The organism is Pseudomonas sp. B329 (assembly GCF_023127835.1).
GTDB lineage: Bacteria > Pseudomonadota > Gammaproteobacteria > Pseudomonadales > Pseudomonadaceae > Aquipseudomonas > Aquipseudomonas synxantha_A.
Genome location: NZ_SPKP01000003.1, coordinates 1 through 57,090 on the forward strand (window position 1 = coordinate 1; position 57,090 = coordinate 57,090).

Annotated in this window: 52 protein-coding genes (1 of these 52 only partly in view); 25 read left to right on the forward strand and 27 right to left on the reverse strand. The window is 60.5% G+C overall.

Features of this window, described 5'->3' with window-relative positions; translation table 11 throughout:
• Positions 1-148: 148 nt before the first annotated feature.
• On the reverse strand, positions 149-613 hold the full coding sequence (locus E4P00_RS00550) for a CopD family protein (protein WP_032877347.1): 465 nt from the start codon (positions 611-613) through the stop codon (positions 149-151).
• Positions 614-712: 99 nt separating this feature from the next.
• Between E4P00_RS00550 and dinG the strand changes: the two genes are divergently transcribed.
• The 6 genes from dinG (at position 713) to E4P00_RS00580 (ending at position 9,163) form a co-directional block, all read left to right on the forward strand.
• A complete protein-coding gene (gene dinG, locus E4P00_RS00555; protein WP_005785803.1) occupies positions 713-2,857 on the forward strand; it encodes an ATP-dependent DNA helicase DinG in 2,145 nt (714 codons plus the stop codon).
• Positions 2,858-2,945: 88 nt separating this feature from the next.
• Positions 2,946-5,243: a beta-galactosidase gene (locus E4P00_RS00560; protein WP_103733461.1), complete on the forward strand. Its 2,298-nt coding sequence runs from the start codon at positions 2,946-2,948 to the stop codon at positions 5,241-5,243.
• A gap of 82 nt (positions 5,244-5,325) precedes the next feature.
• Positions 5,326-6,471: a serine hydrolase domain-containing protein gene (locus E4P00_RS00565; protein ID WP_248130486.1), complete on the forward strand. Its 1,146-nt coding sequence runs from the start codon at positions 5,326-5,328 to the stop codon at positions 6,469-6,471.
• A 142-nt stretch (positions 6,472-6,613) separates the two neighbouring features.
• On the forward strand, positions 6,614-7,759 hold the full coding sequence (locus E4P00_RS00570) for an OmpA family protein (protein ID WP_005785808.1): 1,146 nt from the start codon (positions 6,614-6,616) through the stop codon (positions 7,757-7,759).
• A gap of 27 nt (positions 7,760-7,786) precedes the next feature.
• The gene (pdxH, locus tag E4P00_RS00575) at positions 7,787-8,434 is read left to right on the forward strand and encodes a pyridoxamine 5'-phosphate oxidase (RefSeq protein ID WP_032877344.1); all 648 of its coding nucleotides are present in this window, start codon (positions 7,787-7,789) and stop codon (positions 8,432-8,434) included.
• A 264-nt stretch (positions 8,435-8,698) separates the two neighbouring features.
• The gene (locus tag E4P00_RS00580; protein WP_003189251.1) at positions 8,699-9,163 is read left to right on the forward strand and encodes a glycine zipper 2TM domain-containing protein; all 465 of its coding nucleotides are present in this window, start codon (positions 8,699-8,701) and stop codon (positions 9,161-9,163) included.
• A 75-nt stretch (positions 9,164-9,238) separates the two neighbouring features.
• Here E4P00_RS00580 and nhaA read toward each other — a convergent pair whose 3' ends face one another.
• A complete protein-coding gene (gene nhaA, locus E4P00_RS00585) occupies positions 9,239-10,414 on the reverse strand; it encodes a Na+/H+ antiporter NhaA (RefSeq protein WP_005785813.1) in 1,176 nt (391 codons plus the stop codon).
• Positions 10,415-10,629: 215 nt separating this feature from the next.
• Here nhaA and E4P00_RS00590 point away from each other — a divergent pair, with 215 nt between their 5' ends.
• Entirely contained in the window at positions 10,630-11,724 is a 1,095-nt protein-coding gene (locus E4P00_RS00590; protein WP_032877343.1) for a PLP-dependent cysteine synthase family protein, read from the forward strand.
• Positions 11,725-11,846: 122 nt separating this feature from the next.
• Here the strand turns inward: E4P00_RS00590 and E4P00_RS00595 are convergent, their stop codons facing one another.
• Both E4P00_RS00595 and E4P00_RS00600 read right to left on the reverse strand, forming a co-directional pair.
• The gene (locus E4P00_RS00595) at positions 11,847-13,460 is read right to left on the reverse strand and encodes an NAD(P)/FAD-dependent oxidoreductase (RefSeq protein ID WP_223017679.1); all 1,614 of its coding nucleotides are present in this window, start codon (positions 13,458-13,460) and stop codon (positions 11,847-11,849) included.
• A gap of 106 nt (positions 13,461-13,566) precedes the next feature.
• On the reverse strand, positions 13,567-14,238 hold the full coding sequence (locus tag E4P00_RS00600) for a hypothetical protein (RefSeq protein WP_005785817.1): 672 nt from the start codon (positions 14,236-14,238) through the stop codon (positions 13,567-13,569).
• Positions 14,239-14,373: 135 nt separating this feature from the next.
• Here E4P00_RS00600 and E4P00_RS00605 point away from each other — a divergent pair, with 135 nt between their 5' ends.
• The gene (locus E4P00_RS00605; RefSeq protein WP_248130487.1) at positions 14,374-14,763 is read left to right on the forward strand and encodes a hypothetical protein; all 390 of its coding nucleotides are present in this window, start codon (positions 14,374-14,376) and stop codon (positions 14,761-14,763) included.
• Between the two features lie 33 nt (positions 14,764-14,796).
• Here the strand turns inward: E4P00_RS00605 and E4P00_RS00610 are convergent, their stop codons facing one another.
• A complete protein-coding gene (locus E4P00_RS00610; RefSeq protein WP_078820490.1) occupies positions 14,797-15,396 on the reverse strand; it encodes a short chain dehydrogenase in 600 nt (199 codons plus the stop codon).
• 105 nt (positions 15,397-15,501) lie between these two features.
• On the opposite strand from E4P00_RS00610, the gene E4P00_RS00615 reads away from it, so the two are divergent.
• Positions 15,502-16,410: a LysR family transcriptional regulator gene (locus E4P00_RS00615; protein ID WP_032877339.1), complete on the forward strand. Its 909-nt coding sequence runs from the start codon at positions 15,502-15,504 to the stop codon at positions 16,408-16,410.
• Here the strand turns inward: E4P00_RS00615 and E4P00_RS00620 are convergent.
• The 9 genes from E4P00_RS00620 to E4P00_RS00660 form a co-directional block, all read right to left on the reverse strand.
• Positions 16,407-16,892 carry a DoxX family protein gene (locus E4P00_RS00620; RefSeq protein ID WP_248130488.1) on the reverse strand — a complete coding sequence of 162 codons (486 nt, stop codon included), beginning with the start codon at positions 16,890-16,892 and terminating at the stop codon, positions 16,407-16,409. The genes E4P00_RS00615 and E4P00_RS00620 overlap by 4 nt on opposite strands.
• Positions 16,889-17,665 (reverse strand): DNA-binding domain-containing protein, encoded by a 777-nt coding sequence (locus E4P00_RS00625; protein ID WP_248130489.1) that lies wholly within the window; start codon positions 17,663-17,665, stop codon positions 16,889-16,891. The genes E4P00_RS00620 and E4P00_RS00625 overlap by 4 nt, the downstream gene beginning before the upstream one ends.
• Complete coding sequence (locus tag E4P00_RS00630) at positions 17,662-18,540, reverse strand: DUF692 domain-containing protein (protein ID WP_148852407.1); 879 nt, start codon at positions 18,538-18,540, stop codon at positions 17,662-17,664. The genes E4P00_RS00625 and E4P00_RS00630 overlap by 4 nt, the downstream gene beginning before the upstream one ends.
• Positions 18,541-18,563: 23 nt before the next feature.
• On the reverse strand, positions 18,564-18,860 hold the full coding sequence (locus E4P00_RS00635) for a DUF2282 domain-containing protein (protein WP_032877335.1): 297 nt from the start codon (positions 18,858-18,860) through the stop codon (positions 18,564-18,566).
• A 239-nt stretch (positions 18,861-19,099) separates the two neighbouring features.
• Positions 19,100-19,801 (reverse strand): ABC transporter ATP-binding protein, encoded by a 702-nt coding sequence (locus E4P00_RS00640; protein WP_005785830.1) that lies wholly within the window; start codon positions 19,799-19,801, stop codon positions 19,100-19,102.
• Between the two features lies 1 nt (position 19,802).
• Complete coding sequence (gene livG / locus E4P00_RS00645; RefSeq protein ID WP_005785832.1) at positions 19,803-20,570, reverse strand: high-affinity branched-chain amino acid ABC transporter ATP-binding protein LivG; 768 nt, start codon at positions 20,568-20,570, stop codon at positions 19,803-19,805.
• On the reverse strand, positions 20,567-21,820 hold the full coding sequence (locus E4P00_RS00650; RefSeq protein ID WP_248130490.1) for a high-affinity branched-chain amino acid ABC transporter permease LivM: 1,254 nt from the start codon (positions 21,818-21,820) through the stop codon (positions 20,567-20,569). Before E4P00_RS00650 ends, livG begins: the two co-directional genes overlap by 4 nt.
• Positions 21,817-22,740, reverse strand: a complete 924-nt coding sequence (gene livH, locus E4P00_RS00655; RefSeq protein WP_003193535.1) for a high-affinity branched-chain amino acid ABC transporter permease LivH — start codon at positions 22,738-22,740, stop codon at positions 21,817-21,819. Before livH ends, E4P00_RS00650 begins: the two co-directional genes overlap by 4 nt.
• Positions 22,741-22,967: 227 nt before the next feature.
• Positions 22,968-24,095, reverse strand: coding sequence for a branched-chain amino acid ABC transporter substrate-binding protein (locus E4P00_RS00660; protein ID WP_032877333.1), 1,128 nt, complete (start codon positions 24,093-24,095; stop codon positions 22,968-22,970).
• Positions 24,096-24,436: 341 nt separating this feature from the next.
• Between E4P00_RS00660 and E4P00_RS00665 the strand changes: the two genes are divergently transcribed.
• The gene (locus E4P00_RS00665) at positions 24,437-24,739 is read left to right on the forward strand and encodes a DUF2288 domain-containing protein (protein ID WP_017735930.1); all 303 of its coding nucleotides are present in this window, start codon (positions 24,437-24,439) and stop codon (positions 24,737-24,739) included.
• A 228-nt stretch (positions 24,740-24,967) separates the two neighbouring features.
• Here E4P00_RS00665 and E4P00_RS00670 read toward each other — a convergent pair whose 3' ends face one another.
• Positions 24,968-27,232: a bifunctional diguanylate cyclase/phosphodiesterase gene (locus tag E4P00_RS00670; RefSeq protein WP_248130590.1), complete on the reverse strand. Its 2,265-nt coding sequence runs from the start codon at positions 27,230-27,232 to the stop codon at positions 24,968-24,970.
• A gap of 138 nt (positions 27,233-27,370) precedes the next feature.
• Complete coding sequence (locus E4P00_RS00675) at positions 27,371-27,739, reverse strand: YkgJ family cysteine cluster protein (protein ID WP_032803342.1); 369 nt, start codon at positions 27,737-27,739, stop codon at positions 27,371-27,373.
• A gap of 252 nt (positions 27,740-27,991) precedes the next feature.
• On the opposite strand from E4P00_RS00675, the gene E4P00_RS00680 reads away from it, so the two are divergent.
• Positions 27,992-29,338: an MFS transporter gene (locus tag E4P00_RS00680; RefSeq protein ID WP_223017683.1), complete on the forward strand. Its 1,347-nt coding sequence runs from the start codon at positions 27,992-27,994 to the stop codon at positions 29,336-29,338.
• A gap of 158 nt (positions 29,339-29,496) precedes the next feature.
• On the opposite strand, the gene rapA is transcribed toward E4P00_RS00680, so the two are convergent.
• The gene (gene rapA / locus E4P00_RS00685) at positions 29,497-32,343 is read right to left on the reverse strand and encodes an RNA polymerase-associated protein RapA (protein ID WP_248130491.1); all 2,847 of its coding nucleotides are present in this window, start codon (positions 32,341-32,343) and stop codon (positions 29,497-29,499) included.
• 219 nt (positions 32,344-32,562) lie between these two features.
• Between rapA and E4P00_RS00690 the strand changes: the two genes are divergently transcribed.
• Positions 32,563-32,904 carry a hypothetical protein gene (locus E4P00_RS00690; protein ID WP_005785853.1) on the forward strand — a complete coding sequence of 114 codons (342 nt, stop codon included), beginning with the start codon at positions 32,563-32,565 and terminating at the stop codon, positions 32,902-32,904.
• Here E4P00_RS00690 and E4P00_RS00695 read toward each other — a convergent pair.
• The 3 genes from E4P00_RS00695 to E4P00_RS00705 all read right to left on the reverse strand — a co-directional run bounded on the left by E4P00_RS00695 (position 32,901) and on the right by E4P00_RS00705 (position 35,513).
• A complete protein-coding gene (locus E4P00_RS00695) occupies positions 32,901-34,082 on the reverse strand; it encodes an aminotransferase class V-fold PLP-dependent enzyme (protein ID WP_078820498.1) in 1,182 nt (393 codons plus the stop codon). The genes E4P00_RS00690 and E4P00_RS00695 overlap by 4 nt on opposite strands.
• Positions 34,079-34,549 (reverse strand): RidA family protein, encoded by a 471-nt coding sequence (locus tag E4P00_RS00700; protein WP_216090850.1) that lies wholly within the window; start codon positions 34,547-34,549, stop codon positions 34,079-34,081. The genes E4P00_RS00695 and E4P00_RS00700 overlap by 4 nt, the downstream gene beginning before the upstream one ends.
• Positions 34,550-34,640: 91 nt before the next feature.
• Entirely contained in the window at positions 34,641-35,513 is an 873-nt protein-coding gene (locus E4P00_RS00705) for a LysR substrate-binding domain-containing protein (RefSeq protein ID WP_248130492.1), read from the reverse strand.
• A gap of 133 nt (positions 35,514-35,646) precedes the next feature.
• Here E4P00_RS00705 and E4P00_RS00710 point away from each other — a divergent pair, with 133 nt between their 5' ends.
• Both E4P00_RS00710 and ccoM read left to right on the forward strand, forming a co-directional pair.
• On the forward strand, positions 35,647-35,808 hold the full coding sequence (locus tag E4P00_RS00710; RefSeq protein ID WP_005785860.1) for a hypothetical protein: 162 nt from the start codon (positions 35,647-35,649) through the stop codon (positions 35,806-35,808).
• 143 nt (positions 35,809-35,951) lie between these two features.
• Positions 35,952-36,068: a cytochrome c oxidase subunit CcoM gene (gene ccoM / locus E4P00_RS28950; RefSeq protein ID WP_019817835.1), complete on the forward strand. Its 117-nt coding sequence runs from the start codon at positions 35,952-35,954 to the stop codon at positions 36,066-36,068.
• 143 nt (positions 36,069-36,211) lie between these two features.
• Here the strand turns inward: ccoM and E4P00_RS00715 are convergent, their stop codons facing one another.
• Positions 36,212-37,687, reverse strand: a complete 1,476-nt coding sequence (locus E4P00_RS00715) for an inorganic phosphate transporter (RefSeq protein ID WP_003189291.1) — start codon at positions 37,685-37,687, stop codon at positions 36,212-36,214.
• A 333-nt stretch (positions 37,688-38,020) separates the two neighbouring features.
• Positions 38,021-38,221, reverse strand: a complete 201-nt coding sequence (locus E4P00_RS00720) for a hypothetical protein (RefSeq protein ID WP_003189295.1) — start codon at positions 38,219-38,221, stop codon at positions 38,021-38,023.
• Positions 38,222-38,786: 565 nt separating this feature from the next.
• Between E4P00_RS00720 and pcaR the strand changes: the two genes are divergently transcribed.
• The 11 genes from pcaR to pcaC all read left to right on the forward strand — a co-directional run bounded on the left by pcaR (position 38,787) and on the right by pcaC (position 49,575).
• Entirely contained in the window at positions 38,787-39,629 is an 843-nt protein-coding gene (gene pcaR, locus E4P00_RS00725; protein WP_032877325.1) for a pca regulon transcriptional regulator PcaR, read from the forward strand.
• Positions 39,630-39,774: 145 nt separating this feature from the next.
• Positions 39,775-41,115, forward strand: a complete 1,341-nt coding sequence (locus tag E4P00_RS00730; RefSeq protein ID WP_032877324.1) for an MFS transporter — start codon at positions 39,775-39,777, stop codon at positions 41,113-41,115.
• 270 nt (positions 41,116-41,385) lie between these two features.
• Positions 41,386-42,243: a CoA transferase subunit A gene (locus tag E4P00_RS00735; RefSeq protein WP_005785868.1), complete on the forward strand. Its 858-nt coding sequence runs from the start codon at positions 41,386-41,388 to the stop codon at positions 42,241-42,243.
• Positions 42,243-43,022, forward strand: coding sequence for a CoA-transferase subunit beta (locus E4P00_RS00740; RefSeq protein WP_005785870.1), 780 nt, complete (start codon positions 42,243-42,245; stop codon positions 43,020-43,022). The genes E4P00_RS00735 and E4P00_RS00740 overlap by 1 nt, the downstream gene beginning before the upstream one ends.
• Positions 43,019-44,221 (forward strand): 3-oxoadipyl-CoA thiolase, encoded by a 1,203-nt coding sequence (gene pcaF / locus E4P00_RS00745; RefSeq protein ID WP_179119797.1) that lies wholly within the window; start codon positions 43,019-43,021, stop codon positions 44,219-44,221. The genes E4P00_RS00740 and pcaF overlap by 4 nt, the downstream gene beginning before the upstream one ends.
• 17 nt (positions 44,222-44,238) lie before the next feature.
• On the forward strand, positions 44,239-44,943 hold the full coding sequence (gene pcaH / locus E4P00_RS00750) for a protocatechuate 3,4-dioxygenase subunit beta (RefSeq protein WP_005785874.1): 705 nt from the start codon (positions 44,239-44,241) through the stop codon (positions 44,941-44,943).
• A 1-nt stretch (position 44,944) separates the two neighbouring features.
• Positions 44,945-45,511: a protocatechuate 3,4-dioxygenase subunit alpha gene (pcaG, locus tag E4P00_RS00755; protein ID WP_078820502.1), complete on the forward strand. Its 567-nt coding sequence runs from the start codon at positions 44,945-44,947 to the stop codon at positions 45,509-45,511.
• A 188-nt stretch (positions 45,512-45,699) separates the two neighbouring features.
• Positions 45,700-46,995, forward strand: coding sequence for an MFS family transporter (locus tag E4P00_RS00760; RefSeq protein WP_032877321.1), 1,296 nt, complete (start codon positions 45,700-45,702; stop codon positions 46,993-46,995).
• A 10-nt stretch (positions 46,996-47,005) separates the two neighbouring features.
• Positions 47,006-48,370 carry a 3-carboxy-cis,cis-muconate cycloisomerase gene (locus E4P00_RS00765; protein ID WP_248130493.1) on the forward strand — a complete coding sequence of 455 codons (1,365 nt, stop codon included), beginning with the start codon at positions 47,006-47,008 and terminating at the stop codon, positions 48,368-48,370.
• A gap of 10 nt (positions 48,371-48,380) precedes the next feature.
• Positions 48,381-49,172: a 3-oxoadipate enol-lactonase gene (pcaD, locus tag E4P00_RS00770; RefSeq protein ID WP_216090855.1), complete on the forward strand. Its 792-nt coding sequence runs from the start codon at positions 48,381-48,383 to the stop codon at positions 49,170-49,172.
• 10 nt (positions 49,173-49,182) lie between these two features.
• Positions 49,183-49,575 carry a 4-carboxymuconolactone decarboxylase gene (pcaC, locus tag E4P00_RS00775; RefSeq protein WP_005785883.1) on the forward strand — a complete coding sequence of 131 codons (393 nt, stop codon included), beginning with the start codon at positions 49,183-49,185 and terminating at the stop codon, positions 49,573-49,575.
• Between the two features lie 66 nt (positions 49,576-49,641).
• Here the strand turns inward: pcaC and E4P00_RS00780 are convergent, their stop codons facing one another.
• The 5 genes from E4P00_RS00780 to E4P00_RS00800 all read right to left on the reverse strand — a co-directional run.
• Positions 49,642-50,625 (reverse strand): hypothetical protein, encoded by a 984-nt coding sequence (locus tag E4P00_RS00780; RefSeq protein ID WP_248130494.1) that lies wholly within the window; start codon positions 50,623-50,625, stop codon positions 49,642-49,644.
• Positions 50,626-50,865: 240 nt separating this feature from the next.
• Positions 50,866-51,765: a polysaccharide deacetylase family protein gene (locus E4P00_RS00785; RefSeq protein WP_216092230.1), complete on the reverse strand. Its 900-nt coding sequence runs from the start codon at positions 51,763-51,765 to the stop codon at positions 50,866-50,868.
• An 82-nt stretch (positions 51,766-51,847) separates the two neighbouring features.
• Positions 51,848-53,098 (reverse strand): OprD family porin, encoded by a 1,251-nt coding sequence (locus tag E4P00_RS00790; protein ID WP_032877317.1) that lies wholly within the window; start codon positions 53,096-53,098, stop codon positions 51,848-51,850.
• A 183-nt stretch (positions 53,099-53,281) separates the two neighbouring features.
• Positions 53,282-54,739, reverse strand: a complete 1,458-nt coding sequence (adeC, locus tag E4P00_RS00795) for an AdeC/AdeK/OprM family multidrug efflux complex outer membrane factor (protein ID WP_032877316.1) — start codon at positions 54,737-54,739, stop codon at positions 53,282-53,284.
• Positions 54,736-57,090, reverse strand: partial view of an efflux RND transporter permease subunit gene (locus E4P00_RS00800; protein ID WP_032877315.1) — the 3' portion only. 807 nt of this gene lie beyond the right edge of the window; only the last 2,355 of its 3,162 coding nucleotides appear in the window; its start codon lies off the right edge, out of view; the stop codon is at positions 54,736-54,738. The genes adeC and E4P00_RS00800 overlap by 4 nt, the downstream gene beginning before the upstream one ends.

Sequence of the window (57,090 nt, forward strand, 5' to 3'; positions counted from 1 at the left end):
ATTCCGGCCAGCGTGGTTTGACGGGGCGCTTAAGATCAAAAGCAGATCAAGAGCAAGAGCGGCTCGCTTCGCATCGTGGTTACCGTTGGGTACGGCGAACTGCAGTTGTGTAGATATCCACACCCCGATGGCAGTGCAAGCCTCGCCTTCAAAACATCGGCCGGGCCGAAGCAATCGCCACCACCACCAACCCCACAATCAAATTAACCCCCACCAACTTGCGAATCTGCCCCAACGCAGCCGCGCCCGCCGGCCAATCCTCAGCCGCCACCGCGGCCTTCAGTTCAGGAAACTTCAACGCCTGGATGCGGATAAACAGCGCGGTCATCACCAGATACAACCCCATCATCACCTGCACATAGCGCGGCGCGGTTTCAAAACCGTTGAAGCGCAGTTGCAGCAAACCAACGCCGCTGATCGGCAAAATCACGACCGCGACCCACACCCACACAAAAAAACGTTGAAACACATTTGCCCACAACTTGAGCCGGGCAGGGCCCTCAAGGGCCGCCATGGCGGCGGGTCGCAGGATCATCCAGGCGAAAAACATACCGCCGACCCAAATCAGGGCGGCCAGTACATGCAGGGTGTAAGCGAGGCTAAACGCGGTCATTGTGGTACTCCGTTCTGCGCGGGATTAATTAGCGGGGTATGATAGCGGCCGATCCGAACCACTGAAAATTTATCCAGCGTTTTTTGCGCCCGACTATCCATGATCAGCACTGAACTCAAAACCACGATCCAGGGCGCCTATTCGCGTTTTCTCGAAGCCAAGAGCTTGAAACCGCGCTACGGCCAACGCCTGATGATCGCCGAAGTGGCGAAAGTCCTCGGGGATATCGACACCGATGACGAAGGTCGCCGCGAGGGCGAACCTGCGGTTGTGGCCGTCGAGGCCGGCACCGGTACTGGCAAGACTGTGGCCTACAGCCTGGCCGCGATCCCCACCGCCAAGGCCGCCGGCAAGCGCCTGGTAATCGCCACCGCCACCGTCGCCCTGCAAGAGCAGATTGTCTACAAAGACTTGCCCGACCTGATGCGCAACAGCGGCTTGAGCTTTACCTTCGCCCTGGCCAAGGGCCGTGGCCGCTACATGTGCCTGTCCAAGCTCGACGTGTTGCTGCAGGAAGGCCATGCGCAAACCGCCACCGCGTCGCTGTTCGAAGAAGAAGGCTTCAAGATCGAGGTCGACGAGGCCAGCCAGAAGCTGTTTACCAGCATGATCGAGAAACTGGCCGGCAACAAATGGGACGGCGACCGCGACAGCTGGCCCACCGCCCTGGAAGACTCCGACTGGGCGCGCCTGACCACCGACCACAGCCAGTGCACCAATCGCCATTGCCCCAATTTCGGCCAGTGCGCTTTCTACAAGGCCCGCGAAGGCATGGGCAAGGTGGATGTCATCGTCACCAACCACGACATGGTGCTGGCCGACCTGGCACTGGGCGGCGGCGCGGTGCTGCCCGATCCACGCGACACGCTTTATGTGTTCGACGAAGGTCACCACCTGCCGGACAAAGCCATCGGCCACTTCGCCCATTACACGCGCCTGCGTTCCACTGCCGACTGGCTGGAAACCACTGCCAAGAACCTCACCAAGTTGCTGGCCCAGCATCCGCTGCCCGGCGACCTGGGCAAGCTGATCGAACAGGTGCCGGAACTGGCGCGGGAGATCAAGACCCAACAGCAATTCATGTTCAGCGCCTGCGAACAGGTGGCCGACTTCAAACCCGGCGAAGATGTCGAGGGCCGTGAGCGCCCGCGCCACCGTTTTGTCGGCGGCATGATCCCCGAGCACATGCGCGAAATGGGCATCGAGCTGAAGAAAGGCTTTTCACGCCTGACCGACTTGTTCACCCGCCTTACGGATTTGCTCAAGGAAGGCATGGACGGCGAGGTCAATATCGGCATTGCCAGCAACCAGGCCGAGGAATGGTACCCGCTGTTCGGCAGCCTGTTGTCCCGCTCACAGGGCAACTGGGAGCTGTGGACCGCGTTCACCGTGGAAGATCCGGAAGACAACCCGCCCATGGCCCGTTGGCTTACCCTGTCGGAAAGCGGTGCGCTGTTTGATATCGAGGTCAACGCCAGCCCGATCCTCGCCGCTGAAATGCTGCGTCGCAACCTGTGGAACGTGGCCTACGGCTGCCTGGTGACGTCGGCCACGCTGACCGCCCTGGGCACCTTTGATCGCTTCCGTATGCGCGCCGGTTTGCCGAAAAAGGCCGTTACCGCTGTGGTACCGAGCCCGTTTCATCATGCCGATGCCGGTGTGCTGCGCGTACCGGACCTCAAGGCTGACCCTCGGGATGCGGCGGCCCACACGGCGGCGATCATTCGCGATCTGCCGTCACTGGTGGAAGGTTCGCGCGGCACCCTGGTGCTGTTCTCGTCGCGCAAACAGATGCAGGACGTGTTCGATGGCCTCGATCGCGACTGGCGCAAACAGGTGTTTATCCAGGGCAACCTGTCCAAGCAGGAAACCCTGAACAAGCACAAGGCGCGGGTCGACGGCGGTGATTCCAGCGTATTGTTCGGCCTGGCAAGTTTTGCCGAGGGCGTGGACTTGCCTGGCGCTTATTGCGAACACGTGGTGATCGCCAAGATCCCGTTCTCGGTGCCCGATGATCCGGTCGAGGCCGCACTGGCCGAATGGATCGAAGCCCGTGGCGGCAACCCGTTCATGGAAATCTCGGTGCCGGATGCCTCATTGAAGCTGGTGCAGGCCTGCGGGCGCTTGCTGCGCACCGAGCAAGACCGCGGCACCATCACCTTGCTTGACCGCCGCCTGGTCACCCAACGCTATGGCAAAGCTATCCTCAATGCGTTGCCGCCGTTCAGGCGCGAAATTTCTTAAACCCCCGTGGGCGAATTCGCCCACTTTGTGGTCTATCTCATCACTATCACCAGGCCATTCACCGGCCGTTTGGGAGAACCTTGTTCGTATGATTCGCACGCTGCCCGCTCTTTTTGCCTTGCTGTTCGCTGCGCCGTTGATGGCCGCGCCTGCCGGGCAACAAACGCTGTTCAACTTCGTCCGGCCTGCCGATGTGGTCAAGGTGGCGACTCAGGACGCCAGCCTGCCCCAATACAACGCCGAACAAACTCCCGAAGGCGAGGTGCTGCGCCGTATCACCTTCAACCCGGCGGCCGAGCCAAGCCTGGTGCTCAGCCCGCAATCCGGTGTGTGGGACTGGTCGCAATCGAGCGCCATGAGCCTGCGTATCCAGAGCGCGATGAACTGGGCACTGACCCTCTACGTCAAGGTGCAGAGCGCCGACGGCAAGACCCTGGTCAGCCGCATCGACCTGCCGGCCGGGCCTGCGCAGACCCTGCTGGTACCATTGCAAGCCAACTCGCCACTGAGCCAGGGCATGAAGGCTGGCCCGCCGATGCCGATGACCGTGGATGGTCAGCGCGTATTGCTGGCCGGCAGTGCCGGCGAAATCGACCGCAGCCAGGTAGTGTCGGTGACCCTGTCGATGATCAAGCCCAATGCCGCCCAAAGCATCCTGCTGGAGCGCTTTGGCGTGCAGGACAGCGAGCCGGTAACGAAGGCCGCCTACAGCGAATTGGTCGATGCTTTTGGCCAGTCCACCCGGGCGCGCTGGCCGGAAAAGGTCAGCAGCGACGAGCAGCTCAAGGCGTCGGCCGCCAAAGAGCAGCAGCAGCTCAAAACCTGGTTGGCTGAGCGAGACAAATCCTCCCTGGACCAATACGGCGGCTGGAACAAAGGCCCGGCGTTCGATTCCAGCGGCTTTTTCCGCACAGAGAAGCGCGACGGCCGCTGGTATCTGGTGACGCCTGAAGGTCATCCGTTCTATTCACTGGGGGTCAACACCGTGGCTGCGGACAACAGCCAGACCTACGTGGCAGGGCGTGAGTGGATGTTCGCGGCGTTGCCCAAGGCCGGCGAACCCTTCGACAAGTATTACGGCAGCAGCGATAACCGCACCGGCAACGGTGCCGGCGAAGGTCGCGGCTTTGGTTCGGGGCGTTGGTATGACTTTTATGGCGCCAACCTGCAGCGCACTTACGGCGGCGAGGGTTTGGACCAGAAGCGCTGGGTGACGCACACCCTGGACCGTCTGCAAGCCTGGGGTTTCAATACCGTGGGCAACTGGAGCGACGAGGACCTGGCCACTGCCGACCGCGTGCCTTATACCCTGCCGCTGTCGATTGTGGGTGACTACGCGAGCATCAGCACCGGCACCGACTGGTGGGGCGGTATGCCCGATCCGTTCGATCCACGTTTCGCGATGGCCACCGAACGCGCCGTGGCCATCGCCGCTCGTGATCACCGCGACGATCCGTGGTTGATCGGCTTTTTTGCCGACAACGAACTGGCCTGGGCCGGTCCTGGCGACGATGCAAAATCCCGCTACGCCTTGGCTTACGGCACCCTGCGCATGACCACCGATGTTCCGGCCAAGCGCGCTTTCCTCAAGCAGCTGCGTGACAAATATCGCAACGAAGAAGGTCTGTCCAAAGCCTGGGGCATTCAACTGGCGGGTTGGGAACTGATGGAAGACCCAGGCTTCGAACCACCGATGCCCAGCCCTGAACACCCGGAAATCGAAGCTGACTTCAAGTACTTCCAGAAGACCTTCGCCGACGCTTACTTCAAGACCATTTCCGACTCGCTGAAGTGGCACGCGCCGAATCAACTGTTGCTGGGCGGCCGTTTTGCCGTGAGCACCCCGGAAGCAGTGGCGTCGTGCGCTCAGTATTGCGATGTGTTGAGCTTCAACATGTACACCCTAAAACCCCAGGACGGTTATGACTTCGCCGCCCTGCGTGCGCTGGACAAACCGGTGCTGATCACCGAATTCAACTTCGGCTCGGCCGACCGTGGCCCGTTCTGGGGCGGCGTGACGCAATTGGCCCGCGAAGAAGATCGCGGTACGGCGTACGCCACGTTCCTCAAGCAGGCCATGGCCGAGCCGTCGATTGTTGGCGTGCACTGGTTCCAGTACCTGGACCAGCCGGTCACCGGGCGTCTGCTGGATGGCGAAAATGGCCATTTCGGCCTTGTCGGCATCACCGATGTACCTTTCCAGGGCTTCGTTGACAGTGTGCGCAAGAGCAACCTGGCGGCGGTCGACCAGTTGGGCCGTGAGGCGCAAAAAGCCAAGGCGACCCGCACGGCGCGTGAAAGTGAAGGCGCCAGGCAGGGGCAGGGCGGCAAAGGCGCAGGGCAGGGCGCTGGACATGCCGGTGGGCACTCCGGCAACGGTCATTGATTCGTCGTTGACGGGTTCACAAAACCCACAATGGCTGAAAGAATGGCGGCCACTTTTCATGGTGCTTTGCGAGGGGAATCAGGTGCAGATTCAGGGTCATTACGAGCTGCAGTTCGAAGCGGTACGCGAAGCCTTTGCCGCATTGTTCGATGATCCCCAGGAGCGTGGTGCCGGGCTGTGCATCCAGGTAGGCGGGCAAACCGTCGTCGATCTGTGGGCCGGTACTGCCGACAAGGACGGAGCCGAAGCCTGGCACAGCGATACCATCGTCAACCTGTTCTCCTGCACCAAGACCTTCACGGCTGTCACTGCCTTGCAACTGGTGGCCGAGGGCAAGCTCAAGCTTGATGCACCGGTGGCTGACTACTGGCCGGAATTCGCGGCGGCGGGCAAGGAGGCGATCACATTGCGCCAGTTGCTCTGCCACCAGGCCGGGCTGCCGGCCATCCACGAAATGCTGCCTACCGAAGCCCTGTATGACTGGCAACTGATGGTCGACACCCTGGCGGCCGAGGCGCCGTGGTGGACACCAGGCGAGGGTCATGGCTACGAGGCGATTACCTACGGCTGGCTGGTCGGCGAACTGTTGCGCCGCGCCGATGGGCGCGGGCCGGGTGAGTCGATCGTGGCACGGGTCGCACGGCCGCTGGGGCTGGACTTCCACGTTGGCCTGGCGGATGCAGAGTTTTATCGGGTGGCCCATATAGCGCGCAGCAAGGGCAATATGGGGGATGAGGCCGCGCAACGGTTACTTCAAGTAATGATGCGCGAACCGGCGGCGATGACCACACGGGCATTTGCCAATCCACCGTCTATTCTGACCAGTACTAATAAGCCCGAATGGCGACGCATGCAGCAGCCCGCGGCAAATGGTCACGGTAATGCGCGCAGCCTGGCCGGGTTTTATAGCGGTTTGTTGGACGGTAGTTTGCTGGAAAGCGACATGCTCGAACAATTGACCCGTGAACACAGTATTGGGCCGGATAAAACCTTATTGACCCAAACCCGTTTCGGCCTGGGCTGCATGTTGGATCAACCGCAGCTGCCCAATGCCACGTTCGGCCTCGGGCCACGTGCTTTCGGGCATCCCGGCGCAGGGGGCTCAGTGGGTTTTGCCGACCCTGAACATGATGTAGCGTTCGGTTTTGTGACTAATACCCTGGGCCCTTACGTACTTATGGACCCGCGTGCGCAGAAGTTGGTCGGAATATTGGCCGGTTGTCTATAAACCCCTTGCTGTTTCACAATTTTTTGTTACAAAGGCAAGTATAAAAAGATGCTGAACGACATGTTGTAACTTGAATGTTCTTTAAGCGTCTGTTTAACGGGTCATCAGGCCCCCTGGTTTTTTCTCATTTTGTGGATATCTCATGTTATCGAACAAGTCCTTGGCACTGGCGCTGTGCCTCACTATTACAGGTTGCGCACAAACTCCACAAAATGATGCCGAAGGTGGGCATTGGTGGTCATTTGGATCGGACAAGGCTGCGACCAAGGACGCAGTGACCCAAACCGACGCCAAGCCGGATGCCAAACCAGCTGCTGGCGCCAAGCCTGTTGAACCTGTCGCCGCTGCTGCTGCACCTGCTTCGCCCGCCAAGGCTGATACCGGCTACAGCTGGTGGCCGTTCTCCACCAAGAGTGCCGAAGAAAAAGCCGCCGATGCCAAGGCCGACCTGAAAGCCGACCTGAAGGCCGCAACCCCGACTTCCGACGCGGCACCTGTCGTCGCCAAGACCGACGCCGAACCCCGCTGGTGGTGGCCGTTCGAAAGCAAGCCAAAGCCGTTGGCCAAGGTCGACGTGACCAATGTGCCAATGCCTGACCCGAAAATCACCCAAGCCTGGCTGGACGACTACGAGCCACGCCTGCGCGAGGCCATCAAGGGCAGTTCGCTGCAACTGGAGCGTCGCGACAACGTGCTGGTCGTGATTGCCCCGGTAGACGGTTCCTACAACCCGAAGCGTCCGGCGATGCTGCTGCCGGTGACTTTGGGCCCGTTCACTCGTGTGGCCAAGGCCGTTGAGGCTGATCCCAAGACCGCCGTACTGGTTCTGGGCCACGTCGATGCCACCGGCAGCGCTCCTGCGAGCCAGGCGTTGAGCAAGGAGCGTGCGCAGTCGATTGCTTCGATCTTCAGCCTCAGTGGTTTGAAGCAGGACCGCTTGATGCTGCGTGGCATGGGCGACCTTATGCCGCGTGCCGCCAACGACAGCAACCAGGGGCGTGCGCTGAATCGTCGCATGGAAATCATGTTCACTCAGCGTACAACGATGCTTGCACTGCTGAGCCAGTACAATTCGGGCAAGACGCCACCGGTTGCTGAAATGGTTGCCGTGCAGAATGCTCCAGCCCCGGCACCAGCGGCAAAAGCACCAGCCAAGAAGGCTCCGGCCAAGAAAGCGGCCGCCAAGCCAGCGGCTAAAAAGGCCGCGGCCAAACCTGCTGCGAAGAAGCCGGCTGCAACCAAAGCCAAGGCTGCTGCACCCGCTTCGAACGACCAGGCGAAAAACTGAGCCGTTGAACCATAAGGATAAAGCCGCATGACCCAGGCACTGGCTGATATGCGCCGTGACTACACACGGGACGGTTTGAGCGAGGCCCAGGCCCCCGGCGAGCCGTTTGCGTTGTTCCACCAATGGTTTGGCGACGCGGTGAAAACCGAACAGCCGCCGGTGGAGGCCAATGCCATGACCCTGGCGACGGTCGACCAGGACGGTCGCCCGCACTGTCGCATCCTGTTGCTCAAGGGCCTGGATGCACAGGGCTTTACCTTCTTCACCAACTACCAGAGCGCCAAGGGTGAGCAACTTGCGGCGCGGCCGTTTGCGGCCATGACGTTCTTCTGGCCGACCCTGGAACGCCAGGTGCGTATTGAAGGGCGCGTGGTCAAGGTCACCCCTGAAGAGTCGGATGCCTATTACCAGGTGCGCCCGTTGGGCAGCCGCCTCGGCGCCTGGGCATCCCCGCAGAGCAGGGTCATTCGTGACCGTGAAGAGCTGCACGATCTGCTCAAGGCCACCGAACAGCGTTTCAGCGATACCCAGCCCGATTGCCCCGAGCATTGGGGTGGGTACCGTTTGCTGCCCGAGCGCATCGAGTTCTGGCAGGGCCGCGCCAGCCGCCTGCATGATCGTCTCAACTATCGTGTACAAGACGCTCAATGGATCCGCGAGCGTCTGGCGCCCTGAGCGTCACCTTTCGTCATTGCGCCTGAATCATGCCCATTGCGCCGACGTCTCTATTCAGGAGACTTCGGCGCTTTTGATTGTGCGGCTACAATGATCAAGCAGCTGATGGCACCGTTGCGCCCCCCAGCCAGGCTACCGTTCGTCGTGTTTTCTGGTGCTGGCAGTCTGTACTCAGGCTGAATGAAAGCAATTTTCTGCCCGGCTTGCCGTGACAGGCGCCAAGCCACAGCGTTTAATGAATACCTGTCCTTTGGAGTTGATGCTATGCGTAAGTCCGTTTTACTAGTTGCCTGCTTTACCACCCTGTCATTGCTGTTGGGTGGCTGCGCCTCGAGTCTGACCGGCGACTCGTACTCCCGTGATGAGGCGCGTCGCGTTCAGACCGTGCGCATGGGTACCATCGAATCCCTGCGTCCGGTGAAAATCGAAGGCACCAAGACCCCAATCGGCGGCGCTGCTGGCGCAGTCATCGGTGGTGTTGGCGGCAGCGCCATCGGTGGCGGCCGTGGCAGCATCGTCACCGCTGTAATCGGCGCGGTCGCGGGCGGCCTGCTGGGCTCGGCCACCGAAGAAGGCCTGACCCGCACCCAGGGCGTGGAAATCACCGTGCGCGAAGACGACGGCAGCATGCGCGCCTACGTACAAGCCGTGCAGGAAAATGAAATCTTCCGCATCGGTGACCGCGTACGCATCATGACCGTTGACGGTACCAGCCGCGTTACTCGCTAAGCGGTAAGTAATCGGGCAAAGAAAACCCCAACCGGGTGACCGGTTGGGGTTTTTTTATGCTGCTTTCCCAGGGGCTCAGGCTTTTTTGCGACTCGCCATCGCCGTCACCGCATACCCGATAAAGGCTGCCAGGATCGATCCGGTCAGAATCCCCATGCGGTCTTCACCGGCAAACTCGCTGGCACCCGGCACAAACGCCAGGGAGCCGACAAACAGGCTCATGGTGAAGCCGATACCGCACAGAACAGCCACGCCAAGAACCTGACCCCAGTTGGCGCCGCTGGGCAGGGACGCGATACCAGTCTTGATCGCCAGCCAAGTGAGGCCGAACACACCGATGGTCTTGCCGATCAACAGGCCGGCGGCGATGCCCATGGGCACGGAGTGGGTGAAGCTCTCCAGACTCACGCCGGTGAGGGAAACCCCGGCATTGGCGAACGCGAACAACGGCAGGATGGCGTAGGCCACCCACGGGTGGAGGGCGTGCTCCAGGGTCAGCAGCGGTGAGGTTTCGGCATTCCGGGTGCGCAGTGGAATGCAGAATGCCAGGGTCACACCGGCCAGTGTGGCATGCACACCGCTCTTGAGTACGCACACCCACAGGATCAGGCCGATGATCAGGTAAGGCCCAAGCTTGATCACGCCCAGGCGATTCATCGCAATCAAGGCAATCAAGCAAGCCCCCGCGCCCGCCAGGGACGCGCCGGACAAGTCAGCGGAATAGAACAGCGCGATGACGATGATGGCGCCGAGGTCATCAATGATTGCCAGGGTCATCAGGAACAACTTCAGCGACACCGGTACGCGCTTGCCCAGCAGTGCCAGCACGCCCAGAGCGAACGCGATATCCGTGGCCATCGGGATCGCCCAGCCGGCGAGGGCGGCCGGGTTGTCCTTGTTCAGCGCCCAGTAGATCAGCGCCGGCACCACCATGCCGCCGATGGCCGCTGCGCCGGGCAGCACAACCTGGGAAGGCTTGGAGAGGTGACCATCGAGCAGTTCGCGTTTGACCTCCAGGCCGATCAGCAGGAAAAACAGAGCCATCAGGCCGTCGTTGATCCACAGCAGTGCCGGCTTGGCGATTTTCAACGCGCCGACCTGGGCAACCACAGGTGTATCGAGAAACGCGTTGTACAGGTGCGACAACGGTGAGTTGTTGATGATCAGCGCCAAAGCGGCAGCGGCGATCAACAACAGACCACTGGCGGCTTCCAGCTGGAAGAAACGAGTAAAAGTGCTACGCAGAGGCAAGGGATGCTCTCCATTTGAGGTTCAATAGGTGGGTACCCTAACCCGTACAGTTAGTTGTTAAAACAAAAGTTATATTCTTATTTGTTATAAGAGATGAGTCGGGTTGTAGATGCGTAAAAGACTAGCAGTTGTGTGTCAAATTGAGTCGGTACTGTATCTGTGTGAGGTGTACGAAACATCTTAAGATTCAGGCTGAAAACCTTAGAGAGTCCACCATGAGCGACCACCGTACCTGGGCCCGCGAAGCCATTCGCATCATTGAAGCGGACTTCCAGCGGAGCGCCGACACCCACCTGATCCCGTTGCCGTTACCAGGGTTGCCCGGCATCGAGTTGTACTTCAAGGACGAGTCCAGCCACCCCACAGGCAGCCTGAAACACCGGCTGGCTCGCTCGCTGTTTTTGTACGCGCTGTGCAATGGCTGGCTCAAGCCGGGCGCCCCGGTGATCGAAGCGTCCAGCGGCTCCACAGCCATCTCTGAAGCCTACTTCGCTCGCCTGTTGGGGTTGCCGTTCATTGCCGTCATGCCGGCCACCACCTCCCAGGAAAAGATCGCCCAGATCGCCTTCTACGGTGGCAAGAGCCATCTGGTTCAGGACCCGACGCAGATCTACGCCGAATCCGAACGCCTGGCCCAGGAAAGTGGTGGTCACTTCATGGACCAGTTCACCTACGCCGAGCGTGCTACCGACTGGCGCGCAAACAACAACATTGCCGAATCGATCTTCCAGCAGATGCGCTTCGAGCAGCACCCGGAGCCCAGTTGGTTGATTTCCAGCCCCGGCACTGGCGGCACCACCGCGACACTGGGCCGCTACGTACGTTATCGCCAGCATTGCACCCGCGTGCTGTGTGCCGATGCCGAGCGCTCGGTGTTTTTCGACTTCTACCAGAGCGGCGACGCCAGCCTGCGCCTGGAGTGTGGTTCGCGAATCGAAGGGATTGGTCGCCCGCGTGTCGAGGCGTCGTTTCTGCCGGCGGTGATTGATGCGATGGTCAAGGTGCCAGACGCCTTGTCATTGGCGGCGATGCATTACCTGGCTGGGCGTTTGGGACGACGGGTCGGCGGTTCCAGCGGGACCAACCTGATCGGCGCGTTGGTAGCAGCGCACCAGATGAAAGCGGCGGGAGAATCGGGCTCGATCGTAGCGATCTTGTGTGATGGCGGCGAGCGTTATGCCACGACCTATTACGATCAGGCGTGGTTGGCGGGGCAGGGGTATGAGTTGGAGAGCTTGATCGCGGCGGTGGCTGCGAGTGTCGAGCAGGGCGAGTCGCTGCCCGAAACGATCCTGCGCGCCAATATCTGACCCGGCGCAAATCAAAATGTGGGAGGGGGCTTGCTCCCGATTGCGGTGTGTCAGTCAAAAATACTGTGACTGAACCACTGCTATCGGGAGCAAGCCCCCTCCCACTTTGTATTGCGCTGTGCTCAGGCCTCGATGCCGAGCATATCCCGCGCCAACGCCTCGGCAATCCGAATCCCGTCAACACCCGCCGACAGAATCCCGCCGGCATAACCGGCGCCTTCCCCGGCTGGGAACAGGCCTTTTACATTCAGGCTCTGCATCGACTCATCGCGGGTTATGCGCAGCGGTGATGATGTGCGGGTCTCGATCCCCGTCAACACCGCATCGTGCAGCGAATAACCTTTGATCTGCTTCTCGAACGCCGGCAAGGCTTCGCGGATGGCTTCGATGGCGAAGTCCGGCAAGGCCAGGGCCAGGTCGCCCATTGACACGCCGGGCTTGTAGGACGGCTCCACACTGCCGATGGCAGTGGACGGTTTGCCGGCGATAAAGTCCCCCACCAGTTGCGCCGGTGCCTCGTAGTTGCTGCCGCCGAGGATATAGGCGTGGGACTCCAGGCGCTCCTGCAATTCGATACCGGCCAGCGGGCCGCCCGGGTAATCCACCTCGGGGGTGATGCCGACCACGATGCCGGAGTTGGCGTTGCGTTCATTACGCGAATACTGACTCATGCCGTTTGTCACGACGCGGTTCGGTTCTGAGGTCGCAGCCACCACGGTACCGCCAGGGCACATGCAGAAACTGTAGACCGAGCGACCATTCTTGGCGTGGTGCACCAGCTTGTAGTCCGCTGCGCCCAGTTTCGGATGGCCTGCGTATTTGCCCAGGCGTGCGGCGTCGATCAGCGACTGCGGGTGTTCGATACGGAAGCCCACCGAGAACGGCTTGGCCTCCATGTACACGCCGCGATCATGGAGCATACGGAAGGTGTCACGGGCGCTGTGGCCCAGGGCAAGAATCACGTGCCTGGAAAGGATCTGCTCGCCGCCGTCGATGACCACGCCGTTCAACTGCCCGTCTTCGATCAACACATCAGTGACCCGTTGTTCAAAGCGCACTTCACCGCCCAGGGCGATGATTTGCTCGCGCATGTTCTCTACCACGCCGGTCAGGCGGAAAGTGCCGATATGCGGCTTGCTGACATAGAGGATCTCTTGCGGTGCACCGGCCTTGACGAACTCGTGCAGCACTTTGCGGCCGTGGAATTTCGGGTCCTTGATCTGGCTGTACAGCTTGCCGTCGGAGAAGGTCCCGGCACCGCCTTCACCGAACTGCACGTTGGACTCGGGGTTGAGCACGCTTTTACGCCACAGGCCCCAGGTGTCCTTGGTGCGTTGGCGCACTTCTTTGCCGCGTTCGAGGATGATCGGCTTGAAGCCCATCTGCGCCAGCAGCAGCCCGGCGAAGATCCCGCAGGGGCCAAAACCCACCACGATCGGCCGTTCAACCAAGCCTGCCGGCGCCTGGCCCACGACCTTGTAGCTGACATCCGGCGCGGGATTGACGTTGCGGTCATCGGCAAACTTGAGCAGCAGGGCGGCTTCGCCCTTGACGTTCAGGTCGACGGTGTAGATGAAGCACAGCTCCGACGACTTTTTACGGGCGTCGTAGCTGCGTTTGAACAGGGTGAAATCGAGCAGGTCATCACTGGCGATGCCCAGGCGCTGCACGATGGCAGGCCGCAGGTCTTCTTCGGGATGGTCGATGGGCAGCTTGAGTTCGGTGATTCGTAACATGACAGGATCCGGTAGGCGGCGGGCAAGGAGGCCGGCTGTTTTGCAAACCGGCGATTATAAGCCCCAAAGGTGGTTTTCCGTCAGGTTAAAACAGCCCAAGGCACAATCAGTCGTCCCGGGAGCCGCCAAACGCCGCGCAGCCACGCTGCACCTGGCCGTTCACCCGCAACTCGGCGCTCATGTGTTGCAGGCTGCCGCTCACGCTGTCGACGCAGCGCTGGGGCGCCACCCACAGTTCGATGTGCTGGTTATTGGCTTCGGTCATCAGGTTGAAGCGCCCATCGCCCAGTTGTTCTTCGACGTAGGGCACCGCCAGCGGTGGCTGGCCTTCGCGTTCCAGCACCATGCCCTTGGCTGTGACATTCATTGCCCAGGCCGGCTTATGGCCGTTGGCGCGCAGGATCATGCGCTTGAAGTCCGGATCGTCGCAGGCTGAGGTCGAGCGCTCTACGCGATAGAGTTGTTGCAGGTCGAGCGAACCCTGGGTGCCGCTGGCAACCCCGGAAAACTTGCCGCGCAGGTCGGCAAACAACGCGCCTTGCTGGCCGGCCAGGGACGCGGCTTCCTGCAGGATGCTGGTGCCGCCGGTGTCGTTGACCACATAGTTGCGTTTGTCGCCGCACGGTTGGAACAACAATTTGCCCTCCACAGCGGTCAACTCACCCTGCATACGGGTCAGCCCGGCAGTAGACGGTTTGGCCGGCTCGCTCTCGAACATCTGGCAAGCGGTGAACAGGGGCAGCAGGGCAAGCAGTGCAAGAGTACGAGCGGCGCGCATTGATCGGGTCTCCAAAACAAGTGCCGCCACGTTACGCAGCCTCGCGTCGCACCACAAGTCTGTAAACAGCTCGAAACCAATACCTGCGGCATACGTCAGCCTTTAAGCCTTTACTGATGCAAGGACGGGAGCGGTATGCAAGGGTTGATGACTTTGCCTGGGAGCGTTGCGATGACAAATAAATGGAGCGCATATGGACTGCTGTTTGCCAGCGTTTCGGTGTTTGCTGATGACGCCGCGAGGTTGGAGTATTGGTCGGCTAATGACTTCACCGAGATCTCGCTTGAACTCAAGAGTATCCACAATCTGAATGCAGATACCGTACCGGCCAGTATTACGTTAAGTGAAGAGGCCAAGGCGCGTACCACAGCTATTACCACGCTGACCTACGGAAAGCAGGTGACGCTTTATATTGATGGGCGCCGTTTATACACCAGCAACGTTCGAGGGATTATGGGGGGGAACTTCAGAGTAGCCGTGCCCAAAGACATGGCTGCGGAATGGGCAACTCGGTACCTGCACTAAAGGTGGCAGGTACCGAGAACCTTCTTTGGCAGGTCAGCCCACGATAAAGGTCTGCCCTGTCTGCAAGCCCTCGACACTCTTCGAGTAGGCCAACGCCACATCTGCACCAGGCACCGGTTTGTACCCACGAAAGTATGGAGCGTAGCTGCCCATGGCTTCCAGCAGCACTGTCGGGCTCACCGAATTGACACGCAAGCCCCGTGGCAACTCGATCGCCGCGGCTTTGACAAAGGCATCCAGCGCGCCGTTGACCAGCGCGGCCGAGGCACCGGTACGGATCGGGTCGCGGTTGAGAATGCCGCTGGTGAACGTAAACGAGGCACCGTCATTGGCGTATTCGCGTCCGATCAGCAGCAGGTTGACCTGGCCCATCAGCTTGTCACGCAGGCCCAGTTCGAAATCGCTGTCGCTCATCTCTCCCAGTGCCACGAAGTTCACACTGCCTGCGGCGCAGATCAGAGCGTCGAACTTGCCGGTCTGCTCGAACAGCCTGCGTATCGAGGCGCTATCGCTGATGTCCACCTGGAAGTCGCCGCTGGTACGGCCGATGCTGATCACTTCGTGGCGTTGCGCCAACTCTGCCTTGACCGCTGAACCTATGGTGCCGCTGGCACCAATCAATAGGATTTTCATCGTGCTGTTCCTCCAGGGGGTTAACTGAAGGTCCAGTCTAGTGTGGCTTTTCAGGCGAATAAACGCGCTAATAGGCAACCTTTGGTTTTCAAATGGAAACAATCCATGAGCGAAATGGATGATCTGGCAGCCTTTGCTGTGCTGATCGAAGCGGGCAGTTTCACCGTGGCGGCCGAACAGCTGGGCTGCAGCAAAGGGCAGTTGTCCAAGCGCATCAGCCAGTTGGAAGCGCAGTTTGCCGTGGTGCTGTTGCACCGCACCACCCGCAAGCTCAGCCTCACCGCGGCCGGCGCGGCGTTGCTGCCCCAGGCACAAGCGCTGGTGGTACAGGTAGAACGCGCGCGGCAGGCGTTGGCGCGGCTCAAGGATGATTTGGCCGGCCCTGTGCGTATGACCGTTCCGGTGTCGCTGGGCGAAACCTTCTTCGATGGCTTGTTGCTGGAGTTTTCCCGGCAATATCCGCAGGTGCAGATCGAGCTGGAGCTTAACAACAGCTACCGAGACTTGGCGCGCGATGGCTTTGACTTGGGCGTGCGCGCGGCTGCCATCGAAAATGAACGCCTGGTCGCCAAGCCTTTACTGGCCTGGCACGAGGTGACCTGCGCCAGCCCGGCGTATCTGGAGCAGCATGGCGAACCGCTGACCCCGGCGGACCTGTCGACGCACAGCTGCTTGCTCAACAGTCACTACAGCGGTCGTGAGGAGTGGTTGTATCACCAGCAGCATGAATTACTGCGAGTGCGGGTGAGCGGCACGTTTGCCTCCAACCATTACAACCTGCTGAAAAAAGCCGCCCTGGTGGGCGCCGGTATCGCCCGCCTGCCGTCCTACGTGTTGCCGACGGAGTTGGCCGATGGGCGATTGCGCTGGATCCTGCGCGACTATCAGACACGCCGAATGCCGATGTACCTGGTCCATCCCTACCAGGGTGGCCTGCCGAGACGCACCCAGGTGCTGGCCGATTACCTGGTGGATTGGTTCCGACGCAGCGGCGAGGCGCTGGATCGGCTTTAACGCAAGCGACGGGCAATCAGGTGGTCGATGGACAAGCAGCCCGGCCCCTTGGCGAGCAACAGCAACAACAGCGCGAGCCAGGTGCCGTGCGTGGGGTAGGCGTCAGGGTAGACGAACAACTGAATGGTCAAGGTCATGCCGATCAGGGCCAGGGCCGAGAAGCGTGTGGCAAACCCCAGCAGGATCAATACCGGGAAAAAGTGCTCGGCAAAGGTTGCCAGGTACGCGGCCACCTCCGGCGGCACCAGGGGCAACTGATATTCGCTGCGAAACAACCAGAGTGTCGAGGCGGCGAGCTTGGGTTCACCGACTTGGAATGTGCCGCTGATCACGTCAATGGCAAAGCCTTCGACCTTGGTCTGCCCGGATTTCCAGAACACTGCGGCAATGGAGAAGCGCGCAATAAACGCGATCAGGCTGTAGGGGATTTTTTCAAACAGTGCGACGGTTCGCTTTATCAGGCACGGATCGGGAGTGTTCATGGCGATACCTTGGGTGGCAGATGCAAATGAGTAATGGCGTCGTGGCTGATCAGCAGCGTGAGACATTGGTGCAAGTCGAATTCGGCTGAGGCTTCAAGGGCGTCAGCGATGGCCAACTCCAGCCCGGCGCCTTGGTTGAGGCGGTTGATAAACGTCACCGAGCCGCTGTCGATGGCGAACACCTTGACCGCCAACCCGTGGCGCAGGACCAGCGCGCCTTGGGCGTACCATGGGTTCAAGGTGGCGATAACCCCGTCGGTCTGGTGCGCAGCCCAAACCGACACGATCGCGTAGGGAGATTCCAATGTTTCGAGGGATGGATGCAGTCGCACCCGCAATTGCCCCAGCTGCGCGCAGCCTTGCAGTTGTTGGAGCACGCTGTGCTGATCCAGTGCCTGGCGATCCGCCGCGTGATAAGCCCGAACCCGCAGGCGCTCCAGCCGAGCGATATCTGCCAGGTATGGCACGCTTGAGGACGGTTCGAAGCGCTGGATAAACGCTGCCAACGTGCTGCCGTATTCGCTGATCAAAGGGCTGGTGGGCGGGTGAGCCTGGACATACAGGCTGGCCATGGCGTGGAAAAACTCATCGCCAACCAGTTGCCGCGTCACCGGATAGGCGGCGACGAGCGCATTTATCAACGCGCTGTGGACATTATTGCGATACACCGCGAAGCGACTCGCCGGGTCGGCCCCGTTGCTGCTGAACACCTCCTCGGGGCAGGTTGCGTCCGGCGTCAGCAGCGCGTGGGCGAATGCCTGTTGAAGGCTCATCGGGCCACCTGCGACAAATAGCTTTCAGCCTGCCGGGCTTCGGCCTGCAATACGCTGAAGGGCGGCACCTGGTTATCCCGCTCGATCAACGTAGCTACCGGACCGGTCCGCGCCAGCACGTGCTCGTACAGTTGCCACACGGCGTTATCGATAGGCGCGCCGTGGTCATCGATCAGCAGGCGGTCGCCCAGGCTGTCTGTGTCTTCGGCAAAGCCGGCCAGATGAATCTCCCCCACTGCGTGCAAGGGCAGGGCGTCGATGTAGGCCGATGGATCGCGCTGGTGATTGATGCAGGATACGTAGACGTTGTTGACGTCGAGCAGCAGGCCGCAACCGGTACGGCGGATGACCTCGCTGATGAAGTCGGTTTCATCCAGGGTAGAGCGCTGGAACTGCAGGTAGGTCGAGGGATTCTCCAGCAGCATCGGCCGCTTGAGTGTGCTCTGCACCTGGTCAACATGTGCGCACACTCGGCTCAGGGTGGTGGCGTCGTAAGCCAGCGGCAGCAAGTCGTTGAGAAACACCGGGCCGTGGCTGGACCAGGCCAGGTGTTCGGAAAAAGACTGGGGTTGATAGCGCTCGATCAACGTCGCCAAGCGTGCCAGGTGTTCGCGATCCAGGGCACCTTCGCCGCCGATGGACAGGCCCACGCCGTGCAACGACAGCGGGTACTGCTCGCGGATCAATCCCAGGTAGTGATGAAACGGGCCGCCGGCCACCATGTAGTTTTCGGCGTGTACTTCAAAAAAACCGATATCGGGGCCGGTCTCAAGCACTTGGGTAAAGTGCTCGGTCTTCAACCCCAGCCCGGCCCGCAAGGGCAGGCCGGGCACCTGAGTCGGTGAGACCGTGTAAGGGGATGTAGGCGTCATCATCAGTACTCAGGCTGCACAAGGTTTCAGGATTTGGCAGTGAATTCGGTTTCCTGGCCGAAGCCGGTCGGCGAGGTGGTGCTTGGGGTCTTGGTGCAGGTACCGGCGGGGACCAGCTTCCAGGCATTGGCCTGGTCCTTGGTTTTGGAGGTGCCGGCGCAAGAGGTGCCGGCGCCTGCGGCGCAATCGTTCTTGCCGGCTTCAGCCACGCCGAAGCATTTCTGCATGTCATCGGCTGCGTGGGCAGTGGTGCTCAGGGCAGACAGGCTCAGGGCCGAACCCAGGGCGAGGACGAGGGTGGCGGCGGACAGTTTGGTAGTCATGGTGTGTCTCCAGCAGTGGTTGAATGCGCAGGCTTGATTGCCTGCATGCACCACTAGAGAGAGGGGGATAGAGTTCGTTACAAAACCAGTCGAATTTTTTTCAAGTTACGCAAAACAAAATGTGGGAGGGGGCTTGCTCCCGACGACAGTGTGTCAGGCACAGGACATGTGACTGATATACCGTTATCGGGGGCAAGCCTCCTCCCACATTTAGATCCAGTTTACTCAGTAACCGGGTCTTAACCTCCCAGATATGCCTCTCGCACCTTCGGGTCCGTCAGTAGTTGCTCGCCAGTGCCCTGCATCACCACCCGACCGTTTTCCAGCACATAGGCCCGGTCAGCGATTTTCAATGCCTGGTTGGCGTTTTGCTCCACCAAAAACACCGTCACCCCGTCCTTACGCAGCTGTTCGATGATATCGAAGATCTGCTGGATGATGATCGGTGCCAGGCCCAGGGAGGGCTCGTCCAGCAGCAACAGCTTGGGCTTGCTCATCAGCGCCCGGCCGATGGCGAGCATTTGCTGCTCGCCGCCCGACATGGTGCCGCCGCGCTGGCTGAAGCGTTCCTTGAGGCGGGGGAACAGGTGCAGCACCTTGTCCATCTGCTCCTGGTAGTCGCCCTTGTCGGTAAAGAACCCGCCCATGGCCAGGTTCTCTTCCACGGTCAGGCGCGAGAACACGCGGCGGCCTTCCGGTACCACGGCAATGCTCTTGCGCATGATTTCGGCGCAGTGCCTGCCCACCAGCTCTTCACCCATGTAGCGGATGCTGCCGCTGTAGGCTTGCGGCGAACCGCACAAGGTCATCAGCAAGGTGGATTTGCCGGCACCGTTGGCGCCGATCAGGGTGACGATCTCACCCTGGCGCACTTCGACATTGACGTCGTGCAGGGCCTGGATCTTGCCGTAGAACGTGGAAACGTTTTCGAACTGCAACATTTTACGCTTCCCCCAGATAGGCTTTGATCACTTCAGGATTGTCGCGGATCTGCTCCGGCGTGCCGTCGGCCAGCGGCGTGCCCTGGTTGATCACCACAATATGGTCGGAAATGCTCATGACCAGTTTCATGTCGTGTTCGATCAACAGCACCGTGGCGTTGTTTTCCTCACGCAGCACGCTGATCAGCGCCTTGAGGTCTTCGGTTTCCTTGGGGTTCAGGCCCGCGGCAGGTTCGTCGAGCATAAGGATCCGCGGGCGGGTCATCATGCAGCGGGCGATTTCCAGGCGACGCTGCTGGCCGTAGGCGAGGGTGCCTGCCGGGCGGTTGGCAAACTCGGTCAGGTTGACCTTGTCCAGCCAGTACGCCGCGTATTCCATGGCCTCGCGCTCGCTCTTGCGGAACGCCGGGGTCTTGAACAGGCCCGCGAAGAAGTTGGTGTTCAAGTGACGATGCTGGGCGATCAACAGATTCTCGACTGCGGTCATGTCCTTGAACAACCGCACGTTCTGGAAGGTACGCACCACGCCCTTGCGAGCGATCTCGTGACCCGCCAGGCCCTGGATCGGTTGGCCGTCCAGCAGGATGCTGCCGCCGCTCGGCTTGTAGAAGCCGGTGAGGCAGTTGAACACCGTGGTCTTGCCGGCACCGTTGGGGCCGATCAGCGCCACGACCTGTTTCTCTTTCACGGTCAGGGCCACGCCATTGACCGCCAGCAAGCCGCCGAAGCGCATGCTCAAGTTTTCAACTTTCAGGATCTCGCGGCTCATTTGCGCAGCTCCATGTGTGGACGTTGCATGGGCAGCAGGCCTTGAGGGCGCCAGATCATCATCAGCACCATCATGGCGCCGAACATCAACATGCGGTATTCGCTGAACTCACGCATCATTTCCGGCAGCAGGATCATCACGATCGCCGCCAGGATCACGCCCAGTTGCGAGCCCATGCCACCCAATACCACGATGGCGAGAATGATCGCCGACTCGATAAAGGTGAACGACTCCGGGGTCACCAGGCCCTGGCGCGCAGCGAAGAAGCTGCCGGCGAAACCGGCGAACGCGGCGCCCAGGGTGAACGCGGAAAGCTTGATGATGGTCGGGTTCAGGCCCAGGGCACGGCAGGCGATTTCATCTTCGCGCAACGCTTCCCACGCACGGCCGATGGGCATGCGCAGCAAACGGTTGATCACGAACAGTGCCGCCAACGCCAATAGCAGCGCCACCAGGTACAGGAACACCACTTTGCTGACCGGGTTGTAGGTGATCCCGAAGTACTCGTGGAAGGTCTGCATACCTTCAGCGGCGGTGCGGTCGAACGACAGCCCGAAGAACGTTGGCTTGGGAATGCTGCTGATACCGTTGGGCCCACCGGTGATATCGGTGAGGTTACGCAGGAACAGCCGGATGATCTCACCGAAGCCCAGGGTCACGATGGCCAGGTAGTCACCGCGCAGGCGCAGCACCGGGAAGCCCAGCAGGAAGCCGAACGTAGCGGCCGCCATGCCGGCCAGCGGCAGGCAGATCCAGAAGCTCCAACCCAGGTAGTGCGAGAGCAGCGCGTAGGTGTAGGCACCCACGGCGTAAAAGCCCACGTAACCAAGGTCGAGCAGGCCGGCCAGGCCCACCACGATGTTCAGGCCCAGGCCCAGCAACACGTAGATCAGGATGAGCGTCGCAATGTCGACCGCACCGCGTGAGCCGAAGAACGGCCAGATCAGCGCGGCGATAATCAGGCCGATGATGATGTAGCGCTGGGTGCGCGGCAGGGTCAGGAATTGGCTGACCTTGGGCGACACCAACGGAGCACGGTTGCCCTTGAACAAGGCACCGACCTGCTGGGTGAACAGCACGCGCAGAAACATCAGCACCGAACACAAGGCGATGACGGTCAGGGTCACGGGCCCGGTGCCATGCACTTCCAGGTTGATGCCGACAATGCTCAGCTTGAGGCCGAGTACCGGGAAGGCCACGGCCCATACCAGCAAGGCGCTGAAAAACGCCGATTTAAGATATCTGCTCATACTTTCTCAACCTCCGGACGGCCCAGGATGCCGGTCGGACGGAACAACAGCACCAGAACCAACAGGCCGAACGCGACGACGTCCTTGTACTGGTCGCCGAAGATATCGGCGCCAAAGGCTTCGGCCACACCCAGCACCAGCCCGCCGAGCATGGCGCCCGGAATGCTGCCGATGCCGCCCAATACCGCTGCGGTAAAGGCCTTGAGGCCCACCAGGAAACCGGCGTTGGGGTTGATCACGCCGTATTGCATGCTCAGCAACACGGCCGCCACGGCCGCCAGCGCAGCACCAATGACGAAGGTCAGGGCGATGATGTTGTTGGTGTTGATGCCCAGCAGGTTGGCCATCTTGATGTCTTCGGCGCAGGCCCGGCAGGCGCGCCCCAGACGGGAGCGGGAAATGAACAGTGTCAGGCCCAGCATGGCCACCAGGGTTACCACGAAAACCAGAATCTGCATGTACGAAATCAGCACTTCTTGTGCACCACCTGGGCCGAAGGAGATGCTCCCCGGGATCAGGTTGGGAATGGACTTGTCCTTGGAGTCCTGGGACAGCAATACGGTGTTCTGCAGGAAAATCGACATGCCGATGGCGGAAATCAGCGGGATCAAACGGTTGCTGCCACGCAAGGGACGGTAGGCAACCCGCTCGATACTGTAGCCATAGGCACTGGTCACGATGATCGATGCCAGGAACGCAGCGGTCATCAACAGCGGCAGGGAGTGGATCCCCATCATGGCCAGCCCGGCAAGGGCGATGAAGGCCACATAGGAACCAATCATGTATACCTCGCCATGGGCGAAGTTGATCATTCCAATGATGCCGTAAACCATTGTGTAGCCAATGGCTATCAAGGCATAGGTGCTGCCAATGGTCAGGCCATTAACCAGCTGTTGGAAAAAATGATAGATCTCAGGCATTACAGCGCTCCTAAAAACCCGATACGCATTTCACTGGTGGAGTCATTTCCGGCTCGGTGCCCTGTTCTGTGACCAGGTTGCACGAAGCGTTTGCCAGCGAACCGCTGGTGACGGTTTTAAGATTTTCAGGTGAGCCAGCGCCCGGATCGCGGGTGACATGGCCCATAAACCTCGTAAAACAAAGCCCACTGCTTGCACAGTGGGCTTGTTGACCAGTAACGCCTGGCTTACTGAGGGGAAACTTCGGTTTTTGGTTTACCGAAGTGCCATTCGTAGACCACGAACTTGAAGTCCTTCAGGTCGCCCTTGGCGTCGAAGCTCAGGTCGCCGGTAGGGGTCTTGAAGGTGCCGGCGTGGATGGCTTCAGCCACTTTGGCGGTGTCTTCGCTCTTCGCGGCAGCGATACCGCCGGCGATGACTTCAACCGCGGAGTACGCCGGGAACACGAACGGACCGGTTGGGTCCTGCTTGTTCTTGGTGAACTCTTCAACGATGGCTTTGTTGGCAGGGTCGGTGTCGAAGGATTTCGGCAGGGTCACCAGCAGGCCTTCGGAAGCGCCCTGGGCGATTTGCGAGATGGAGTCGTTGCCGACACCTTCTGGGCCCATGAACTTGGCGTTCAGGCCTTTTTCCTTGGCCTGGCGCAGGATCAGGCCCAGCTCAGGGTGGTAGCCGCCGTAGTAGACGAAGTCGACGTTGGCTTGCTTGAGTTTCTGGATGATCGAGGAGAAGTCCTTGTCGCCGGCGTTCAAGCCTTCGAAGACGGCAACCTTGGTGCCTTTTTCTTCGAGGGTCTTTTTCACGGCGGTAGCGATGCCTTCACCGTACTGCTGTTTGTCGTGCAGTACCGCAACGATTTTCGGTTTCACGTGGTCGGCGATGTAGTTGCCGGCTGCCGGGCCTTGTGCGCTGTCCAGACCAATGGTGCGGAAAATCAGCTTGTAGCCACGGGAAGTGATTTCAGGGCTGGTGGCAGCCGGGGTAATCATGATGACGCCTTCGTCTTCATAAATATCCGACGCTGGCTGAGTGGAGCTGGAGCAGAGGTGGCCGACTACGAACTTGACACCGTCATTGACCACTTTGTTGGCTACGGCGACCGCTTGTTTTGGATCGCAAGCGTCGTCGTATTCCTTGGCTTCAAGCATTTTGCCATCCACGCCGCCCTTGGCGTTGATGTCCTTGATGGCTTGCTTGGCACCCATGAATTGCATGTCGCCGTATTGCGTTACCGGACCGGTCTTGGGACCGGCGATGCCGATCTTGATGGTGTCGGCTGCGAACGAATGGCCGGCAACCCCAGCCAGGACCATAGCGGCAAACAGTTTGGAAATCTGCTTAGTAGCCTTATTCATAGTGCTCCACTCTTACTGTTGTATTTTTTATAGTTCTAGCGGCCTTGTGAGCTGCAGAACCGGATCAGATATCGCGGATATCCCCCCGGTATTGCCCTGGCAACTGTACCGGTACAGTGTAGAGCGCCGGTTGATCAATTGAAAAGCTGGCAACGGGGGGCAAAACCTGAGCGTGTCGCTTAAATGAAAGAAAAAGACAGAATTGCGGCGGGCTTACACCCGTTTTCAAGGTGTTCCCTGGCTTTCCCGGCCCTTTCAATCGCTACCTCATTTGCTACTGGGTTTTTCTGCCTGAGTCAGAAGGCTATGATTGCGCCGATTTTTTACTCAGGTGAACTCCCATGACGCAAGAACCTAGCACCCTCTATGCCAAGCTGCTCGGTGAAACCGCTGAAATTTCCTGGAAGGAGCTAGAGCCGTTCTTTGCCAAGGGTGCCCTATTGTGGGTCGATGCCGGACTGGATTTGATCGAAGCAGCCGAGGGAATGGCTGAAGACAACCGTGATAAAGTCGCCGCCTGGCTGGCTTCAGGGAGCCTTGGCGAAGTGTCTGCAACGCGGGCATTGGACTTGGTGGAGCGTGATCCAAGCCTGTGGGCGGTGGTGGTCTCGCCTTGGATTCTGATCCAGGAAAGGGCGGCGTAAGAATGGAGTGCGCGAAAAAGGTGCGCCTTTTCTGTCCCCATAAGTGTGTAGCGGAGTAACCGCGTTGCCAGTGATGGCACCTTGCCGTAGAGAAAGGTCACAGCCTAGGGTGACGTAAACGTCACGGGAACAGTTCAGGCCGCCGGGAAACCGCTGAAGAATTGTTTCCATGTGTGCCATGGCACTGGCGATTGCAGTCGTCGCACCACCAGCATTCTGATTTGGGCTTCAGCGAATTGGCCTGACAATAGACGGCGGGCAGATTCGCACTGGCGCAGGGTCTTTGGTGGGCGTGCTGTCTTTATTGCCTTCCACGCTGAAGGGGTAGAGCGGATTGCGCATCGCAATGCCTTGCATCACACCGATGATGTCGTTGAACGGCACCGCCGGGCTGAGCAGGTAACCCTGGATGAAGTCACAGTCGTGCTTGAGCAATAGCTCAAACTGCGCCTGGGTTTCCACGCCTTCGGTCACCACCTGCAAGTGCAGGGTGTGGGCCATGCCGATAATCGCCTGGACGATTTCGCTGTCTGCGGTGGATTTGGGGATGTCCTGGATAAACGAACGATCAATCTTCAAGGTGTTAAGCGGCAGGCGCTTGAGATAGGCCAGGGATGAGTAGCCGGTGCCGAAATCATCGATCGCCAGGGAGACCCCCAGGGCGCGGATTTGCCGCAACAGCGCCAGGGTGCTGCTGATATTGCCCATCAGCGCATTTTCGGTGACTTCCAGTTCCAGGCGGTTGGCCGCCACGCCGGCAAAGCGCAGGGCGTCTTCGATTTCATCGGCCAGCTCGTCCCGCGCCAGGTTCAGGGCCGAGCAGTTCACGGCCATGGTCAGCTCGGTGTAGCCCCGGTCAGACAACAGGCTCAGGTCGTGACAGGCCTGGCGCAATACCCAGTGGTCCAACTCGGCGATCAGCCCATTGTTCTCGGCGATCCCGATAAACCGGTCCGGGGCCAGCAACCCATGCTGGGGATGTTCCCAGCGCACCAGTGCCTCAAGACGCGTGACCTTGCCCAGTTTCATGTCGAAGATCGGTTGATAGAACAACACCAGTTCGGTGCGTGCGCGCAATGCGGCACGAAGCTCCTCTTCCAGTTGCAGTTCCAGGGAGGCGCGGGTTTTCAGGTTGGAACTGAAGAAGTTCAGGCTGTTGCGCCCGGTGTCTTTGGATTGGTACAGCGCCAGGTCGGCGGTCTTCAGCAGTTCTTCGCAGGTTTGGCCATCGTCGGGGAACAGGCTGATACCAATGCTGGTAGTCATCACCATGCGGCGGCCGGCCAGTTCGATGGGTTCTTTCATTTTCTGCATGATGCGCTGGGCCATGTGCCGCGCTTCGTCACGGTGATGGATATTGATCAGGATGCAGAACTCATCGCCGCCAAACCGTGCGACCACATCCTCACGGCTACGTATCGAGCCCTTGATATGCCCGGCCAGCACCGTGAGCAACTGGTCGCCAGCGTCATGGCCGAGGCTGTCATTGATGCGCTTGAAGTGGTCAATGTCGAGGAAAATCACCGCCATCATGCCTTGGCTTCGGGTTTTTTCTGCAACTTTCTCCGCGAAGATCTGATTGAAACCACGGCGGTTGAGCAAGTTGGTCAGCGCGTCAAAATGGGCCACTTGTTGCAGTGAGGCGCGGGCCTGGTCGAGTTCGCTGAGCAGCGCATTGACCCGGCGCAGGTCACGTTCCTTGTGCTGCAGTTTTTTGTCTGCCAGAGCTGCGCTGACACCGCTGCCGATCACCAAGAGGGTAATCACCGCCACCGACAGGCCCAGTTGAATCGGATTGTTGTCCACCGGCAACGACAAGTCCGCGCCGCTGGGTACCAACATTTGCATGGCCGCCATGCCGGTGAAGTGCATGCTCAGGATCCCCGCGCCAAGAACCAGGCTGGCGGCGTACTTGAGCAGTTGGTGAAACACCCCGGCACCGTTGCGCAGGTAACTGGACAGCAGCAACGCCGCCAGGCTGGCAACGATGGCAATCGCCACCGAGGCCATGAACAACTGCGATTCAAAGTACACCTGCGCCTGGGAGCGCATCGCCGCCATGCCCACGTAATGCATCAGCGCGATGCCCAGCCCTATCCATACCGCAGCCAGCAGGTATTGGTGCAAACGCAGATGGGCATGACTGAGGGTTTTCATGGCGAACAGCGAGGCGATCAGGGCGATCAACAGCGAGGCAAACGTCGTGAGCAATTCGTAATGAATGGCGATTGGGGCCTGGAAGGCCAGCATACTGATGAAATGGGTCGACCAGATCCCGCCCGCCAGGCAGCCCGCTCCCAGCCAGCGCCAGTGGCGGCGGGCGGTGGGGTCTTCTACATGGCCGACGCGTTCGGCCATGTCCAGGGTGCCGAACCCCGCTGCGCAGGCAACCAGGTACGCCAGTAGCACCAGAAAGGGGTTATGACTGCAATTGAGCAATAAATGCCCGCTGTCTGGAAGGTCGGTGAAAAAATACTGGCCCAGCCATTCCATAGCGTATCCCGTCATAGAGCCACGTCACTGCCAGAGGCGATGACCTACCATGTCGAGTATAGAAGCCTCATGGGATTTGCCATGGGTAATGGCATTTTGATCTCAATTAATTTGTCATGCTGTGCATAGCGTTTGGTGCTAAGCGCTGATGGGCAGGTCCAGTTCAAACGGCGGAGCTTGCAAAGGGGCCAGACCGAAGGCAGCACGGGCAGCATCGCAATCAACGTTCTGCACACCCTGGCTCCAGGAAGCATCGAACTCGCGACACGGGCTCGAACGTTGTGCATAGATCGAGCAACTGGTGCTTTTGCCCACTTCGCCCTCAAGGCTGCAACAGCGCGCAGGTTTTTGATCGGTGCCGATCATTGCCACCCGGGTCGGGTTGATCTGCACCACCAGATCATCGGGCACCGTGCCCCCGGATGAGGCGCACTCACCCCAAAAGAAAGACACGCGAAAGTGTGAACAGCAGGCACCGCAATTCAGACACGGACTGGCTTCGGACATGGGCGTCATCAATAAGAAAGTAGGTTGGGGGTGTTACAGGAAGGCTCGCCATTCTATCCGTGCCATGGCCGTTGGGAAGGGGGGCGCGCACTTATATTTTTGTGGGACAAATCCCCGTGTTACCGGGTGAAATCATGCCCTATCAGCTTTACGAATCATTACAGACAACCCCGCCTCAGCTGACTATGTTGCAGGTACCGGGCAGGATGCATCGGGCATCGTAGCGCTCATAACAATAAAAGAGACGGACCCATGCAGAACTCGACCCAAGCGGCGAATGCCTGGCGCATTCTGTTCCTGCTGTTCCTGGCCAATCTGTTCAACTTCTTCGATCGCACCATCCCCGCGATCATCATCGAGCCGATCCGCATGGAATGGCACCTGAGCGACTTTCAGCTCGGTATCATCGGCACTGCCTTTACCATCGTCTACGCCCTTGCCGGGCTGCCGCTCGGGCGACTGGCCGACACCGGCTCGCGCAGCAAATTGATGGGCTGGGGCCTGTTTGCCTGGAGCGGGCTGACGGCGGTCAATGGCATGGTCGGGAGTTTCTGGACCTTCCTGCTGGTGCGCATGGGCATCGGCATCGGGGAAGCCAGCTATGCGCCGGCCGCCAATTCACTGATCGGCGACCTGTTCCCCGCCCACCGCCGCGCGCGGGCCATGGGGATTTTCATGCTTGGTTTGCCGTTGGGGCTGCTGCTGGCGTTTTTCACCATTGGCGCGATGGTCAAGGCGTTTGATAGCTGGCGTGCCCCATTCTTTATCGCCGCCGTGCCCGGAATGATCCTGGCGGTGTTCATGTTCTATATCAAAGAGCCTAAACGCGGCGCGGCGGAAACCGTGCAAGTGTCCCAGGAGCGTGTCGACCGCCCGATCCGCCGCGTACTGGCGGTGCCGACCTTCCTGTGGCTGGTGCTGGCCGGGTTGTGCTTTAACTTTGCCACGTATGCGTGCAACTCGTTTCTGGTGCCGATGCTGCAACGCTATTTCCTCCTGCCATTGCAGGACGCGGCCGTCGCCACCGGTGTGATCGTCGGCTTGACCGGTCTGGTGGGCTTGACCCTGGGTGGCTGGATTGCCGACAAGATCCATCAGCGGGTCGCCAACGGCCGTCTGCTGTTTGCCGCGTGCAGCTTGATCATCTCCACGGTGACTACCGCCTGGGCCTTGCATGCCGGGCGTATCGAGATAGGCGTGTTTGTCGCGCTGTTCAGTGTGGGCTGGCTGTTTGCCTACAATTTCTATACCTGCGTGTATACCGCGATCCAGGACGTGGTCGAACCGCGCCTGCGCGCTACGGCCATGGCGCTATTCTTTGCAGGCCTGTATTTGCTCGGCGGTGGCATGGGGCCGGTGGTGGTCGGGGCGCTGTCCGATCACTTTGCCCATTCGGCAATGTATGCGGCCGGGGCAGAGCAAATGACTGAGGCGTATAAAGCCGTGGGGTTGCATGACGCCATGTACCTGATTCCGGTGGCGCTGTTCTTGACCATGCTGTTTCTGTTCCAGGCGTCACGTAGTTTTGTGCGCGATGCCAAGCGCATGAAGGATGGGCTGAGTGGGGTTCAAGTGCCGGCTTCTGCGGTAACGGCATGAGACCGAGGTGACCCTATCGGGGGCAAGCCCCCTCCCACATTTGACCGAGTTGTCTGAACTCTACTCGGTCAGTGTGGGAGGGGGCTTGCCCCCGATGAGGCCCTCAAGACCAATAAAAAGGCCCGCACTAAGCGGGCCTCCTAATTGGCAGCGAATGATCAGCCCGCCACCAACACGCGAATCGCTTCCAGTCGCAGCGCCGCCTTGTCGAGCATGGCCAGGCCTTGCTCGCGTTGATTGCGCAAGGCAACCAGCTCGCTGTCACGCACGGTGGGGTTGACCGCTTGCAACGCGGTCAGGCGCGCCAGCTCTTCGTCGGTGTCTGCGGCCAGGCGGCGCTTGGCTTCGGCCACACGCTCGGCGTGACGCGGGGCGATCTTCTCTTCACCGGCATTGATGCGCGGCGTGAGCTGATCGCGCTGGGCCTGCACGAACTTGTTGGCACTGGCCCGTGGCACGCTTTCGAGCTGGTCATTCAAGGTCACGAACGACACCCGACCGGACAGGTCATTGCCATTGGCGTCCAGCAGGCAACGCAAAGCCGCTGGTGGCAGGTAACGGCCCAGTTGCAGCGAGCGCGGGGCAACCACTTCGCTGACATAGAGCAGTTCCAGCAGCACAGTGCCCGGCTTGAGCGCCTTGTTCTTGATCAGCGCCACGGCGGTGTTGCCCATGGAACCGGACAGCACCAGGTCCATGCCGCCTTGCACCATCGGGTGTTCCCAGGTGATGAACTGCATGTCTTCACGCGACAGCGCCTGGTTACGGTCGTAGGTGATGGTTACACCTTCGTCGTCGCCCAGGGGGAAGCTGGCGTCGAGCATTTTTTCGCTGGGTTTCAAGATCAGCGCGTTTTCCGAATGGTCTTCGCTGTCGATACCGAAGGCGTCGAACAGGGTTTCCATATAGATCGGCAGGGCGAACTGGTCGTCTTGCTCAAGGATGTCCTCGACCAGCGCATCGCCTTCACCGGCGCCGCCGGAGTTGAGTTCCAGCAGGCGGTCACGACCGGTGTGCAGCTCTTGTTCCAGGCGCTCGCGCTCGGCACGGGCTTCGTCGATCAAGGCTTGCCACTCGCCGTCGTCGGCGGCTTCGAGCAATGGCAGCAGGCGCGGGCCGAACTGATGCTGCAAGGCGTTGCCGGTCGGGCAGGTGTTGAGGAAGGCGTTGAGCGCTTCGTGGTACCACTGGAACAGGCGCTGTTGCGGGCTGGTTTCCAGGTACGGTACGTGCAGTTCGATCACGTGTTTCTGGCCGATCCGGTCCAGACGACCGATACGCTGTTCCAGCAGGTCGGGGTGGGACGGCAGGTCGAACAGCACCAGGTGGTGGGAGAATTGGAAGTTGCGGCCTTCACTGCCGATTTCCGAACAGATCAGCACTTGGGCGCCGAACTCTTCATCGGCAAAGTAGGCGGCGGCGCGGTCACGCTCGAGGATGTTCATGCCCTCGTGGAACACCGTGGCCGGGATGCCGGAGCGCACGCGCAAGGCGTCTTCCAGGTCCATGGCGGTTTCGGCGTGGGCGCAGATCACCAGGACCTTGGTGCGCTTGAGCATTTTCAGCTGATCGATCAGCCACTCGACACGCGGGTCGAAACGCCACCAGCGGTTTTCTTCCTCGATATCCGGCTGCGCCTGGAAACTGACTTCCGGGTACAGCTCGGCGTGTTCGCCCAACGGCAGTTCGAGGTACTCATCCGGGTTCGGCAGCGGGTAGGCGTGCAGCTTGCGCTCGGGGAAGCCTTGCACGGCAGCGCGGGTGTTGCGGAACAGCACGCGACCGGTGCCGTGGCGGTCGAGCAGTTCACGCACCAGGCGCGCACTGGCTTCGCTGTCGCCATCGTTGACGGCGCTGAGCAGGGCTTCGCCTTCGTTACCGAGGAAACCCTGGATGGTCTTGTGCGCGGCCGGAGACAGGCGGCCCTTGTCGAGCAGCTCCTGCACGGCTTCGGCCACCGGGCGATAGTTTTCGCTCTCGGCGCGGAAGGCTTGCAGGTCGTGGAAACGGTTCGGGTCCAGCAGGCGCAGGCGCGCAAAGTGGCTGTCCTGGCCCAGTTGTTCCGGGGTGGCGGTGAGCAGCAGCACGCCTGGGATCACTTCAGCCAGTTGTTCGACCAGCGAGTATTCGGCGCTGGCCTTGTCTTCATGCCACACCAGGTGGTGCGCTTCGTCGACCACCAGCAAATCCCAGCCAGCGGCGAACAACGCGTCCTGGGCTTTCTCGTCGTCCACCAGCCATTCCAGCGCAACGAGTGCAAGCTGGGTGTCTTCGAACGGGTTGGTGGCATCGCTTTCGATAAAGCGTTCTTCGTCGAACAGCGCGACCTGCAGGTTGAAGCGGCGGCGCATTTCCACCAGCCACTGGTGCTGCAGGTTTTCCGGGACCAGGATCAGCACACGGCTGGCGCGGCCCGAGAGCAGTTGGCGATGGATCACAAGGCCCGCTTCGATGGTCTTGCCCAGGCCCACTTCGTCAGCCAGCAAGACCCGCGGCGCGATACGGTCAGCGACTTCACGGGCGATGTGCAGTTGGTGCGCAATAGGTTGTGCACGCACGCCACCCAGGCCCCACAATGAGGACTGCAACTGGCGGCTGGTGTGTTCCAGCGTGTGGTAGCGCAGCGAGAACCACGCCAGCGGGTCGATCTGCCCGGCGAACAGACGGTCGCTGGCCAGGCGGAACTGGATGAAGTTGGACAGTTGGGTTTCCGGCAGGGTGACCTGCTCGTTCTGCCCATTGAGGCCGTGGTAGACCAGCAGGCCGTCGACGTCGTCGACTTCCTGTACGGTCATTTTCCAGCCTTCGAAATGGGTGATGGTGTCACCCGGCGAAAACCTCACGCGAGTGAGCGGCGCATTCCGTAGCGCATACTGGCGGGGGTCGCCAGTGGCCGGATAGAGCACGGTCAACAAGCGCCCGTCCTGTGCCAGAACGGTGCCTAACCCCAGCTCTGCTTCGCTGTCACTAATCCAGCGTTGCCCCGGTTGATACTGCTGCGCCATGCTGCCTGACTCCCGCCGTGAAAAAGCCGACTATCTTAACGGAACAAGCCCTTGCGCCCAAGGACTCTGACAAAAACTACTCCGTTTGGCCGGCGGGCAGAGTGCTGAATCGACGGGTGGCGGGCACTTGCGAGTGTCGACTGAGTCACAGCTTGGCGAGCCTGTGCTCAAGTCGCCCTGCAACCCGCCGACAGCCTGTTGATCAGGAGAATAACTATCATGCTGCCACCCATGCTGCCCGTCAGTGTTGTGCCGGTCACGTCGCAACTCGATCCGGCACGCCAGAAGCCGGATATTCCGCCGGTGGTGCCCGTTCAACCGGGCTCCAGCGAGAGCACGATCGACCTGAAAAAAGGCGATGCCGAGCAATCGACCTTTCTGTTGCGCGAAGAGCAGCGTCGTCAGCAGGAGCAGCACAAGCGTCGGCGAGAAGCCGACGATGACGTCGAGCAGCATTTGCCTATCCCCGGTGACTTGCTCAATGCCGACAACACGGTGCCCGTGGCGCCGCTGATCGAAGATGCGCCGCGCCAGGGCTTGTGGGTGGACATCGAGGTTTAAGCGCTCAATTCATGCAGGGCCTTGATCAACAGTTCGATATCGTCATCGGTGTTGAGTGGGCTGACGGAGAGGCGCGCAATACTGCGCAACCCACGTGCTTGCATATCCAGCGGCGTATAGGCCACGCCGTTGGCACCGATGTTGATGCGCTTTAACCCCAAGCGCCGCTTGAGTTCAAAGCTATCCCAGCCGGCCAGGTTGAAAGCGATCAAGCCCGAATGTTTACTGCCCAGGTCATGCAGGCTAATCCCAGGTATCTGATGCAGCGCTTCGCGGATTCGGGCGCTGGTCTGCGAGATCCTTTCCCACACCCGCTCGATCCCCAGTCGATTGATCTCTTGCAATGCATTGCCCAAGCCCGCCAGCAGGGCGACGGACACTTCGCTGGTTTCGAAGCGCCGGGCGTCGTTGCGCAGGTCGAAGCCGTCGGTGGTCCAGGGCGCCGAAAACACGTCGCGTTGGGCCGGGTTCAGGTGCCCAAGAAAATCCGGCCTGACATACAGCAGTGCAGTACCGCGCGGGCCGCGCAGGTGTTTGCGGCCGGCGGATTTGAGCACGTCACACTGCAACGCTTGCACATCCACCGGTAATTGGCCGACGGCTTGGCCTGCGTCGATAAAGTAGGGGATGGCGTGACGACGAGCCACTTCGCCGATGGCCTGGGCCGGGTTGATCAGGCCGCCGTTGGCCGGCAGCCAGGCAAGGTCGATCAGCTTCACGTGGGCGTCGAGCATCGCTTCCAGTGCTACCGGGCAAACCGCGCCGGTGGCATCACAGGGGATAACTTCCACGCGCGCGCCCGCTTGCACGGCCAACTCCATGCTCGCCAGGTTGCCGCCCCATTCATGGCGCCCCACCAGGATGCGGTCGCCCGGCCGCCAAGGCCCCAGGGCCTGGAACGCCATGCTCCAGGCCGTTGAGCCACTGCTGGCGAAGGCAATCGAGGAGGGCGGTGCATTGAGCAGTTGCCCGGCGGCGCGGCGGGCGTTTTCCACCAGCACGGCGCCCTGTTCGCCGGCTTCCATCGGGCCGTTGCGGGCTTCATGTTGCAACTGTTCGATGATGGCGTCCAGCGTCGCCTGGCTGGGCAAGGACGCCCCGGCATGGTTGAAGTGCACAAGGCCCGACTGGCAACCGGGCGTGGCCTCCCGCAGTTGTTGGACGTCCAGCGGGCTCATGGCTGCAGCTCGAAAATGGCATCCACCTCCACGGCGACGCCAGCCGGCAAGCTGCTGACGCCTACGGCGGTGCGTACGTGCCGGCCTTTGTCGCCGAGGGCGTTGACCAGCAGGTTCGAGGCGCCATTGGCGACCACGCTCTGGCGCTGGAAATCAGCGCTGCTGGCGATGAAGACGCCCAGACGCAGGATGCGCACCACGCGCGACAGGTCATCGCCCAGCGCATCGCTCAATTGCCCCAGCAGGCCCAGCGCCGCCAGTTCCGCCGCCTGGGCGCCTTCTTCATCGCTGAGGGAATCGCCCAGCCGGCCTATGTAGGCAGGTTTGCCATCGAGTATGGGAATTTGCCCGGAAATGAACAGCTGGTGTTGGCTGACGACATGGTTGATGTAATTGGCAGCTGGTTGATTGGGTGTGGGCAGTGTCAGGCCGAGTGTGTGTACGCGTTGGCGAATGGAATCGGTCATGCTGAAAACCTCTGGGTTCAGGAGGTTTGAGCATGTTGGCTGTTGCGATGGGCGACAAACGGATAGATCTCAATCGACGTATCGAAAAAACTCACTCATCCGCACACAGGTGCTTCAACCACTGGCTGAAGCATTCGGCTGCTTCGCCGAGTGGGCCCTGGGGAGCGATCAGCCAATAGCCGATTTCGCTGTGATAGGGCGGCCAGTCAAAGGCCTCCACCAGGCTGCCGTCCTGGAGCCTGCGTTCGATCAGGCGATGGCGGCCCATGGCGATACCTTGGCCGGCCACGGTAGCCTCGACCACGATGTTGTAGTCATGCAGCATCACCCTGGGGTGGTGATCGAGGTTGACCTGGTAATGGGCGGCCCAATCCGTCCACTCGAAAGGACGGTGCGAGGTCGCCATCAGTAGGGGGCCTTTGGTTACCTGGCTGGCCTTGAACGCAGGGCTGCACACGGGTGACAAGGTTTCGGCCATCAGGCGCGTGGCCTGCACGTCGGGCCAATCGCCCTTGCCGTAACGGATGGCCAGGTCAACTTCGGCCGTGGCGACATTGGCCAGTTGAATCGCGGGCAGCAACTCCACCTGGATATGCGGGTAGCTCTGCATAAACTCGGCCAGACGCGGTGCCAGCCATAGCGTGGCGAAAGACGCCAATACGCCGATGCGCAACACGCTGGTGCTGGGTACACCCCGTTGGCTGCGTGTCGCAGTAGCGATGGCGTCCAGGGCCGGGCGGATTTGATCGTAGTAATGTTGCCCGTCCAACGTCAGGTCAATCGCCCGCGTACGCCGGATAAACAGCGGTTTGCCCAAATGCTGTTCGAGCTTATGCACCTGATGGCTCAGCGCACTTTGGGTCACCGACAACTCGTTCGCTGCCTTGATAAAACTCAAGTGCCGTGCCACGGCTTCGAAGGCGCGCAGGGCCAGCAGCGGTGGAAGGTCGTTGTGCAAGGCCACCGGATGGCGCCTCCTGGGTAAGGGGGAAAGTGCCGATTTTGGTCGATGACCTGCATTTTGTCGCCCGCTGATTTGCCGTCGGGCGGGGCAGGCCGCATTATTGGGCCATTCCCGCCACGACGTAAGCCAAGCCATGAGTGATGACGACAAGCTGATCGACCTGAATGCCGAACGCGCCAAGCGCGTGCACGACCTCAATGACAAACGCTTGAATGAAGTGCGCCAAGCCTTTGAACAAGCCATGCCCTTGGGCAAACCCAAGAAGAAGTCGAAGAACAAACCGAAAAAGCGTTGAAACAGCCTGCATCTGTTGATGCAGGTCAGTTATTACCCTTCTTTACGCCCCGTTACGGGCGACATTGATCCCGGTCAATTTCCCGCTGCGTCTTCTCCATTAACTTAGCCCTATCGCAACAGGGCACGTGCAGGAGGCCGGTCATGTTTTTCGATAATGTGGTTTTTGCCGGAGTGCTGACTGTCAGCCTCATGGTGCTGTTTTTTGTAGGGTTTGGATTTTTTATCTGGAAGGACGCGAACAAGCGTAAAAAACCTTAAGTCTTTCCGGGTTACATGGGCACGCAAGGCATTTTGGGCGACTTCGGTCGCCCTTTTTTTTGCTCGGTTTTTCTCTAAAAGTGAATATAAAAAAAGGTGCGACCCTCGCGGATCGCACCTTTTTTATTGCCAGTGGCTATCAGTCAGTTGCCCAATGCCTTGGATGCCAACCAGAACAACCCGGCCGACAGGCCCACGGTGGCTGGCAGGGTCAATACCCAAGCCATCAGGATGGTCTTGACGGTGCCGCCTTGCAGGCCGCTTTTGTTAGCAACCATGGTGCCCGCGACGCCCGAAGACAGCACGTGGGTGGTGGACACCGGCAGGGCGAAAATATTGGCGAAGCCGATCATGGTGGCAGTGGTGATCTGGGCCGACATGCCTTGGGCATAGGTCATGCCTTGCTTGCCGATCTTCTCGCCGATGGTCAGTACCACGCGTTTCCAACCCACCATGGTGCCCAGGCCCAGGGCCAGTGCGACCGCGAGGATCACCCAGAAGGGGGCGTACTCGGTAGTAGCGGTCAGGTCTTTGCGCAGCTTGTCGAGGTCGGACTTCTCGCGGGAATCCAGGCCTGGCAGCTTGCCGACTTTCTTCGCGGTGTCGTCCAGGCAAAGCAGGTAGCGGCGTACCTCAATGCGGTGGTCGGCAGTCAGTGAATGGTAGTCCGAAACGCCTTTCAAGGTGCCCAGCAGCGCATTGATCGTCGGCTCGGTCTGCTGCGGGTTGCAGCGGAATTTGCCCGGCAGATCATCCTTCACGCTTTTGCCCAGGGCCAGGAACTCGCCGAGGGTCTCGTGGTTGCGCTGGTAGAACTGGTTCAGGTGCAGGGTTGCGTCACGGGTACGCTCGATCTGGTAGGTGGTGCTGCCCAGGTCCAATACGAACTGCGCCGGCACGATACCGATCAGCACCAGCATGATCAGGCCGATGCCTTTCTGGCCATCGTTGGAGCCGTGCACGAAGCTCACGGCCATGGCCGAGATCACCAATACCAGGCGGTTCCAGAACGGCGGGTGCTTCTTGTCGTCGAGCTTGCGGCGCTGGTCCGGGGTCTTGTGCATCTTCGACAGCGGGCGCCACCACTTCAGGCCGATCAGCACCAGGGCTGCGACCAGGAAGCCGGCCATCGGCGAGAACACCAGGGACGCACCGATATCCACGGCCTTCTGCCAGTTCACACCGTCAGCCAGGGGGATGTCGTTGATCAGGGCGTTGGCCAGGCCGACACCGAGGATCGAGCCGATCAGGGTGTGGGAGCTGGAGGCGGGAATACCGAAGTACCAGGTGCCCAGGTTCCAGGTGATCGCCGCCGCCAATAACGAGAAGACCATCGCCAGGCCATGGCCGGTGTTCACATTGATCAGCAACTCCACCGGCAGCAAATGCACGATGGCGTAGGCGACACCGACACCACCGAGCAACACGCCGAGGAAATTGAAGACCCCGGAGAAGAACACCGCCAGGTGTGGCGGCATGGCTTTGGTATAGATGACTGTGGCCACCGCGTTAGCGGTGTCATGAAAGCCATTGATGAACTCGAAGGCGAGGACAAAGGCCAGGGCGAGCAGCAGGCTCACTAGAACCCAAGCATCCAGTCCGCTGAATAAATCGATCATGAAGGTTTTCTGACCCGGTCGTAAGGGGGCGCGATTATGCCAGAAAACATCGGTAATCGATGCATTGACTGCTCATCGGTAACAATCTTCGTCGCACAAGCCCGGGCAAAACGGACGCATCCCAGGGTTTTCGGGGCTTTGGCAAGTCTTTGATTTATAAAGCGCAGGCCGCAAAAGGCCGGCATTTGTCATGAAAACGTCATGCCTGAAACATTTGTATGAAATTTCGTGCGCGGCTGTAGGTGACTGACCAACGGGCGCTGACGCGAGGGGCTCCCTGCCGGTGGTGGACCGGCAGAGACAGCAGGGCCCAGCCTACTCGCACCGAAGCGCTTATGGCTCTTCGGTTTTGAGTTCCTGTTCGATCTTTTGGATTTCCTGGGCAAATGCCTGATCCAGCAGGCTGGCGCGTTTGCGCCATGGCTTGCGTTCCGGCTCAGGTTGCGCGGCGTAGGTGGTGACTTCCCCGCCGTAGACGTCCTTGTAACGTTGCTCCTGGCGCTCAAGTTCGGCGCGCAGTTCATCTTTCGTCACAGTATTACCTAATTGTGTGAAGTTTATTGATTGCGCAGTGTCGCGCTTCAACAGTCGTCCTCGGGCGATTCCAAATAAAACAGTAGAAAACCGTTCAACTTGAAAAGCAGGCCTGAGGGCAGTTCTTTTAAGCGGCTACTTGCGGCCGGCGCGGCTTACGTCCTCCAGCGCCTGGCGAGCTCCCATCCCGATAGTGATACCGGGCCGACCTCTGCACAGGTTGCATTATAGCGGCGCATTTGAATAACACTATCATCATAAAGTTAAAAAGCGTCAACGGTGCAGGGGAGGGTGTTATGGGTGGGCATCACTATTTGTGAACAGCGTCATCATATTGTCGCCACCTGTTCTAAATAAAAGCGTAAATCTGCGCACTTCCCAGGTCATCAGGCAAATCTGAAACTTGGCGGCGGCGGCGGCTGCCCTAGCCTGACAAATTGCGATAATCGCATGATCGTCCGATAATCGCCCAATGTTGCTGGCGCTGGCTTGTGCATCGCGATCGGCACGGCTTGTAATAGCGGCCAACCCTCCCGTGGTAAGAACAAGAGACAGGACCCTGGAAATGAACGATCAATTGCGCAACTCCTTCGCATCAGTGGCGCCGCCGATCGTGGCTTCACCGGCCAAGCGCATCCAGGCGTTCACCGGTGATCCGGACTTCATGACGTCCCTGGCCCGTGGCCTGGCCGTGGTGCAAGCGTTCCAGGAGCGCAAGCGTCACCTGACCATCGCCCAGATCAGCCACCGCACGGAAATCCCCCGCGCCGCTGTGCGCCGTTGCCTGCATACCTTGATCAAACTCGGCTACGCCACCACGGATGGGCGTACCTACTCGCTATTGCCTAAAGTGCTGACGCTCGGTCATGCCTATTTGTCGTCCACACCGTTGGCCGTCTCGGCCCAACCTTATCTGGACCGCATGAGCGAGCAGCTCCATGAAGCCTGCAACATGGCCACCCTTGAAGGCGACGATATTCTCTACATCGCACGTTCGGCCACGACTCAGCGTCTGATTTCCGTGGACCTTTCAGTCGGCGGTCGGCTGCCGGCCTATTGCACGTCCATGGGGCGCATCCTCCTGGCGGCCCTGGATGATGCCTCGCTGCAGGATTACCTCGACCACGCAGACCTGCAAACCAAGACCAGCCGCACGCTCACGACTCCCCAAGCCTTGTTCGAATGCTTGCAACAGGTACGTCAGCAAGGCTGGTGCATCGTCGATCAGGAATTGGAGCAGGGCCTGCGTTCCATCGCGGTGCCGGTGTATGACGCATCCGGCCAGGTGTTGGCCGCACTGAACGTCAGCACCCATGCCGGGCGCGTCAGCCGCAGCGAGCTGGAACAGCGTTTTCTGCCGAGTATGCTCACCGCCAGCCGTGAGTTGAGCGCGCAACTGTTTGCCTAAGCTGTTCGGTGACCGCACAGATCCCGGTCGGCTCGATTGACGGTGTTTCCCCTGGCTTATTAATGTGCGGCAGCGCTTCAAAGCGCCGCCTAACAATAATGATGACCTGAGGTCATCGGCCCGCCATCGGTGTGGAATAAAAATAATGAATCAGCCTTCTGTCGGTACCCCCCTGGACGTGCAGTCCTTTATCAACACCCAGCCATTGTCACGCTACCAGTGGCGCGTGGTGATCCTGTGTTTCCTGATTGTCTTTCTTGACGGCCTCGATACGGCGGCGATGGGTTTTATTGCGCCGGCCCTGTCCCAGGACTGGGGCATCGACCGCGCCAGCCTTGGCCCGGTGATGAGCGCCGCGTTGATCGGCATGGTGTTCGGCGCACTCGGGTCCGGCCCGCTGGCCGACCGCTTTGGCCGCAAAGTCGTGTTGGTCGGCGCGGTACTGGTATTTGGCGCGTTCAGCCTGGCCTCGGCCTACAGCACCAATGTCGACCAGTTGCTGGTGCTGCGCTTTCTGACCGGGCTGGGTCTGGGCGCGGGTATGCCCAATGCCACGACCTTGCTCTCCGAATACACCCCCGAGCGTCATAAGTCGTTGTTGGTCACCAGCATGTTTTGCGGTTTCAACCTGGGCATGGCCGGTGGTGGGTTTATCTCGGCCAAGTTGATCCCGGCGTTTGGCTGGCACAGCTTGTTGCTGATCGGCGGCATCCTGCCATTGATCCTCGCGGGGGTGCTGTTGGTGTGGCTGCCGGAGTCGGCGCGTTACCTGGTAGTGCGTAATCGCGGTACCGACAAGGTACGCAAGGCCCTGGCACCCATTGAGCCCAATATCGTGGCCCAGGCCGGCAGCTTCAGCGTGCCGGAGCAAGCAACCGTCAAGGCTCGCAACGTGTTCGCGGTGATTTTCTCGGGCACCTACAGTGCCGGCACCTTGCTGCTGTGGCTCACTTACTTCATGGGCCTGGTGATTGTTTACCTGCTGACCAGTTGGCTGCCCACCTTGATGCGCGACAGTGGCGCCAGCATGGAGCAGGCGGCATTTATCGGCGCGTTGTTCCAGTTCGGCGGGGTGTTGAGCGCAGTGGGCGTGGGCTGGGCAATGGATCGGTTCAACCCGCACAAAGTGATCGGGACTTTCTACCTGCTGGCCGGGGTGTTTGCCTACGCGGTAGGGCAAAGCCTTGGCAATATCACTTTATTGGCAACGTTAGTGCTGATCGCCGGGATGTGCGTCAACGGTGCGCAGTCAGCGATGCCGTCCCTGGCCGCACGTTTTTACCCTACCCAGGGGCGTGCCACCGGTGTGTCGTGGATGCTTGGCATTGGCCGCTTCGGCGCGATCCTGGGTGCGTGGATGGGGGCCACCTTGCTGGGCCTGGGCTGGAATTTCGAGCAGGTGCTCACGGCACTGGTGATTCCGGCGGCACTCGCCACTGCAGCCGTGTTGATCAAAGGCATGGTCAGCCACGCCGACGCCACTTAAGCCTTGATGGGACTCAAATGTGGGAGGGGGCTTGCTCCCGATTGCGGGGTGTCAGTCAAAAAATTTGTTGGCTGATCCACCGCTATCGGGAGCAAGCCCCCTCCCACATTTGAATTGCGTTCGCTTAGACGATTAGCTAGACAACAATCTGTTCGATAATCGAACGCTGAGTCGATTATCGGATTGTTCGGCCCATTTCCCCGGCTTAATCTTCAAGCACTTCGGCGCCACCTCAGCGCCTTTTTCGATCAACACCGGGAGCCCAACCCCATGGCTGAAATCCTCACCCTGCGTGATGCGGTCAAGCGCTTTGTGAACGACGGCGATACCGTCGCTCTCGAAGGTTTTACCCACCTGATCCCAACGGCCGCAGGTCATGAAATCATTCGTCAGGGTAAGAAAGACCTGACGCTGGTGCGTATGACGCCCGACCTGATCTACGACCAATTGATCGGTGCCGGCTGCGCGCGCAAGTTGATTTTTTCCTGGGGCGGCAACCCGGGTGTGGGCTCCCTGCATCGGTTGCGCGACGCGGTGGAGAAGCAATGGCCGCAACCGCTGGAGATCGAAGAACACAGCCACGCCGACTTGGCCAATGCCTACGTCGCCGGTGCCTCGGGCCTGCCGTTCGCGGTGCTGCGTGCCTACGCTGGTTCCGACTTGCCCAAGGTCAACCCGCTGATCAAGACCGTCACGTGCCCATTCACCGGCGAAGTGCTGGCGGCGGTGCCGTCGGTACGTCCGGATGTCACCGTGATTCACGCGCAGAAAGCCGATCGCAAGGGCAACGTGTTGCTCTGGGGCATTCTCGGGGTACAGAAGGAAGCGGCCCTTGCGGCTCAGCGTTGCATTGTCACCGTGGAAGAAATCGTCGATGACCTCAATGCGCCGATGAACAGTTGCGTGTTGCCGACCTGGGCACTGACCGCGGTGTGCCATGTGCCGGGTGGTGCACATCCCTCCTACGCTCACGGCTACAACGAGCGGGATAACCGCTTCTACCAGGCGTGGGACCCGATTGCTCGCGACCGTGGGACCTTTACCGCCTGGATTGATGAATTCATCCACGGCACTGCTGATTTCAGCGAGTTCCAGGCCAAGCTGGCCACCGCGCAGGAGGCCAAGTAATGACCTACTCCACCAATGAAATGATGACCGTCGCCGCTGCACGCCGCTTGAAGAACGGTTCAGTGTGCTTTGTCGGTATCGGCCTGCCGTCCAAGGCCGCCAACCTGGCGCGGCTGACGTCCTCACCCGATGTAGTGCTGATCTACGAGTCCGGCCCGATTGGCGCCAAGCCCAGCGTGTTGCCGCTGTCAATCGGCGATGGCGAGTTGGCCGAGACCGCCGACACTGTGGTGCCCACCGGTGAGATCTTTCGCTATTGGCTGCAGGGCGGGCGCATTGACGTGGGCTTTCTCGGTGCGGCCCAGGTCGACCGTTTCGGCAATATCAACACCACCGTGGTCGGTGATTATCACCAGCCCAAAGTGCGTTTGCCGGGTGCCGGTGGGGCGCCGGAGATCGCCGGTTCCGCCAAGAGCGTGCTGATCATCCTTAAACAGTCGTCCCGTTCGTTTGTCGACAAACTGGACTTCATCACCTCCGTCGGTCACGGCGAAGGTGGCGACTCACGCAAGCGTCTTGGCCTGCCCGGTGCCGGCCCCGTCGGCATCATTACCGACCTGTGCATCATGGAACCGGAGGAGGGCAGCCATGAGTTCGTGGTCACCGCGCTGCACCCCGGCGTGACCCGCGAGCAAGTGGTCGCTGCCACCGGCTGGGCGATTCGCTTTGCCGACCAGGTCAGCACCACGGCAGAACCGACCGAGACAGAACTGACCGCGCTGCGCGAGCTTGAAGCCCGCACCGCCGCCGCCCATGGCCAAGCACCGGGAGAAGCCTGATGCGCGAGGTATTTATCTGTGATGCCATTCGCACACCTATCGGTCGTTTCGGCGGTGGGCTGTCCACGGTGCGTGCCGATGACCTGGCGGCGCTGCCGATCAAGGCCCTGATCGAGCGCAACCCGTCGGTGGACTGGGACGCGGTGGACGAAGTCTTTTTGGGCTGTGCCAACCAGGCCGGCGAAGACAATCGTAACGTGGCGCGCATGGCACTGTTGCTGGCGGGGCTGCCGGACAGCATTCCGGGCGTGACCCTCAACCGTCTGTGCGCCTCGGGCATGGATGCCATCGGCACGGCCTTTCGCGCTATTGCCAGTGGCGAAATGGAGCTGGCGATTGCTGGAGGTGTCGAGTCGATGTCCCGTGCTCCGTTCGTGATGGGCAAGGCCGATGCTGCGTTTTCGCGCAGCATGAAGCTGGAAGACACCACCATCGGCTGGCGTTTCATCAATCCGTTGATGAAGGCCCAGTACGGCGTGGATGCCATGCCGCAGACCGCCGATAACGTCGCCGACGACTACCAGGTTTCCCGCGCCGACCAGGATGCTTTCGCCTTGCGCAGCCAGCAGCGGACCGCCGCTGCGCAAGCCGCCGGTTTCTTCGCCGAGGAAATAGTGCCGGTACGGGTTGCCCATAAAAAAGGCGAAACCCTGGTGGAACACGACGAACACCCGCGTGACACCAGCCTGCAAGCCCTGGCCAAACTCAAGCCGGTCAACGGCCCGGACAAGACCGTCACCGCCGGCAATGCCTCGGGGGTCAATGACGGTGCCGCCGCGCTGATTCTGGCATCCGCCGACGCCGTCAAGAAACACGGCCTCACCGCGCGCGCCCGGGTGCTGGGCATGGCCAGTGCCGGTGTCGCACCGCGCGTAATGGGTATCGGCCCGGTGCCGGCGGTGCGCAAGCTGGTGGAACGCCTGGGGTTGGCGGTCACCGACTTCGACGTGATCGAGCTTAACGAAGCCTTCGCCAGCCAGGGTCTGGCGGTGCTGCGCGAGCTGGGTATTGCCGACGATGCACCTCAGGTCAACCCGAACGGCGGTGCCATTGCGCTGGGTCATCCCCTGGGCATGAGCGGTGCGCGGCTGGTGTTGACGGCCCTGCACCAGTTGGAAAAAACCGGCGGCAGCAAAGGCCTGGCGACCATGTGCGTGGGCGTCGGCCAAGGCCTGGCCCTGGCGATTGAACGCGTCTAATAAAAGAGGATTGCTCCATGAGTGACAAGCCTGGTTACCGGCGCCCGCAAGCGGGCACTCAACCTGATTACCTGCACCCGGCGTATCAGTCGACGAACCTGCGTTCGCCGTCCCAGCCGTTGGTGTTCCTGCCCCATTCCTTGTCCGAAATCACCGGCCCGACGATCGGCGCCGAGCGCATCAATGACAAGGACAACGACCTGACCGCCCAGCATGAAGGCGAGCCCCAAGGCGAGCGCATCATCATTCATGGCCGTGTGCTGGATGAGAATGGCCTGCCGGTGCCGGGCATTCTCGTGGAGATCTGGCAGGCCAACGCCGCCGGGCGCTACAACCACAAGCGTGACCTGCACGACGCGCCGCTGGACCCGAACTTCACCGGCACCGGGCGCACCGTTACCGACGCCGATGGCTGGTACCAGTTCCAAACCATCAAGCCCGGCGCCTACCCGTGGGGCAACCATCACAATGCATGGCGCCCGGCGCATATCCATTTTTCGCTGTTCGGCCCCAGTGTGCTGACGCGCTTGGTGACGCAGATGTATTTCCCTGGCGACCCATTGCTCGAATACGACCCGATCTACAACTGCGTGCCGGATACGCGGGCCAAGGAACGCCTGATCGCGCGCTTCGACCTGGAAAAGACCGTCCCTTCCTACGCCCTCGGTTACCGCTGGGACATCGTCCTGCGCGGCCGCGACGCTACGCCGATGGAGAAATGAGATGACACTCAACGCGACCACGTCCCACACCGTCGGGCCGTATTACCACATTGGCCTGACCTGGCTGAACCGCGAAGACATGACTGTAGCCGCCACACTCGGCGAGCGCGTGGCGATCAGCGGCCAGGTAGTGGACGGCAACGGTGATGTCGTCAACGACGCCATGCTGGAAGTCTGGCAGGCCAATGCTGCCGGTAAATATGACCACCCTGAGGACGAGCAAGACAAGGCGGTCGATCCGCACTTTGAAGGTTTTGGCCGGGTGCCGGTGGATGCCGAGGGGCGCTTCCGCTTTACCACCATCAAGCCGGGTGCCGTTCCTGGCTTGAAGGGCACCACCCAGGCGCCGCACCTGGTGGTGCTGGTGTTTGCCCGCGGGCTGGTGAAGCACTTGCTGACGCGGATTTATTTTGACGGTGAGGCACTCAATGGCGATGACCCGCTGCTGGCGTGTGTGCCAGCCGAGCGTCGCGGTACGTTGATTGCCAAGCCGGATACGCAGGGCGTGCATCAGTGGAATGTGATTTTGCAGGGGACAGATAAGGAAACGGTGTTTTTCGATTACTGAGTTGGCTGTAGGGCCCCATCGGGAGCAAGCCTCCTCCCACATTTGGACTTGTGAATACATACCAATGTGGGAGGGGGCTTGCTCCCGATGAGGCCCTCCCAGTCACTACATACCCAAAAGTCTGCTTGCGGAACATGGTTGTTGCAAAGTATGTCTAGGCTATAACCGTTCCCACTGAGTAAAAAACCATGACAACAACAACGAGTCACTACACCGGAGAAGAACGCCGCAAACGGATTTTTGCGATTGTCGGGGCTTCCTCCGGCAACCTGGTCGAATGGTTCGACTTCTACGTCTACGCCTTCTGCGCAATCTATTTTGCCCCGGCGTTTTTCCCCTCGGACGACCCCACGGTGCAACTGCTCAACACCGCCGGTGTGTTCGCCGCCGGGTTCCTGATGCGGCCGATCGGCGGCTGGCTGTTTGGCCGGGTGGCCGACAAGCACGGGCGCAAGAACTCGATGATGATCTCGGTGCTGATGATGTGCGCCGGTTCCCTGGTCATCGCCTTCCTTCCCACCTACAACGACATCGGTGCCTGGGCCCCGGCGCTGCTGTTGGTGGCGCGGCTGTTCCAGGGCTTGTCGGTGGGTGGCGAATACGGCACCACGGCGACCTACATGAGTGAAGTTGCGCTCAAGGGCCAGCGCGGTTTCTTCGCTTCGTTCCAGTACGTGACCCTGATCGGCGGCCAGTTGCTGGCGGTGCTGGTGGTGGTGATCCTGCAACAGATCCTCACCGAAGAAGAACTGCGTGCCTGGGGCTGGCGCATTCCGTTTGTAATCGGCGCCATCGCCGCGGTGATCTCCCTGCTGCTGCGTCGCACCCTGAAAGAAACAACCAGCAAGGAAATGCGTCAGGACAAGGACGCCGGCAGCATCGTCGCGCTGTTCCGTGACCACGGCAAAGCCTTCATCACTGTGCTGGGCTACACCGCTGGCGGCTCGCTGATTTTCTACACGTTCACCACTTACATGCAGAAGTACCTGGTTAACACTGTCGGTATGCACGCCAAGACGTCCAGCTACATCATGACCGGCGCGCTGTTTCTGTACATGTGCATGCAGCCGCTGTTCGGCATGTTGGCCGACAAGATCGGGCGACGTAATTCCATGCTCTGGTTCGCCGGCCTTGGCACCTTGTTCACTGTGCCGATCCTGTTGACCTTGAAAACCGTGACCAGCCCGTTCCTGGCGTTTGTACTGATCACCCTGGCCTTGGCGATTGTCAGCTTCTACACCTCCATCAGCGGCCTGGTCAAAGCCGAGATGTTCCCGCCCCAGGTGCGTGCCTTGGGTGTGGGCCTGGCATATGCCGTGGCTAACGCGGTGTTTGGCGGTTCGGCGGAAGTGGTCGCACTGAGCCTGAAATCCATCGGCATGGAAAACACCTTCTATTGGTACGTCACTGCGATGATGGCGGTGGCCTTCCTGTTCAGCTTGCGCCTGCCTAAACAGGCGGCGTACCTGCATCACGATTTGTAAGGGATGAGTTATGACGCTGCGCACGAGCAATCAACTGTTCGACGCTTACTTCACCGCCGCCAGCATGGCCGAAGTGTTCTGTGACCAGGGACGCTTGCAGGGCATGCTGGATTTCGAGGCGGCGCTGGCCCGGGCCCAGGCTCGGGTCGGGTTGATTCCCCAGGCTGCCGTCGCGCCGATTGCCCAGGCGTGCCTGGCTTCGCTGTATGACGTCGATGCGCTTGGCGCGGCCATTGCCACGGCGGGTAATTCCGCGATTCCAGTGGTGAAGGCGCTGGGTAAGTTGATCGCCAGCGAAGATGCCGACGCCGAGCGTTATGTGCATCTGGGCGCGACCAGTCAAGATGTGATGGACACCGGCCTGGTGCTGCAAGTGCGTCAGGCGCTGGCGCTGATCGAGGCGGATTTGGCGCGCCTGGGGGACGTGCTGGCTGCCCAGGCGCAGCGCCACGCCGCCGTGCCGTTGGCTGGCCGCACCTGGCTGCAGCACGCGACACCGGTCACCCTGGGCATGAAAATCGCCGGTTGGCTGGGCGCCGTGACACGCAGTCGTCAGCGCCTTGCCGAATTGAAACCGCGCCTGTTGGTGCTGCAATTCGGCGGTGCGTCCGGCACCTTGGCTGCGCTCGGCGAACACGCCATGCCTGTTGCCGAAGCCTTGGCCGCCGAGTTGCAACTGGGCTTGCCGGAGCAGCCCTGGCACACCCAGCGCGATCGCCTGGTGGAATTTGCCAGCGTGCTCGGTCTGATCGCCGGCAGCCTCGGCAAACTGGGGCGCGATATCAGCCTGTTGATGCAAACCGAGGCGGCAGAGGTGTTTGAGCCCGCCGCGCCGGGCAAGGGCGGTTCATCGACCATGCCGCACAAACGCAACCCCGTAGGCGCCGCCGTATTGATCTGCGCTGCCACCCGCGTGCCGGGCCTGGTGGCGACCATGTTCAGCGCCATGCCCCAGGAGCACGAACGCAGCCTGGGCCTGTGGCACGCCGAATGGGAAACCTTGCCAGAGATTTGCCGCCTGGTGTCCGGCGCCTTGCAACAGGCGCTGCTGGTGAGTGAAGGGCTGGAGGTCGATACCGCGCGCATGGCGCAGAATCTCGACCTGACCCAGGGCCTGGTGTTGGCTGAAGCAGTCAGCATCGTGCTTGCCCAACGCCTGGGCCGCGATACCGCACACCACCTGCTGGAGCAATGCTGCAAACGCGCCGTGGCCGAGCAACGTCACTTGCGCGCCGTGCTGGCGGATGAGTCCCAGGTGACTGCCGAGTTGTCAGCGGCTGAACTGGACCGGCTGCTCGACCCGGCTCATTACCTGGGCCAGGCCCAGACCTGGGTCACGCGTGCCGTGACTGAACACTTTGCTTTGACTGCCTGAGGAGACCGCTGTGGCTTTTGTACAACTCGCCGAGGGCGAATTGCATTACCAATTGGACGGGCCGGGGGATGCACCGGTGCTGGTACTGTCCAACTCCCTGGGCACCGACCTGCATATGTGGGACGTGCAGATTCCGGCGTTCACCGAGCATTTTCGCGTGTTGCGTTTCGATACCCGCGGTCACGGCAAATCCCTGGTCACCGAGGGGCCGTACAGCATCGAACAACTGGGGCGAGACGTGCTTGCGTTGCTGGATGCGCTGGATATCCAGCGCGCGCATTTTTGCGGCCTGTCCATGGGCGGCTTGATCGGCCAATGGCTGGGCATCCACGCCGGCGAGCGTTTGCGGCGTCTGGTGGTGTGCAATACCGCCGCCAAGATCGGCACGCCTGAGGTTTGGAACCCGCGCATCGAAATGGTCCTGCGTGACGGCGCCGCTGCGATGGTGGCGCTACGCGATGCTTCGATTGCGCGCTGGTTTACCGCGGATTTCGCTGCGGCCAACCCGCACCAGGCCAAGCAGATCACTGACATGCTCGCGGCCACATCGCCCGAGGGCTACGCCGCCAATTGCGGCGCCGTGCGCGACGCGGATTTTCGTGAGCAACTGTCGTTGATCAAGGTGCCGACCCTGGTGATTGCCGGCACTGAAGATGCGGTGACACCGCCGGCTGGCAGCCACTTTATCCAGCACCATGTGCAGGGCGCCGAATACGCCGAGTTCTATGCGGCGCACCTGTCCAACGTGCAAGCCGGCGCTGCCTTCAGCGACCGCGTGATCAACTTTCTGCTGGCTCGCTGAGGAGCGTTTTGTGGACGAGAAACAACGTTACGCCGATGGCCTGCAGGTGCGCCGCGAAGTGCTGGGCGATGCTCATGTCGACCGCAGCCTTAATGCCCTCACCGAGTTCAACAGCGAGTTCCAGGAAATGATCACGCGCCATGCCTGGGGCGATATCTGGACGCGCCCCGGGCTGCCTCGGCATACCCGCAGCCTGATCACCATCGCCATGTTGATCGGCATGAACCGCAGTGAAGAGCTCAAGCTGCACCTGCGTGCGGCCGCCAGCAATGGTGTGACCCGCGCCGAGATCAAGGAAGTGCTGATGCAGAGTGCGATCTATTGCGGAATACCGGCGGCGAATGCGACGTTTCACTTGGCCGAGTCGGTGTGGGATGAGCTCGGGGTTGAATCGCGCGCGTAATTGGCGAGAAGACCCGCCCGTGATCATCGGGCGGGCAGTATTCATGAGATTACGCCAGCGTGGGGTTCAGGCACTGGTCCCGACAGGTTTGTAGTTTTGCGTGGTATAGCGCTGCCTCAAATTGGGCTCTTCTTCACCCGAAACGAACCCGCCGCCACTGTACAAAGTGCCTGCTTTACCCTCGCCCATGTTGATAAAGGCATAGTTCTTTACATTAGAGTCGATGGTGACTTTATCGTCTCCGTCTCCGGCTTGAATGAACAGCCTGGAACCACCTGCTGGATCGTTTTTAATAGGCAGGAGGAATTGTTGCCCATTCACTTCAGCTAACAATGAATTGTCTTCTGCTGCGCTGATACGAATAGTGTCATTGCCGCTGCCGGCGGTTATTTGCATGACGCCGTCGCCGAACTGCCTTGGGTTGGCGTTTGGCGAGAACTTGAAGGTGGTCTCGTCATGTTTGAACTCGGCGCCTTTTTGCAGGTGAGGTGCAATGGCGATGATTCCGGGTTGCGAGAATGTTTTCACGCCCGCTGACTCGGGGGCGGAGGTATACCCATTGGTCCCGGAAACCGTGTGGTTGTCGTTAAGACTCACAGTGGTTTGGAACCAGATGTCGTCTGCAATCGTGACGTGGTCATCGCCACCCCTGGTTTTTATTTCCACGGTCTCGGTCGTGCCGCCAGCATTCTGAACCGGTAACAGGTATCGCCTGCCGTTTATTTCTGCGACGACCCCAATGTCCGGAAGACTCTTGAGGTGAACGTTGTCTGCACTATTACCGGTTTCGATGGTGACTTTGTTGCGCAGCATGGGAACGCCGTGAAAACTGCCTTCATGAGCCGTTGCCGAGGTGATCTTGACGTTGCCGTTATCGTACGTGTGAGTGGTCGGGGTACTGGTGAGGGCGCGTGGTACTTCGGTGATGGGGTTTGATTCGATGGGCTGTTGTGCTGGAGCCGTAGCTGCGGAATTGACGGGTTTATCCATCGAGGAGTTAGGGTTGTAAAGGCTGTGCGAATAGTTGTTCTGTAAGGGAGTTGTCAACATGACTAAGTCCTTTTAAAGGTTGGCAAGTGTGAGAAGGTTGGGCAGTGCGCGGTAAGTCTTGCGAACTACTGATCCGATAGTGGGCGGGAAGGAGTACTGAGTTCCAACGCCACTTGTTTCACTTTCCTACGTATTCAAAGGGCTTATGGTCAGTGGGTGGTTAATAAGGTGGGCGTGGTGGGGCAGGATGGGACTACCTGTCTGACTTAAACATCTTACTGTTGTAACTGTTTGTAGCTTTCAGTGTGAGTCCGCATCCCATATCCAGTTCCATACACCCGGCAGATGGGCCTCTTCATTCACATCCTTCACGGTGCGTGCCAGTGCTGCGCGTTCCAGCATGGCAGTGTCGGTGTAGAACGGCTCGGCAGCGGTCTTCACTCCGTTGATTCGCGCGCTGTCCATCAGGATCTGCATGTATTCCTGCATATGCCGGGCGGTGTAGCGGTTGATGTCATGGAAGGTCACTACCACCGGTATCACGCCTTCCACCATCGGCAGTTCACCCAGCGCGATGCGCTCACGCACGACCGACAGCTGCCGATACAAATTGGCCCGCCGGCGCGGGCTGGCGTTGAAGCCCCAGATCTTGCCGTCATTGGCGCTGAGGTCCGTCAGCAGTACGTGCATGCCATGCCGCTGGTAGGCGGCGAAGGTACGGCGGTCGTAGTTCCAGAACGGTGGGCGTACCAGCATGGGCGGCGTGCCGGTGATGGCGGCAATGTCTGCCGCACCTTCGGTAAGGGTGCGTTCCAGCTCTGCATCGTTCAGCCAGCGGTGATTGGTATGAAACGCCGTCGCCGTGTGGAAGGCCAGTACATGGCCAGCGGCGAATTCACGTTCCATGGTCTTGCGCCCGCGAGAACTGCCGCCGGAGCGAGCGGCTTCGGTCTGAGAGAAGAACACCGCCTTGATCCCCGGCAATACCGGGTTATTCGCCAGATCCGCCACGACCGAACGGCTCGGGTTGTTGTAGCCCGAGGCGCTGGGGCCGTCATCGAAGGTCAGCAGAAAGCGGATCGGCGCCTGGGCTTGCAAGCGTTGCTGGGTTGCCGGTGTCAGGGCAATGGGCGCGCCGATGCAGCCACTCAGGCTCAGGGCCAAGGCAAACACTACGCTCGCTGCGGCAAAGGGTTTCATCAGGTACGCAGGCTCGATAAAGGCCGCTGCTGGGGGGATCAGCAGCGGCAGGCGCGCACCATACAGCAAGTCCGGCGCCGGTTTACAGCAGACTGATGGGGTAGCTGACGATCAACCGGTTTTCGTCGAATTCGTTGTTGCTGTAGTCGCGGCGCATGCTCGAATTACGCCAGCGCACCGTGAGGTTTTTCAGGCCGCCGCTCTGCACGGTGTAGCCCACTTCACTTTCGCGGCCCCACTCCTTGCCGTCGGTGATAGTGCCGGTGTGCACGTTGCTGCCGCTGATATAGCGGTTCATCAGGGTCAGGCCAGGAATGCCCAGGGCGGCAAAGTTGTAGTCGTGGCGCACTTGCCAGGATTTTTCCTCGGCGTTGTCGTAGCTGGAGTTATAGCTGTCGTTGGCCAGGGTGCCGCCACTGGTGCCGTTGACGCGCATCCAGGCGCTGTTGCCGGTGAGTTTTTGCAGGCCAACGTAGAAGGTATTGCCGCCGTACCTGGCAGAAAGCAAGCCGGACCAGGTTTTGTTGTCCAGGTTACCTGCGCGGGCGCTGCCATCGTCCTTGCCGTAGAAGAACCCGAGGTTGGCGCCGAGGGTCCAGGCGCCGACAGGCTGGCTGTGGATCAGGTTGAGATACTGCTGGCTGTAGATGTCCTTGAGCTGGGCATTCCATACGCCGACCTGGGTGCGCTTGTCGTTGAATGCGTACTCGGCACCTTGGAAATTGAAACGGTCGGAAGTGAAGGCGGTTTTGCCGAACATCGACATGTCGCTCATGCTGCCGTCGTCACGCGGGCTGTTGGCGCGGAACTGGCCGCCATACAGGGTCAGGCCGTCGATTTCCTTCGAGGTGATCTGCCCGCCGCGCAGGGTCTGCGGCAGGGAGCGGCCGTCGTCGGAACGCAAGATCGGCAGCACCGGCATCCATTCGCCTACCTTCAGCTCTGTCTTGGAAAACCGCGCCTTGAACGCCACGCCCAGGCGCCCGAACTCATCCGCCGGACGGCCATCATGGTCCAGCGGCAGCAACTGGGTGCCGCCCGTGCCGCGCCCGCCATCAAGCTTGAGCGAGTACAGGCCCAGCACATCCACACCAAAACCCACGGTGCCTTGGGTAAAGCCGGACTTGGCGTCGAGGATGAAACTCTGCGTCCACTCCTGCGCGCCACCCTGGGCCTTGGTCGGGTTGGTGTAATTGCGGTTGAAGAAGAAGTTACGCAGGTTGAGGTTGGCGCTGGCATCTTCAAGAAAACCGTGTTCTTCGGCGATTGCAGGAACGGCAAGACTGCCGACAGCGGCAGCCAGCAACAGCTGGCGCGGGTGAAAAGTGCTCATGGTGTTGGACCTGTTGTTATTGGGTTTATGCAGGTGGCGGCCATGGTGCGCGGCGGTATGGGGGCGATGAAAGTGGGGGAGGGCGGGTTGTGGGCGGTGATCGAACGCAAGTTGGCGAGGTAAAAAACCAGGCATAAAAAAACCGCTTCCGGTAAGGGAAGCGGTTTTCTTACACACGCGCTATCAGAACAACTTCAACGGCGGTGCTTGTTCTTTCAACGGCTCGTTCTTGGCGGTCTGCTCATTCCAGCCACCGCCGAGGGCCTTGTACAGGTTGACCTCGCTGGTCAGCTGCGCCAGGCGGTCGGTGATCAGCGATTGCTGGGCACTGAACAGTTGGCGCTGGGCGTCGAGGAAAGTCAGGTTGCTGTCGACACCAATGCGGTAGCGACGCTCGGCCAGGCGGTAGTAATCCTGGTTAGCCTCGACGAAGCCACGTTGGGCATCCAGTTGCTGCTTGTAGGTCTGACGCGCAGCGAGGCCGTCGGAGACTTCCTGGAAGCCGGTCTGGATGGCTTTCTCGTAGTTGGCCACGTTGATCTCTTTCTGGATCTTCGAGTAGTCCAGGCTTGCGCGCAGGCTACCGGCGTTGAAGATCGGGATGTTGATCTGCGGGGCAAACGCCCAGGTACCCGAACCGCCTTTGAACAGGCCGCCCAGTGTTGGGCTGGCGGTACCGGCACTGGCCGTCAGGCTGATGCTCGGGAAGAACGCCGCACGGGCCGCGCCGATATTGGCATTGGCAGCCTTGAGGTTGTACTCGGCCTGCACAATGTCGGGACGACGTTGCAGCAGGTCTGACGGCAAGCCGGCAGGCACTTCGCTGAGCAGGTCATCGGACAGCGGCTTGCTGGCGATATTCGCCGGCAGGCCGGTGCCCAGCAACAGGGTCAGGCTGTTTTCGTCCTGAGCCACCTGGCGCGTATAACGTGCCAGTTGCACCCGGGCGTTTTCCACCGAGGTGCGTGCCTGGCTGAGGTCCAGCGCCGACGCCACGCCGACTTCGTTGCTGCGCGAGGTGAGCTTGAAGCTCTGCTCGAACGCACCCAGGGTGTCCTGGGTCAGCTTGAGCAGTTCCTTGTCGGCCTGCCAGGTCAGGTAGGCATTGGCCACGCTGGCCACCAGGCTGATCTGGGTACTGCGCCGCGCTTCTTCAGTGGCGAAGTACTTCTGCAGCGCTTCTTCACTCAGGCTGCGCACGCGACCGAACAGGTCCAGCTCATAAGAGCTGATCCCCAGGCCCGCCGAGTACTGGCTGGCGATAGACGATTCGCCGGTCTGTGACAGCTTGGCCGGGGTGCGCGAACGGCTGCCGTTACCGGTGGCCGATACCGCCGGGAACAGGTCGGCACGCTGGATCTGGTACTGCGCTGCATAGGCGTCGATGTTCAGGGCCGCGACACGCAGGTCACGGTTGTTCACCAACGCGGTCTGGATCAGCTGTTGCAGGGCAGGGTCATGGAAAAACTGCTTCCAGCCCTGCTCGGCAGCGGCCTGGTTCGGCGCCTGGGCCGACGAATACGCCGGCCCCTGCGGGAACTGTGCAGCCACCGGCGCATCGGGGCGCTGATAGTCAGGTATCAGCGAGCAGCCACTGAGCACGAATGCCGTGACGGCTAGGGAAAGTAGCGACTTGCTCATTGGCCAGCCTCTTTAGGAGTTTCAGTAGTGTCTTTCTTTTTGCGTTCGCCGGCCGAGGACACGGTTGCGTAGAACAGTGGCACCCAGAAAATGGCAAGCACAGTGGCGGTGATCATACCGCCGATCACGCCGGTACCGATCGCGTGCTGGCTGCCTGAGCCGGCACCGCTGGAAATCGCCAGCGGCAGTACGCCGAGCACGAACGCCATGGACGTCATGATGATCGGGCGCAGACGCATACGGGACGCTTCGATAGCCGCCTCGACGATGCCTTTGCCTTGCTCGTGCAGCTCTTTGGCGAATTCCACGATCAGGATGGCGTTTTTCGCCGCCAGGCCCACCGTCACCAGCAAGCCCACCTGGAAGAACACGTCGTTGGACAAGCCCCGCATACTGGTAGCGATCAGTGCACCGATCACACCCAGTGGCACAACCAGAATCACCGCGATCGGGATCGACCAGCTTTCGTACAGTGCCGCCAGGCACAGGAACACCACCAGCAGCGACAATGCGTACAGGGCTGGCGCCTGGGAGCCGGACAGGCGTTCTTCGTACGACAGGCCGGTCCAGGCATAGCCGACACCGGCCGGCAGTTCTTTGGCAATGCGTTCGACTTCGGCCATCGCGTCACCGGTACTGTAGCCTGGTGCCGGGGTACCGAGGATTTCCATCGCCGCTACACCGTTGTATCGCGAAAGCTTGGGCGAACCGTAGATCCACTGGCCCGACGAGATGGCCGACAGCGGCACCATTTTTCCGTCGCCGCTGCGTACGTACCATTTGTCCAGGTCTTCCGGCGACATGCGGCTGGCGGCGTCACCTTGCACATACACCTTCTTCACACGACCACGGTCGATGAAGTCGTTGATGTAGCTGCCACCCAAGGCAATGGCCAGGGTCTGCTGGATATCGGCAAGGCTGATGCCCTGGGCACTGGCTTTCTCGTCGTCGACGGTCAGCTCGTACTGCGGCTCATCGTTCACGCCGTTGGGACGTACGCCCGCCAACACCTTGCTTTGTGCCGCCGCACCCAGGAACTGGTTACGTGCAGCCATCAGCTTGTCGTGGCCGACGCCACCCTGGTCTTGCAGGAACACGTCGAAACCGGTGGCGTTACCCAATTCCAGAACCGAAGGCGGCACGATGGCAAATACCATGGCGTCCTTGAAGGCCCCGAAGAAGTAACCCTGGGCACGCTTGGCCACTTCGAATACCGATTGGGTCGAGTCACGCTCGTCCCACGGCTTGAGCATCACGAACGCAAGGCCCGAGCTCTGGCCACGGCCGGCGAAGTTGAAGCCGTTTACGGTAAACACCGAGTTCACCGACTTGCCTTCGCCAGGCTCGCCTTCCTTGTCGTTCAGCAGGAAGGCACGCATATCGTCGACGACTTTTTGCGTACGCTCAGCCGAAGCACCGACTGGTGTCTGCACCTGGGCGAAGATCACACCCTGGTCTTCCTCTGGCAGGAACGCGCTTGGAATACGGGTGAACATCCAGATCATGCCGGCCAGAATCAGCACATACACCAGAAACGCCGGGATCTTGTGCTTGATCATGTTGCCCACGCCGCGCTCGTACTTGAGTACGCCGCTGTCGAAGGTGCGGTTGAACCAGCCAAAGAAGCCGCGCTTGGGCTGGCCGTGCTTTTCCGGATCGATCGGCTTGAGCATGGTGGCGCACAAGGCCGGGGTGAAGATCAGGGCAACCAGTACCGACAACGCCATCGCCGAAACAATGGTGATGGAGAACTGGCGGTAGATCACACCGGTGGAGCCACCGAAGAACGCCATCGGCAGCAATACCGCCGACAGTACCAGGGCAATACCCACCAGGGCGCCCTGGATCTGGCCCATGGACTTGATCGTCGCTTCCTTGGGCGACAGGTGCTCCTCGGCCATGACCCGTTCGACGTTTTCCACCACGACGATGGCATCGTCCACCAGCAAGCCGATGGCCAGGATCATGCCGAACATGGTCAGGGTATTGATGGTGAAGCCGCACGCCGCCAGGATCCCGAAGGTACCCAGCAATACCACCGGTACGGTCATGGTGGTGATGATGGTGGCGCGGAAGTTCTGCAGGAACAGGAACATCACCAGGAACACCAGCACGATCGCTTCGACCAGGGTGTGAACCACGCCGGAGATCGACTCGGTCACTACCGGCGTAGTGTCATAGGGCACCACCGCCTTCATGCCTGGCGGGAAGAACGGTTCCAGAGACTTCACTGTTTCGCGGATGGCCTTGCCGGTGTCCAGTGCGTTGGCACCGGCCGCCAGCTTGATTGCCATACCCGAGGCCGGCTTGCCGTTGAACTGCGCACTGATGCTGTAGTTCTGGCCGCCCAG

Excerpts from the sequence above, each read along its gene's own strand:
- adeC (WP_032877316.1), bottom strand. The coding sequence starts at position 54,739 with ATGAGCAAGTCGCTACTTTCCCTAGCCGTCACGGCATTCGTGCTCAGT.
- livG (WP_005785832.1), bottom strand. The coding sequence starts at position 20,570 with ATGAGCCGCGAGATCCTGAAAGTTGAAAACTTGAGCATGCGCTTCGGC.
- E4P00_RS00680 (WP_223017683.1), top strand. The coding sequence starts at position 27,992 with ATGCAGAACTCGACCCAAGCGGCGAATGCCTGGCGCATTCTGTTCCTG.
- E4P00_RS00735 (WP_005785868.1), top strand. The coding sequence starts at position 41,386 with ATGGCTGAAATCCTCACCCTGCGTGATGCGGTCAAGCGCTTTGTGAAC.
- pcaG (WP_078820502.1), top strand. The coding sequence starts at position 44,945 with ATGACACTCAACGCGACCACGTCCCACACCGTCGGGCCGTATTACCAC.
- ccoM (WP_019817835.1), top strand. The coding sequence starts at position 35,952 with ATGTTTTTCGATAATGTGGTTTTTGCCGGAGTGCTGACTGTCAGCCTC.
- E4P00_RS00640 (WP_005785830.1), bottom strand. The coding sequence starts at position 19,801 with ATGTTGCAGTTCGAAAACGTTTCCACGTTCTACGGCAAGATCCAGGCC.
- E4P00_RS00620 (WP_248130488.1), bottom strand. The coding sequence starts at position 16,892 with ATGAACACTCCCGATCCGTGCCTGATAAAGCGAACCGTCGCACTGTTT.
- E4P00_RS00590 (WP_032877343.1), top strand. The coding sequence starts at position 10,630 with ATGAGCGACCACCGTACCTGGGCCCGCGAAGCCATTCGCATCATTGAA.
- E4P00_RS00665 (WP_017735930.1), top strand. The coding sequence starts at position 24,437 with ATGACGCAAGAACCTAGCACCCTCTATGCCAAGCTGCTCGGTGAAACC.
- E4P00_RS00610 (WP_078820490.1), bottom strand. The coding sequence starts at position 15,396 with ATGAAAATCCTATTGATTGGTGCCAGCGGCACCATAGGTTCAGCGGTC.
- E4P00_RS00695 (WP_078820498.1), bottom strand. The coding sequence starts at position 34,082 with ATGAGCCCGCTGGACGTCCAACAACTGCGGGAGGCCACGCCCGGTTGC.
- E4P00_RS00740 (WP_005785870.1), top strand. The coding sequence starts at position 42,243 with ATGACCTACTCCACCAATGAAATGATGACCGTCGCCGCTGCACGCCGC.
- E4P00_RS00550 (WP_032877347.1), bottom strand. The coding sequence starts at position 613 with ATGACCGCGTTTAGCCTCGCTTACACCCTGCATGTACTGGCCGCCCTG.
- E4P00_RS00595 (WP_223017679.1), bottom strand. The coding sequence starts at position 13,460 with ATGTTACGAATCACCGAACTCAAGCTGCCCATCGACCATCCCGAAGAA.
- E4P00_RS00710 (WP_005785860.1), top strand. The coding sequence starts at position 35,647 with ATGAGTGATGACGACAAGCTGATCGACCTGAATGCCGAACGCGCCAAG.
- E4P00_RS00690 (WP_005785853.1), top strand. The coding sequence starts at position 32,563 with ATGCTGCCACCCATGCTGCCCGTCAGTGTTGTGCCGGTCACGTCGCAA.
- E4P00_RS00635 (WP_032877335.1), bottom strand. The coding sequence starts at position 18,860 with ATGACTACCAAACTGTCCGCCGCCACCCTCGTCCTCGCCCTGGGTTCG.
- E4P00_RS00615 (WP_032877339.1), top strand. The coding sequence starts at position 15,502 with ATGAGCGAAATGGATGATCTGGCAGCCTTTGCTGTGCTGATCGAAGCG.
- E4P00_RS00570 (WP_005785808.1), top strand. The coding sequence starts at position 6,614 with ATGTTATCGAACAAGTCCTTGGCACTGGCGCTGTGCCTCACTATTACA.
- dinG (WP_005785803.1), top strand. The coding sequence starts at position 713 with ATGATCAGCACTGAACTCAAAACCACGATCCAGGGCGCCTATTCGCGT.
- E4P00_RS00675 (WP_032803342.1), bottom strand. The coding sequence starts at position 27,739 with ATGTCCGAAGCCAGTCCGTGTCTGAATTGCGGTGCCTGCTGTTCACAC.
- livH (WP_003193535.1), bottom strand. The coding sequence starts at position 22,740 with ATGCCTGAGATCTATCATTTTTTCCAACAGCTGGTTAATGGCCTGACC.
- E4P00_RS00700 (WP_216090850.1), bottom strand. The coding sequence starts at position 34,549 with ATGACCGATTCCATTCGCCAACGCGTACACACACTCGGCCTGACACTG.
- pcaH (WP_005785874.1), top strand. The coding sequence starts at position 44,239 with ATGAGTGACAAGCCTGGTTACCGGCGCCCGCAAGCGGGCACTCAACCT.
- E4P00_RS00650 (WP_248130490.1), bottom strand. The coding sequence starts at position 21,820 with ATGAGCAGATATCTTAAATCGGCGTTTTTCAGCGCCTTGCTGGTATGG.
- rapA (WP_248130491.1), bottom strand. The coding sequence starts at position 32,343 with ATGGCGCAGCAGTATCAACCGGGGCAACGCTGGATTAGTGACAGCGAA.
- E4P00_RS00760 (WP_032877321.1), top strand. The coding sequence starts at position 45,700 with ATGACAACAACAACGAGTCACTACACCGGAGAAGAACGCCGCAAACGG.
- E4P00_RS00670 (WP_248130590.1), bottom strand. The coding sequence starts at position 27,232 with ATGGAATGGCTGGGCCAGTATTTTTTCACCGACCTTCCAGACAGCGGG.
- E4P00_RS00765 (WP_248130493.1), top strand. The coding sequence starts at position 47,006 with ATGACGCTGCGCACGAGCAATCAACTGTTCGACGCTTACTTCACCGCC.
- pdxH (WP_032877344.1), top strand. The coding sequence starts at position 7,787 with ATGACCCAGGCACTGGCTGATATGCGCCGTGACTACACACGGGACGGT.
- E4P00_RS00730 (WP_032877324.1), top strand. The coding sequence starts at position 39,775 with ATGAATCAGCCTTCTGTCGGTACCCCCCTGGACGTGCAGTCCTTTATC.
- E4P00_RS00580 (WP_003189251.1), top strand. The coding sequence starts at position 8,699 with ATGCGTAAGTCCGTTTTACTAGTTGCCTGCTTTACCACCCTGTCATTG.
- E4P00_RS00780 (WP_248130494.1), bottom strand. The coding sequence starts at position 50,625 with ATGTTGACAACTCCCTTACAGAACAACTATTCGCACAGCCTTTACAAC.
- E4P00_RS00790 (WP_032877317.1), bottom strand. The coding sequence starts at position 53,098 with ATGAGCACTTTTCACCCGCGCCAGCTGTTGCTGGCTGCCGCTGTCGGC.
- E4P00_RS00630 (WP_148852407.1), bottom strand. The coding sequence starts at position 18,540 with ATGATGACGCCTACATCCCCTTACACGGTCTCACCGACTCAGGTGCCC.
- E4P00_RS00660 (WP_032877333.1), bottom strand. The coding sequence starts at position 24,095 with ATGAATAAGGCTACTAAGCAGATTTCCAAACTGTTTGCCGCTATGGTC.
- E4P00_RS00785 (WP_216092230.1), bottom strand. The coding sequence starts at position 51,765 with ATGAAACCCTTTGCCGCAGCGAGCGTAGTGTTTGCCTTGGCCCTGAGC.
- E4P00_RS00600 (WP_005785817.1), bottom strand. The coding sequence starts at position 14,238 with ATGCGCGCCGCTCGTACTCTTGCACTGCTTGCCCTGCTGCCCCTGTTC.
- pcaR (WP_032877325.1), top strand. The coding sequence starts at position 38,787 with ATGAACGATCAATTGCGCAACTCCTTCGCATCAGTGGCGCCGCCGATC.
- E4P00_RS00605 (WP_248130487.1), top strand. The coding sequence starts at position 14,374 with ATGCAAGGGTTGATGACTTTGCCTGGGAGCGTTGCGATGACAAATAAA.
- E4P00_RS00625 (WP_248130489.1), bottom strand. The coding sequence starts at position 17,665 with ATGAGCCTTCAACAGGCATTCGCCCACGCGCTGCTGACGCCGGACGCA.
- E4P00_RS00560 (WP_103733461.1), top strand. The coding sequence starts at position 2,946 with ATGATTCGCACGCTGCCCGCTCTTTTTGCCTTGCTGTTCGCTGCGCCG.
- E4P00_RS00715 (WP_003189291.1), bottom strand. The coding sequence starts at position 37,687 with ATGATCGATTTATTCAGCGGACTGGATGCTTGGGTTCTAGTGAGCCTG.